We start from the raw sequence: 57,671 nt of genomic DNA on the forward strand, positions 1-57,671 counted from the left end.
CACCCCGAGGTTCGTGTCGTAGACGCGCACCTCGGCGCCTTGGAGCGAGAACATCAAGGCGATGCGCCGGCCCAGGGTGCCGCCGCCGATGACAGTGATGGGCCGGTCCGCGATGTTGGCGGGGAGCGTGTAGGTCATGTCGATTCCTTCTCAGAAGACCGCTGACGATGCAGCGGCCAGATTAGAGCGGCTAGGCTGCCAGGTAGTTGTGCACGAGTTCGGCGCCCGGCAGGGTCAGGTCGGTCAGGATATGGCTGGCGGAGACAATCTCGCGCACGGGCAGGTCCGACAGCGGCGCCAAGGCGTGGGCATGCAGTTCGAGTCTGGCCGGGCCGGTCCAAGCGCCGCGGATGGTCAGGTCCTGGATCTGGGTCCTGACAAGCTCTGCGATACGGGGCTTGCCGTCGTAGCCGGGCATCAGCTTGAGCATCATGGTGGGGATCGCGATCTCGGCCCGGGCTTGCTCCGGGTCCAACACGGCATGCTTGAATCCCATCGTTGCGGTGGCAACGCGTAGGCTGCCATAGTCGAGAGTCCCCACCAGGGTGTCGGAATCGACGAACAGGCGGGGCCGGCCGAGCTTCTTAGGATAGGCGCTGGCCTCGCGGCCGCCGGAGATGGCGGGTCCGTTGTCCAGGAACATGTTGTGCACGTAGTCCACGTCCTGGCCCTGATACCTGACGCGAAGTACCTGTCCCGACTCGGTGTAATCGCCCAAGCCCGAGCTGTCCGGCATACGGATCACTTCGAACCGCACCAACGGGTCCACGACCTCCAGGGGCTCGGGGACGAGGGCCCGCATGGCCTCCGGGTCCGTCCTGTAAGTGATGTTCAGGTACTCCCTACCGATGAAACGGTAGGGTCCTTGTGGATAGGCCGCCCCGCCGAGAGGGGTTGCGGTGGCCTGGAGCACTTCGTGGGTTTGCACAGCGATGCTGACTTTCCGGCGCGCGTGGTCTGGGAGCCGGGGCGGGCCGCGCACCGAATGCCCTCCGGTTCAATACCCCATAGACGCTAGGCCGCGGCAACGTCGGAGTGAAATGCCCGTACCGGAATATTTATACAATAAGTGAATGGATGTTGGACTCCGGGACCTCGAACTGTTCATGACGTTGACAGAGGAGCGGCACTTCACCCGGGCTGCGGCGCTCAAGGGAGTCAGCCAGCCGTTTCTCAGTCGCGCCGTCGCCCGCCTTGAGCGCGCAGTGGGGACACGGCTTGTGGAAAGGACGACCCGGCGGGTCGCGCTCACACCCGCCGGGGAACGGCTCGGCGCTGAACTGGCGTCGATCCTGCCGCAGCTGGAAGCTGCCATCCGGTCCGTCAAGGAGCCTGATGTCCTGCGGCTCGGGTTCACGTGGCTGCTGCCCAGCACGCTGGCCAGAGACCTGATCGACCGGCTCGGGGAAGCCACCGGTGCCCAAGTGCAGCTCGTCCGCCGCGACGACCGCTGGGGCGGGGTAGCCGACGGCCACACCGACGCTGCGATCGTGTACGCCGGTGCCGGCACGACGCCGACCGTCCGCACGGTGGAACTGGCAACCGAACCCCGCATCGTCGCTGTCGCACGGGACCACCCGCTCTCGCGAAGACGGAGGCTGCACTGGTCGGAGCTTTCCGCCTATCCGCTGGTGGTCAACGCCGTCAGCGGCACCGTGGGGGCCGAGATGTGGCCCGCCGGCCGTCAACCCGCCGTCACATTGAACAGCCGCAACTACGACGAAGGCATCGAGATGGTCGCAGCTGGCAGCGGGATCGGCGTCGTTCCCTCCTCCGCCCGGCAGCATCCCCACCCGGGAGTCCGGTACATCGCGGTTCCCGATGCGCCCGAGATCTCGCTGGAGCTAGTCCTGCCCGCACATTCCCCGCATCCCTTGGCACAAGCTATGGAACGACTGGCACATGAATACATCAGGTCATCCACGGCTGGAAATTGGGAGCGGTTGGAGTGGCTCCCTGGCAGCAGTAGCGGTGGATAATCTATGAGAATTGCCCCCAGCTGTGGGCGGCGGACCTGGCTTCTCCTTCTCGGAGGGGGTCGCCACGGGTGTCGTATCTTGGAGAGCCACGTGGGCGAGAATCCCTTCCGCGTGGGTGGAGACAAAAAAGAACCCCGGTCCAAAGACCGGGGTTCTTTCATTTGCGTGCGCGAGGGGGGATTTGAACCCCCTTCCCGGCGTGTCGTTTTAGGCTAAATTCTTGATTTCTAGAGGTTTTTGCCCCGTCCAAGACCGTCAAAACACGCCTTGTCACGGCCAGATCACCCACACCGCCCACGCCAGTTCGTCCCGTGCACTGGCATTCAAGGGCCCGTCACCGCTTCTGACGCATAGAAAGAAGTGACAGAGATGACCAAAGCAAGAAGCAAAAGTATGGAACTGAAATGAGTACAACCGCTACGACGCTTGCCGTCCTTACGCCAAAGCAAATCGCGGATCGGCTCGGTATCTCCGAACGCTCCGTTCGGGAGAAGGCGTACACCGGTGCATGGCCGCATTTGCGTCTCGACCAGCGCACACTCCGATTCACCGAGTCGGACTACGACGAGATTCTGGCTCTAGCACATCGCCCAACCAAAACGCTGGTTCGGAGCGTGACCCTAACCCAAAGGAAGGACGAACTGGCTGCCCTCCTCACGTCGCGCCGCGCAGCCTAGCTACTCTTCGAGAGGAGTGGGATCGAATCGATAACCCCCGATGATCGCCCGCGCACTGCGGTTAGGCTCCGCTTTGAGTCGTCCTAGTGCATTACAACTGGTACGGGGGGCCGTTGACGCCTCGCGATGAGCGGGAGGTGGCGTCCGGTCCACCTCAGTCTCCCCGTGTAGAGGCGGACGTCGCCGTCCTTCGCTAAGCTCTAACCATGCCCACTCCCAACCAGCGCCCTGCCTGGCAGTTCGACCTGGCGGCAAGGGCCAGGGAGGTGGGCTTTGGATCCCTCCGGGTTCTGGAGAATTCGAGCGGCACAGTCTTCTACGATGGCACTCCTGGTCTCCTCCGAGCTTTCAGCTCGCACTCATTTACAGTGCTTGAACGTGAGACCGAACTGCCTTATGGCCTCCGGCTGGTCCACCAGTCCGGCCTCCAAGGCGAGGTGCTCTTCAGAGAGGATTCGCAGGGCAGGCTCATTCTCACCGAAGGAATGCGCTGAGGGTGGACCGCCGGCGCCCGCGGTCCGCAACTGTTTCGCCGGGTTTCGCACAACAACTGCGGTTGCTCAAGAGCTTGGGCGCCGCTGTGTTGCGACAGTCGGAGAGAACCACCAAACCATGGATCGCTACCTCACGCCAAGACTGGCCTGTTTAGTCGAAACCGACCGATATTAAACTCTCCGCCACGGTCAAGCCGTGGGACTCGAACCGATGACCCCGCATTACAAGAGCGGGCGTCCCGGGTGTTCCCGGAGGTGCCTTGAACCGGCCCTGACAAGCAATTTTGCCTCTATTGAGGTCGAAATAGTACCCGCAGGTTCCCGCCAGTTCCCCCCTAAACCGTGTGGTAAACGTGTCGTAAGAGCGGATGGCCGCGTGGCCGGCACGGGTTGCTACCGACGCGCGGTTCTTTGACTGCCAAAGGCGTGGCCCTTTTTCGAAGTCTCAGGCGGGCCGCAAACACACTTCCTAGCGTTTCGTTCAGCGGAAACGGAACCTGACCTGCGGTTATGGCCGGTCGTTGGCGAAGTCGGCCTGCCGGACGGCGTCCAGCGCCGCCTTGACTCCGGCCTCGAAGGTGTTCTACGCCCCGGGCCACATGCGGCACCTGTACCGGACCGGCGGCTGTATCGGCGACCCGGAGGACATGCGGGAAGACATCGAAGCCGAGGAGCGCTGCATCGCCCGACTCACCAGAGAAGCTGCCAGCGTCTGACGGCCAACACGAGAGAGCCCCGTAACAACCGGTGCCGGGCTCTCTTTGCGTGACCGGGCAAGTCCCGCACGGCAGTCAGGGCGTGCGCTCCGCTTCAGCTTCCAGCAGCACGTCGAAGCTCTGGAGTCCGTAGTCCGGCCGGGTGAGGATGGCCCGGACCTGCGTGGACTTCTCATCTTTGGGCACGGCCTTGATCTCGAGGCCGGGAACGCCGTTGATCTGGAGCTCAAGGCCGCGTTTCTTGTCCACGATCAGGGACTGCATCCTCCCGCGGGTGATCCGGGCGTTGGGGTCGCCGGTCACCTCCGCCATGAACGCGTTGGTCTGGTCGGTCATCTTAGTGAGGCTTCGCTTCTCGCGCTGCACGTTGCCCACGATTGTGGCGATCATCGCCAGGACCGCCGTCACGTTGCAGACCCAGAGGACGGCGGAGACGCTCCGCAGCGGAGGGATGAAAATCATGAGGAGCAGGCACAGGAGGAAGGCGATGAACCCTGTGCCGAACCAGATCGAGCCGGAGTCTTTGAGCGCGTTGCCGGTCCACTCGCTGGAGCTGAACCCGGTGACGTAATGCCCTGGGGTGTCTGCCATCACTGGCCGCCTTTCACTTCGAGGAGAGCCTCGGCCAGCACAACGGCCTCCCGGGCTTTCTTCAGGTCTTCATTGAGTCCGGCATCGGGGACCACCATGTTGGCCCCTTCGGTTGTCCCGGCCAGGTTCTGCATGGCCTGCCCGAGCCGCTCCCGTTCTTCCGCGACCTGGCGGGAGGTCGTGAGCTTCACCTTGCTGAGGTTCAGGTCCTGCAGCGGGGCGTCCAGCTCACTGATGCGCATGTCCACGGCGGCGAGGCGGGCTCCGACGCGGTCGGCGCGGGCCTGGAACATTGCCAGCATGTTGGTGGCGACGCTGTGGAGCTCCTGGAGCCCTGCGTCGGGCGCCGCCCGGCCGGCCATGAGCTGCTCCACCTTGTCCAGGCGCTTCGCCCATTCCTGGCGGCCGTAGTCGTTATTTTCGAAGGCAGCCTCAACGACCGTGCGGGCGCGCCCGAGCGCTTCGCGGCGCTCCGTGAGGCTCTTTGCGGCGGCGTCGAGCCGATGCAGGAATTCTCCGTAATTGTCCATGCGTGCGATCTGTTTCTTTAGGAGTGGCGGGGCGTGAGAAGTCTATGTGCTGAAAGCCCCGGGACCGGGTTAGGACGCGGGTGCCAGATTCACGAAGGGACTCTAGGGAAAGCGGATCAGGGCCCTTCCTGGACCTGCGGGATTAACGGACGCTGAACAGCCCGGCGGCCTTCACCGTCGTGCAGCCGACTTTCTTGCCGCTGACTGTCACAGCGATCGTCTTGCGCTCGTCTCCGTGTCTTGTGCGTGGCGGCCGTTGAGATGGTGGCCCCGTTGCGGGTCCACGGGTACTTGACGACCGTCCCCTTCGCCCAGGCGGAGGGCGCAGCCTTCAGGACGGCACCGACTTTCACCGCTGCGGTGTGCGGCATATGTGCCGGAACGCAGAAGGAGGGGTCAGTAGCCGATGGCCTTCTGCTGGCTGCCGGATTTGAGGGCTGCCAGCCGCGCCTCGATCTCGGTCTGCTCCCCGAGGTCTTCCAGGGAGGCGAACTGTGCGTCGAGGGATGATGCGGCCAGTTCCTGCTGGCCCCGCACCTTGGCCTCGTCGCGGCGGATCCGTTCCTCGAACCGGCCCAGGGCCGAGGTCGGGTCGGCGGCGTTCAGGCCGCGCAGGGCCTCGTTCACCTGGGACTGGGCGGCGGCGGTCCGGGACCGGGCAATCAGCTCGTTGCGCTTGGCCGCCAGTTCCCGGAGCTTGCTCTGCATCTGGGCGAGGCCGCCCTTGAGCTGCTCCACGGTGGCGTTCTGGGAAGCGATGCCCGGTTCCATAGCTTTCGCGGACGTCTCGGCGGACATCTGCCGGCCGATGGCGACCTTGGCCAGGTTGTCGAACTTCTCCGCATCCACAGCGTTGCCCGCGGCCCGGTATTCGTCGGCTTTGCGGGACGCGGCCAGGGCCTTGCCGCCCCAATGGGAGGCGTCCTGGACCGCTTTGCGGTGGTCGTCTTCAGCGAGCCGGAGGTTGCCGATCGTCTGGGCGACGGCGGTCTCGGCTTCCCGGATGTTCGCCGAGTAGTCCCGGACCATCTGGTCTAGCATCTTCTGCGGGTCCTCCGCCTGGTCCAGGAGGGCGTTGATGTTGGCTTTGGCGAGCTGGGCCACGCGGCCGAAGATGTTCTGCTTCACGTCGAGCTTTCTGTTCTGCGGTGGAGTGTGCCGGACGAGACGTCCCATGCGGCGAATCCATTCTCGGTCCCGCTGACGGCTTATGCCAGCCCGGCGCGCCGCCCTTCACCCTGCTCCGGGCTGTCAGAGAAGCCCGTCCAGGGAGTCCGGGACCGAGAAGGAGGCGATGATGGCCTCGTCGGTTCCCAGGAGCGCGTGGACCCACACCTTCGAGCCCGTCCAGGCCACCGCCCCGGCGCCGGTCTTCGACAAGGCCCCAGTGCCGGGTGGCCTTGGTCCGTGATCGGCGCCATGGGCTTGTTAATTGTCTGCATATTGATTTCTATACGGACCATCCTGTGACGGGCGTCGCCGGCGAGTCCACAGGACTAAATCTAAACGTGCTGCGCCCCGATTGTTTCTGTACAAAGACCCTCTCCATTCCGGGCAAAATCGCCGGAATGGAGGGGTTCCTGGGGCCCCTGTCGGATTCAAACCGACGATCCCCGCTTATCGCGGCGGGGTATCCCGCGCGTTCCCGGGATGCCCAAATAGCGTTCCCGACCAGCAATTTTGCAGCAATTGATGTTGAAATCCTACCCGCGTGTTCCCGGCAATTCCCGTTCAAAGCGTGTCGTAAACGTGTCGCTCCAGGTACTACGGATTGCAGCGGAGATAAGGCACAGCGCACCCGCCCTTACCGGCCACAGACCAACGGATAAGTCTGTGAAGACTTATTGTTGGTGCTGCGTAGGTCCAACTTCCCGTCATCGACCGCCCTCTTGGATCTTCCTTGCGGCATACTTTTCGCAGGGCCAGCCCGCACCTTGATATTCGGGCCACGCATGAGGAGAAACAACTTGGAAGACCCAAGCCCGAATGGTGCGGAGGCGCCCGATCATGCGCTTCTGGAGAAGATAAATTCCATCCTGAAAGGCCAAGCGTCTCCAGCAGCCGCCCATGTGCGGAAGCTGCGCACCAAGCATCCCCGCCTGACGCCCGCAGCCATCTTGAAGAAATTGGAAACCGAGCTACTCATAACGACCAGCGCTGCCGGCGCCGCAGCTGGTGCGACGTCCGCTGCCCCGGGGATTGGAAAGGCTGCTGCCCTTGCGATTACTCTCGGTGGGCCAGCAGTATCACTTCCGGCCGCCGTCTTCTACATTCTCGCTGTGGCCGAGGTATACCAGATTCCGCCGTCCGACATCGAACACCGTCGAAAACTCGCCCTCTCCATCCTCCTCGAGCAAGGAGCCGATAGCGCGATTCCCAACTTCGCAAAGAAGACTAGCCAGCACTGGACACGGAAGACATTAAAGGCCATCCCGGGGTCAGTTCTAAAGCCAATTAACGGTCTTTTTCACCCAAACTTCATTACCAAGACCGGCCCAACGGGCACGATCGTGCTGAAGACGGTTTTGCCCTACGCGTTAGGAGCTGTCATCGGCGCTGGATTCACTTTCGCTACCACTTCCTCTGTCATCGCCGCCACCAGACTTGCCTTTGGACCACCGAAGCCTTTCTTCGATGAAGACATTCTCGAAGGGGAAGACCTTCCTCCCACTCAAGACGACGACTAGGGCGGCGCTTTGCGGTGTTGTGACACCTTCACCCTCCGCACACATGAGGGTGCCCGCGTTCCATGGCCGTGATACGGCACATGGCATGCGGGCGCTGGTGCGGCCGTTGCCGACAGACTGTTTCTCACCCGCTACGACTTCCGGCCCCCTTCCGTTATCCGGAACCTTTGTACGCGGAATCGGCCTGCTCTGAACAGCAGAGAAGGCCGACTGATCGAATTTGACGGGCTGCATTTTCGGTCTGCCACGAGGTGAAGCAGGTCAGCCCCTCACCATTCATCTGCCAGAATGGGCCGGTGACTACGACTGGGGATCAAACGCCACTTCATCCGTACTGGAATTCATGGGAAATCGTGCAAGCCGCGCTGGATGCTTCCAAGCCTTCCGCCGCCGCGGCCGCATTCCATCGCGCCGTCAGCCTCATGCCAACCGAGATACCGGCCGCGGAGAAGGATCCTTCCCGGATGCCCGCGTACTGGCGGGAGCTCCGTGACGAGCAGGTGTCCGATTATGACAGGGCCCAAGACGTCACCACCTACTTTTTCTACCCGCTTCTCAGCCAGGAAGCCTTTGCATTTGCCGCGGTCCGCGCAGATATGGGTTCCCTGGAAATACTCGACAGCTTCTGCGGCCGATACGGCGCGCAGGAATCAGAGCCGTGCAGTGTCGACTACCTGCGCATCGTCAAGACCGTCTCTGACATGGTTGCGGCTAACGAGGTCACCGACATCAAAGATGTCCGCAAGGTCTTCTCACCCGAAGACCGGGTCCGGCTCCGGGCCGTGTGGCGCGCGATGCGCGACGCGAAAGTCCTGATCGTGGAGTCCCAAGGTCAGAAAGTCTTCTTTCACCGCAGCGCCCCCGAACCTGCCCCTCAAGCCCTGAAACCGGTACCCTTCCGGAAAGGGAGACCCCTCGCCGAGTCGGTACTGCTGAAGCGGCCGGAACACATCGAGGACCGGATCTGGGACCGCCCGGCGGAGCGTGCCCCATCCTTTGACAACTTGCCCCTGGCCGCGCCGGAAGAGACCCAGGTGCCGAAGGAATTGAGGAGGACGCGCAAGTCGGAGTCAGTGTCCGTCGGGAACAAGACATGGCTTCAGGGCGTAACGGTCAATAAGAGAGCCGACGGCTCACTTTACGTCCCCACGGCTGTGCTCAACCCAGACGGGTCGCCGGGGGCGATTGTGGATCTCGATTACTATGCCCGACTCCGGTCAAACCCCCAAGGGGACTGCGGCATCTCCATTGACCGGGATTCGGTCGTGCGGATCTACACCACCGATGCTGAACAGGTGCGGGCGCTCAGTCTCTTTGCGACACCTGAGGTAAGGGGTACGCTGCGCGGCTTCGGGGACAAGGAGCTGAAAACATCCACAGCCATCCGGTCCGTTCACGCTTCGCTGGCTACAGAGCGCCTCGTTGTCAGCGTGATCAACAAGGTCTTCGTCTACTCGTTCGACGGGGACGTCATGGCTGCGTTCCATCTGGATGACGAGAGGACCTCTGAGGACTATGGCTCCGTTGTGGCCTCGTCGTCAAGACCTGACTGGGCTTACTTGGTGCAGTTGGCGGCCGATGGCCAAGGACTGTACATCGGCGCTTACTCAGGGTTGCTGCTGCATCTCTCGTTCACTGGTGAGCTCATCGATTCGTGGGTCCTACCGTGGGTGCCGCGAGTTCTGCGTGAGTCCGACGAAGGCATCTCAGGCGGCTCCGACTCGTTCTTCTTCCGGGCGAGCCGGGGTAGTGGAGAGGCGGACTGCACGTTCATCGACACAGGCGGTCTTTCCCAGCTTCTCGGCAGTCACGTCCTCATGGACACCCGGACTGCCTGCGGCGTCTTCGACCTTGACCGCTTCGAGGGCAGGATAATTGCGCTGCCCAAACCCCGGACTGCGGCATACATCGCCAATGGGAGCCTAGTCATGGAGACAGCAACGACCCGCTTCACCTTCTAGCCACACTCCTCGAGCCAGCGAACGGGCCCGCATGGCCACCGCGACCGGGGCGGGCTTGTTGATGCCTGGCAGTTGCGGCAGGGACGCCGCACATATGCCGTGCTAGAGCCTTAGATGGGGAGCGGATCGACTGGGCATGGCTTTCGGCGCTGACCTTCCGGCCACGCCCGACCGCGGACTTGTAGCGCCCTCGGCGACACAGGTGTGCAGCCGTTAGTGCACGCGGCGACGGCTGCGGGATTCCTTGGCGGCAGCCCCGCTTACGAATACCCGTGATAAGCGCATACTGCTACGAAGCCCAAAGCCAAAGCGGCGTACCGGCGATGGTGTCGTGCCCCTCACGGGCACCCACACTCCGGCTGCGGCGGCGTCAGGCTTCGGAAAACGGGTCGGATAGTCTGACCATAAATCGACGAGGCGGGGGCAGATGGACGAACAGCAGGCAATAGCGGCCGTAGCGAAGGCATTGAAGCGCATTCCTGAAGAGAATTTCAGCGCGTGGCCGGGCGGGTGGCCTGACCAAATCGGGATGTCTCTCGTCGATGCGGTGTTCTCCATCCGGGCTGTCTATAAGACGAAGGACCCAGCCAAAGGCGTCCTCGGCAGGGCGAAATCATTCCGAGACGCCTACCCCGACGCCGCTAGTGACCTCGAGTGCTTGCGCAACCTAGGCGAGAAGCGAATAAGGGACGTCATGGGGAATGGCAGGACCGTCGGACGATACAAGAGCGAGTGCATCATCGAAGCGGCCGGCAGCTTCCTTTCCCTGACTCCCCCAGTTGGCAGCGCGACGCACCTCCATGCGCTCGATCCGGACCACAAAAGGGCCTACACGAATGTAAAGGGGCTTGGCGATGTGACGTACGAGTACTTCACCATGCTTCTCGGTCAGCCCGGTATTAAGGCAGACCGGATGATCCGCGGCTTTGTCGATACTGCGCTGAAAGAACAACATTTGGCACCTGTTCAGGCGGAAACTGCCAGGCGTATCGTCGCAGCCGTGCACGCTGCAGAGCGCCCCGATGTAGAGCTGCAGAAGTTCGACCACGCGATCTGGATTTACCAGCGTGATCTTCCCAAAAGCGCCAAGTAGCTCCCGCCACTCCGGTTCCCATGATCGGCTGGAACCGGGTGCACCGAATGAAAGAACTCAAGACGGCGCTGAACGACCTGACCGACCGGGACGCCTTCCTGCGGGCTGTAACAGAGCATGACTCCCTAAGGCGACAGGCCTTTCTCGACAAGTACCCATTCGGCCCTGCACGCAGGTATCTGCTGGTGAAAGGAGGCCGCTACTACGATTCCGTGAAGGTCATGCAGGAGGTTAAGGGTAAGGCAACTTCAAGCACGCGGCCCTGGCTTGTTGCTTTCCAGTTCGTGAGCTAGCCCCTAGCGAACCATAAATGGGTCTGCGCTGCCGGTCTGTATATTTACGGAATCAGCTTCTCTGGGAAAGCAGGCACGAATGGATCCGAGAATGGGTGACGACCAGCCGGCCGAGAGGGGTAACGGTCTGGGAACGGGAGCGCGGCTGACTCAACTCATTCTCGGCTCCCAAAGCTGGGTCCACCGAAGAGTCGACTCGTTGACACTCGGAGTCGAAGGCGAAACCAGTCGCTCCGTTTCCCTCGACGTGACGGTGCCAGCCGATTGGGCAATCAGCGGGTCAAAAGGCCGGATGATCGTACCACTCGCACTCATAGAGAAGGCAACTCTCCGCCGGGTGAGCACCCGAGATGCGTCCGGGCATCCGATGCCAGTCCTCGGCACTGCGGCAAACAGCGAACTCGCAGCTATGTTCTTAAACCAAATCACCCCCGAGTGGATCCGGGCAAACGCGGCTACAAGGGCGGAGTGCTCAGCGCACATCCATCAGCTGGTAGACGCGACTCCCGATGAAGCCGAGGCAACTGCGAGAGCGTTCGATTCCTGGCTCAATAGGATTGTCGAAGGCAGGAACCCCGGAGACAATGACAGGCAGGACGTTGAAGTTTTCAATAGGTTCGCCCGTCACCTTGCCAGCCACTTCCTGTTCCTCGTGGAGATGGATTCCACGCTGCGCGGGACGCGAACCGTCCTGAAGTTCTCGCACGATCTAGACGCGCCACTGGCCGGCGGCACTAGAACGGCGGTAATTCAGACTGAGGTGCCTGACTTCGGATTCACCGCAAGCCAGCACATGGAGGTCATTGTCCCTCCAGGCTTGGCAATACGGGCCGTCCGAATGGTCGAGCTAAACCCCGACGGTAGCCCTCTCGACCGGGACAGTGATCGTCCAAAGCCAAAGTTCGCGCGCCCAGTAGGACACGTCTCGATCGCGCCGATGTCCCGAATGAGCTCGGGACGGCTGGTCGTCGATGTCGTGCCTGCGCGGCGAGGAATTCAGAATTTCACCCGGGCCTCTGCCGCTCTTGTCTCGGCGGCACTCTTTCTAGCACTACTGTTGAAATTCGACATGGTCGCAGCCCTGACCCCAGACGCTAAAATTCCATCTCCGTCGGCGTCGATTTTGCTGATCGGCCCGGCACTGTTGCTCTCTTGGCTGGGCCGGACGCCAGAACACGACCTCACTGCAACGCTTCTCGGACCGCTACGGATGATTCTGCTCCTACTCTCGTTCGTGCTCCTCCTTATGGCCACGGCAGCCGCGATCCCAATGACGCCCCTGTTCTGGAATATCCTGTGGTGGACAGCTGCTGTAGTAGATGCCGTGGCGTTGCTGTGGCTAATCCATTACGACGAGATCCTGAAGCGCGCAATGTTCCTCTTCAAAGTCTTCGGCGTACTCATCGAAGTGATTCGCATGCCTCTACTATTCCCAAAGTAGTGCGATCAACCTAGAATCATTCCGAACTGAGGAGTAGACATGGGCCGTCGATTTGACCGTCTCCAAGCTGTGTTCGAAGATCGCCAACCTGAGAGCCCGGCGGCCGCGCTGAGACACGTAAAGTCCGCGAAGTACTTCATCGATCAGGGAGCGGGCGCCATCTTCGTAGACATGCGCGAGATCAAGTCTTCAGAGGACGCGAACGCAACGGTGGACCGCATCCTGAAGAGAACCGCTGCCCGGTCCAGGTTGACCTAAACAAAACCGATGAAGGCCCCCCGCCGCCGGCGGGAGGTCTTCGCTTGCCGCAAGTAGCGCTGAATGGCGCTACTCGGTTGGAAGACCGGTATGCCAATGCGGCCCCACACAGTACCCAAGATGCGGATCTAGGTCTAGCTCCGGCTCGGGTAACACATCTACCCACAGCCATCGATGCCGCCGAGCGGATAAGAACGAGCGGATAAGAACCGGGGATCCGAGATGCTTCCGCGCTGTCAGCGGCGGGCTATTGATTGGGTCTATTGGCAAAGGAATGAAACCTCTATCTCCCCACCTAGTAGAGCGGTCCAAGTGCTGAGGCCCGCCTGCCCAGGCCTCAGGACCGATTCTCGAGCAGCCCCACGGCACGTGACGAGACGTTCAGGTCCTCGCATGAGGCAAGATACTTCTCATGGGTTCCAAAACTTTCGAAGACGTCCTTGACCGCTTGTACTTCAAAGCCATCGACCAGAAAGACAAAGGAACCAGCTTCGAACGCCTGATCAGGCGCTACCTGCAGCTTGAACCCAAGTACGCCGACCAATTCTCCGACGTCTGGATGTGGAACGAGTGGCCCGGCCGAAACGGCAAGGTGGACACCGGTATCGACCTGGTTGCGCGGGACCGGTACACGGGAGAGCTCACAGCCATCCAGTGCAAGTTCTTCGACCCGACGCTGACGCTCCAGAAGGGCCAGATCGATTCCTTTTTCACGGCCGCCGGCAAGACTGACTTCTCCTACGGCATGGTGGTCTCCACCACGGACAAGTGGTCCAAGCACGCCGAGGACGCGCTCGAGGGCCAGTCGAAGGAGATGACCCGGTTGCGGCTCAAGGATCTGGCCGAGTCAACCATCGACTGGTCCGAGTTCGACGTGGATCAGCCAGAGAAGATGCGCCAGCTGGACCGCAAGGCTCCGCGCAAGTATCAGCGGGAGGCGATAAGCGACGTCGCCGCCGGCTTCAAGGGCGGGGACCGAGGGAAGCTGATCATGGCCTGCGGCACGGGCAAGACGTACACCTCGCTCAAGATCGTCGAGGAGCAGGTTCCTCTCGGCGGCAGTGTGCTGTTCCTGGTGCCCTCGATCGCGCTGCTGCAGCAGACCCTGAATGAGTGGACGGCGCAAGCCACTGTCCCATTGCGGCCCCTGGCCGTGTGCTCGGACACGAAGGTGGGCCGGCGCGAGCACGAGGACGTCTCCGTGCACGACCTCGCGTTCCCGGCCACCACGGACCCGGTGAAGCTGCTCAACCGGGCACGCATCAGCACAGGCCAGGAAGCCGTCACCGTTGTGTTCTCGACCTACCAGTCCATCGACGTCATCGCCCAGGCCCAGAAGGATGGGCTGCCGGATTTTGATCTGATCCTGTGCGACGAGGCGCACCGCACCACCGGCATCACGGAAGCCGACCACGACGATTCGACGTTCGTGCGCGTCCACGACAACACCTACATCAAGGCCGCCAAGCGCTTATACATGACCGCAACTCCGCGGATCTACGTCCAAGAGTCCAAAGCGAAGGCGGCCGAAGACAACGTCGCCGTGTACTCCATGGACGACGACGCCGTTTACGGTCCCGAGTTCCACCACCTGGGCTTCGGCAAGGCCGTCGAGATGGGCCATCTGGCCGACTACAAAGTCCTCGTCCTGGCCGTCGACGAGGAAGCGGTCTCCCGGTCCTTCCAGGGCCTGTTCGAGGAGAACGGAGACCTGAAGCTCGACGACGCCGCCCGGATAGTCGGCTGCTGGAACGGACTGTCGAAGCGGGGCGTAAACGGCCAGCGCCTGGACATCGCGGACGCCTCGCCGATGCGGCGGGCCGTGGCCTTCGCCCGCAACATCAAGGAATCGAAGAAGCTCGCCGCTGAGTTCGAACTGATCGGACGGCAACTTCTGGTCAACAGCACCGACGACCAAGCCACCACGGACGGCGATTCGTCGCTAAAGCTGGAGGCCGGTCACGTAGACGGCACGTTCAACGTGCTTGAACGCTCCGCGAAGCTGGACTGGCTCAAGGAACCCGTGGACGGGAACGTCTGCCGAATCCTGTCCAATGCCCGGTGCCTGTCCGAGGGCGTGGATGTGCCAACCCTGGACGCGGTGCTGTTCCTGAACCCGCGCAACTCGCAGGTCGACGTAGTGCAGTCAGTGGGCCGCGTGATGCGCAAAGCCGAGGGCAAGGAATACGGATACATCATCCTGCCGATTGCCGTTCCGGCTTCACAGGACCCGGAGACGGCGCTGAACGACAACAAGAAGTACAAAGTGGTCTGGGACGTGCTGCAGGCCCTGCGCGCGCACGATGACCGGTTCGAAGCGATGATCAACAAGCTCGACCTGAACCGGAATTCCAACGACGTCATCGACGTCATAACGGTCGCCGACCCGTTCAACAACGACGTCGAACCCGGCACCGAAGGATCCGGGGACAGCGACGCCCCAAGCCAGGACACGCTGTTCCACCTCGCCGGCGCTGATGCCTGGCGCAACGCCATCTTCGCCCGTATGGTCCGCAAAGTCGGGGACCGGCGCTACTGGGAATCCTGGGCTACTGACGTCAAGGAGATCGCGGACCGTCACGTCATCCGCATCCGCACCATCCTCGACGGCCCCGACCCGCGCGCCCGGGAAGAATTCGCAGTTTTCTTGGAAGGGCTGCGCTGGAACCTCAACGACGGCATCACCGAGTCCGACGCAATCGATATGCTCTCCCAGCACCTCATCACCAAGCCCGTCTTCGAGGCTCTATTCGACGGCTATTCATTCGCCGCGCACAACCCGGTCTCCCAAGTCATGGATTCCATGATCGCGGTGCTGGAGCAATACAACCTCGATTCCGAGGTCCAGAACCTGGAGGACTTTTACCGCTCCGTGCGGATTCGAGCCGAGGGCGTCACGAACGCCGAAGGCAAGCAGAGAATCATCACTGAGCTCTACGAGAAGTTCTTCAAGCTCGCCTTCCCGCGCGCTGCCGAGTCCCTAGGCATCGTCTACACCCCTGTCGAGGTGGTGGACTTCATCATCCGCGCCGTCGACGACGTCCTGGCCAAGGACTTCGGCTCCTCGCTCTCCGCGCCCGGCGTGCACGTGCTGGACCCGTTTTCCGGTACGGGCACCTTCACCGTCCGGCTCCTGCAATCCGGTCGCATCAAACCAGAGGACCTGCTGCGCAAATACACCTGCGAACTACACGCCAATGAGATCCTGTTAATGGCCTACTACATTGCCGCGATCAATATCGAGGCGACACTTCACGGGCTCCTAGAGGAGCAGGCTGCGGAGCGCGGCGAGGACCCCGAGACTGTCGAGTATGTGCCCTTTGACGGTGTCGTCCTCACCGACACGTTCCAAATGACAGAGGACGGGGACACCCTCGACGAGCACGTCTTCACGTCCAACAACGAGCGCGTGGTCGCACAGAATGCGTTGGACATCCGGGTCATCATCGGCAACCCGCCCTACTCTGTGGGACAGACAAGTGGCAATGACAACAACGCGAACTTGAAATACCGCGATCTGGACGGGTCCATAGAGGCAACCTACGCAGCGGCTGGAACCGTTCAGAACAAGAAATCACTCTATGACTCCTACGTCCGGGCTATCCGGTGGGCGTCGAACCGCATCCTCGCTTCGCCAGACGGCGGCGTAGTGGCCTATGTTTCTAACGGCGGTTACATTGACTCCAATTCGGCGGACGGACTCCGGAAGACCTTGGTTGACGAGTTCCACGACATCTACGTCTTCAACCTCCGCGGCAACCAGCGCACGGCCGGTGACCAAAGCCGCAGGGAAGGTGGCAAGATCTTCGATTCGGGTAGCCGAAACACGGTAGCCATCCTGATCCTCGTCAAGAAACCGGGCGGCACCCCCGGCGCGGTCCTGCACTACCGGGACATTGGCGATTACCTAGACCGCAAAGAAAAACTCGCCATCGTCGAGGCCGCCACGCTCGCCAGCATCGAGTGGGACGCCATCGCCCCCAACTCCGACGGCGACTGGATCAACCAACGAAATACCGTATTCGAGTCGTTCACTCCTATTTCTGCCAAGGATTCGCCGGACGGGATCTTCGCCCTATCTTCAAATGGGACCACGAGCGCCCGCGACGCGTGGGTGTACAACACGTCGGCGGAAAGTCTGCTCCGAAACGTCGCGGTGCTCGCGGAAGCGTTCAATGGGACCGTGTCCGGGCACGGCGAAGTACTCGACTCAGCACGAATAAGTTGGTCACGCTCACTTAGGCGCCAAGCAGAGCAGGGCAAGTCGCTCGAAGTTGATCCCAACAAGGTCCGAGTCGCTGCCTACAGGCCTTTTAACAAAACCAAGATGTACTTCGACTCCAGCCTCAACGAAGTCCAGTCCAAGATGCCTGCAATCTTTCCGGTGGACGGCCTCGGCAACCTCGGAATATACAGCGTTGGCAGCGGGTCCGCGGTCCCGTTCTCAGTGCTGGCTGCCGACGAGCTGATTGACTTGCACCTTACCGGCGCTGGGAGTGCCGGCCAGTTCTTTCCCCGATACACCTTCACAACTCCGGCAACAGGCGACGACTTGTTCGCCGCAGCAGGTATGTCTTCGTCGCCCGCACGGGTTGACAACATCACTGACGCAGCACTGGCCACCTACCGCACCGCTTACGGCCCGGAGGTCGTCAAGGACGACGTCTTTTTCTACGTTTACGGGTTGCTGCACTCGGCGGAGTACCGGAATAGGTTCGCCTCGGACCTGAAGAGGATGCTCCCGCGCATTCCCAGGGTTCCCAGCACCGAAGCCTTCCGTGCCATTGCCCAAGCCGGGCGGGACCTCTCCGCTCTGCACATCGGCTACGAGGACGTCGAACCGTACCCGCTCACAGAGGATGAAAACGGGCTGATTCCCGTTGCTGACGAATACACCAAATATGCGGTGACCAAGATGAAGTACGCCGGCAAGGCCGGCGCCTGGGACAAAACCCGAATCATCTACAACTCGCATGTCTCCCTAGGAGGCATCCCGGAAGAAGCGCAGCGATACATGCTCGGTGCGCGTTCCGCTCTCGACTGGATCCTCGAGCGCTATCAGGTCAAGACGGACAAGGCCTCCGGCATTGTCAACGACCCCAACGACTGGTCGCGTGAACACAGCCAGCCTCGCTTCATCATCGACCTGATCGGCCGAATCGTCACTGTCAGCTTGGAGACGAACCGCATCGTCGGCTCCCTGCCGGGCCTCGGTTTGGACGAATAGCCAACGGAGCCGGTACGGGAAGGTGGCCGGAGCTCAGAGTAGTGTCATCTGCGTCCATATATTAGGATCAACCGCCTCGATGCCCTCAATGAAGAACGCCCGGTCTGGCCCGAGAATTTTGCCAATAGATTCGACGAGTCGATCGACGTGCCAACGGGACAGGGTTCGTCCTGGACCAGCCTCTAGGACGAAGACCGTGGCGCCCTCACCATCGTTGTATTGCCAGACGGTGTTCCATGCGAGTCGGCCAGCGACTGTCCTAATGCGGCGCCCCTCCTCGTCACTCACCATTCCGAGCTTCCGGTCTCTCTCGGTCATGTGGCAGCCTCTCCATCGTTACAGCGCAACGCCCTCTCCCTCGCCCTGTAGACCGTCCCGCGCGAGACTGAAAAGAGTTCCGCGAGTTCGGCGACTGTATGATCTCCGGCGTCGCTCAGGCGCATCAAATGCTCCTCCTGCTTGGGACTCAGCTTCGGCATCTTCCCGCGAAGCCTCCCCTTAGCTTTCGCCAGCTGCATTCCCTGTCGTGTCCGAGACCGTATCAAGTCCGCCTCGAACTCGGCGACCATCGCTAGCGCGTTGTACAGGAGCCGGGCCGTCGGGTCCTTGGGGTCATGAATCGACGTTCCCAGCTGAAGACTCACCCCCATCGTCGTAAGTTCCTCCACGATGTCGCGGGCGTCGGGCAACGATCGAGCGAGCCGGTCCAGCTTGGTGACGACGAGGACGTCCCCCTCTCTGACAGCGGCCAGAGCCTCACGAAGACCAGGTCGGTCCCGATTTGTTCCGGTTAGCCCATGGTCAACATAGACGCGGGTCGCGTCGAGTTCCTGCAGTTGCTGACGTTGTGCAGCAAGGTCCTGCTCCGCGGTACTACAACGGGCATATCCGATCTTCAAATTCGACTCCTTTGTGTTCGTTTAGCCCCCGCTCACCGGACAGTTCACCGGGCGGGTCTTGCGGACGCAGTTATTACGCCTCGCAGGGGGACGGGTTCATGTACCGGTAGCCGATCCCCTTACGGACACGTTGGGCGCGCATGTTCGAGCTAGGTCTGTTCGGCCAACGCGGCGACGAGCTTCTCCCGCCCCCGTTGGGGAGTTCCGAGAAAGACGTGACCGGTAAACGCTGCTGGACCGTGTCTGATCGCCGATAGCTTCCTCGAGTGCAGTGAGGCTGTCCCTGACGACCGCATTCGGGTCGGATGCATCAGCGCAAGCACCACTAAAGAATTCCTCTGACCACAGGGCCGCCATTACAACGTCGGCGGTGAATCCAGACAATTCAGCAATTCTCATGCCGCGCCCACGGTAGTAAGCGACTCTGTCCGCGGCGCAAGGCACGCATCGTTCTATGTCACGTGCGATCGCCCCGAGGAACAAGGCCCCTCGACGAGGGCGTCCGGGTCCACTCGGCCAGGACAAAGTCTGATGCCAACCGCTGCCAACGACATGTGCTCCCACGTGTGACCTGCATGCTCACTCTGATCGATTCTCCCTTTGGTCGTCTGTCCCCCACCATGTGTGCGGAGTGCCTTCAATCCCTCACCGGCATGCCTGCCAATCAATACGGTTGCCTCGCGGGCGCGACAAATGGGGCCTTGATTGCCGACTAGCCTCCGGCCCTGAAGTGAATTTCAAGGCCTCAAGGGGTCAGCAATTTTGCCGTCGAATACACTCGCTGGCCCTTTCGCCAGACCCTTATCGTGCACCGGGCCTCCCCGCCGGGGCTGCAACATACCTGCCACACCCAATGAGGCACGACAGCGGGCAGTGGATATTCTTAGTCGCATCAGATCTTCGAGGAAGCGGGTCCATGAACGGCTGGAATGCCCCCGAGGGGCAGATGGAGCTTCGGCTCGAGGCGTGCCAGGATGCCGGCCTCACCGACATCGAAGTGGAAACCGAAGTGGAAACCGGCCCGAGCGTTACGGCCATGTGGAGCTCATCGGGCGAGACCTTCTACATGTTCACCGTGTCCCCCGGCGGTGGCACGCCGGCTCTTGTCTGGCAAGAGATCACCACGATCTACCTTCGGATGGAAACGTATCCGGACACCATCGAGACGATCAGAACCCAGAAGCAGGGTCCGCTCCTAGGGCTCTCCGAGCTGTTGGCCATGGACGATGCGGACGGACCCCTCCCGACGTACTGGCGCGAGGTGGCAGCGGCTCTGATCGGTATTTACGAGGTGGCCGCGGAGGACATCCAGGAGTGCATGGAGGAAGCGGCGTCTGAAGCTTCCCGCGCTGCATCCGAGCGCCTCACCGAAAGGTTTAAGCAACCTGCGGAGCCCCCTCCTGTGCCCTCTGTCGAGGAGTGCTTCGCTGCGTTCCAGGCTGCCTGTCAGCGCAGGGCACCCTACTGCAACGCCATCGTCATGAGCTGGGACGGGGACTTTGACGGACCGCCCCACGTGGAGTTCGGCATAGCCGTGAACACCCCTGGTCAGGTGTTGTACAAAGTGGATCACGGGTCGGATGGCCAGCTTTACCTGAACGGGTTCTGGCCAGGCCGGCGCTCCCTGGAGGAGGACCTCCTGGAGCAGTTCCCGGACGATGCCTGGGCCCGCCTTGGCGCCCGCAATGCTGCGCGTGATCTGCTTGAAATTCAACGCACGGGCCAGGAACTGATGGATGCCCAGAAGCAGGACACCCTGCAGGACATGGACCGCCGGCGGCTGGAGGACAAACTCGATTCCATGGCGCAGGGCACCCCGCTCAAAAATGAAAGTAACGGCCTTACCCCGGCTTGGCAGTGGGACTGCGAAGTACTCTGGGAGAGGATCAAGGAGTGCCTGACCGATCTGAAACCGCAACTCCGGGTGCAGCCGGAGGAGTAGAACCTCGACTCCTGACCTTCCCCTGACACAGGAAAGGCCTCACCGTATGGCAGGGCTTTTGGTGTGTCGGTGGCGCTAGTTTTCGGTGCTGGCCTCGGGCAGGTCATCGAGGGTCAGCCCGCCGTCCAGGAGCCGCTTGACCTCGATCGCGATCCCGGTCATCCGGTCCTGGTGCTAGGTCGCCAGGAGTGTCCCTCGGCCGTTCGTGATCCGGGGGATGTGCGGCGGCCGCAGGTTCTCATCCCACACGCTGGACCAGGCTGCCGTCGGTCCCTGGCCGAACTAGATAGGGACGGGTAGGACTTCTGGGCCGCGCTGAAGGCGGTGTCGGAGGAGAACAGGACCACCTTGTGGTACTGCTGCGTGGACCGGTCCATGACGGTGACCACGGTGCCGATGTTCTTCCCGGACGGGCGCAGGCCGCCGTCCCCGCCGCCGCTGACGACCCAGCCGAGCCGGCTGTTGACCATCGCTTCGGACTGCCCGGTGCCCTCTGTCGGGGGCCGGACGCGTCGTCCCCGGAGATCACGTGGGCCTCAAATACACAATCACGTCCCGCTTGGCGCAATGCCGCTACTTGACGGTTCAATCGCTGGTCAGCTTTGGATCCCAGGGCGTAGCCGAGCAGTAGGGGCCCGGCAGAAACCCGGGTTGGATTGTCATCGTTTCGCCGGGGTTTTCGCCGGTCAGAGGTCGATGAACCGGCACACCGGCATTCACGCGGCCAAATCATTCGGTTTGCCGTGGGGAGACTGAGCGCCTTCTGGGTCGGGTCACATCGTTGGGGAGCATCGCGTCTAGTCTTTCTGTCGTGTTGCACGGCGTTCGCGGCGGCTAGTATCGGCAAGCCTCTCAAGCAGTCCGGGCCGGTCTTCCCGAGGTGTGTCACGATATGCCTGCACCACGAAATTACAGTCGATGGTCGCAGACATGCTGAGCTCCTCCAGCGGACCCATCAGATCCAGCATTTCGTTCCGGGGATCCGGCAGTCCCGGGTGCGCCCCGTGGAAAAATCGGTCAAGCCAGCTGGCCCGAAGCATGTCACCGGCTAGGTGCTCGACAGCCTCCGAAAAGTTCCTGTCCCCCCTTGCCCGGTACAGGAGAAGAGCATCCTGATTGGCGGCAGTCCACCAAACTCCTTGGGCATAGTGGCGTCCGAGAAGGAACGCGGCGACGGCACCCAGATACAACTCGTCAATAAGAACATCAGCGTCCACGCCGCCAGGGACGCCACGAATGGACTCCGCGTGGAACGCGATTTCACCCGGCGTATACTCACGGTCAGCGTCCATCGGCCAGCCTCCCGATCTGAGCGGTTCGGCAGCGCGAAAGGGGATCGGACCAGATTCCGTAAGAGGGCTTGAAGTTGACGCGCGTTCGAGCCCGAGATGCGCGGCCTTCTGTTCTCGGCAGGCGCTTCGGTCGCGGTCTGCGGTCTTTTTCCGCTTTCGTGGTTCTCATGGTCATTATGTGTGCGGGACCGAGAGCGTCTCTCCCCGTCCGGGACGTCTCATAGCGATACTTGCAACGGGTCTCTAGAGCACGGCCCCGATAAAGCATCCTGGGTGCGCCACCAACGTCCTATGCCTAAATTTTGTCTTCCCTTCCGTCGCAGCCGAGCGTTGAAGCCGGAGTAGCACGTTCAGCTGAAGGTTCAGTTAACAGCTGTGGTTTTTGCTTCAGGCGGTATTGCCGCGCAGTTCCGGGGGCGGCGCCGCAGCGTTGCACGCGATGAAGTGGATTTCAGGCCTTCGGTACACGCTGAGCGCCCAAATTCCGGAGCCTAGCTCAGGATGTGGTGGCGCTTCCTCGGGAAGTGAAAACTCGCTCCCCCCAGGTGTCACTTCTGACGGGGCATCAGGAGAATGGCCACACGCATTACATGTTCTACAACGCCCGGAACGTTCTCCAGCGACGCTGACGTCGCTTCATCCTGTTCGAGCTCCGACAGGGACCTGATGACGGCCAAGACCATGCGGCCGACCTGTCGTTCGACTGCCTGTGCCGTTCCCGTGCTGTCGGGGTCCTGGTATATCCAACGGTCCGAATACGCGACCTGCCCCCCGAAATAGACGGCGAGACGCTGAGCCACTCCAACGATGGTGGCGGGGTAGGCACTGGCTTGGCTGAGGAGATGCCTCGGGATGTCCGGCAGCGTAGGTACCGGTGCAGCGGGGTTCTGTGTCTCTGAGTAGCTTGGCATGATCATTACTTTCTGAAGGAGTGTTCTGGATTGGGGTAAAAGGGCACGAGCTTACGAACGCGTTGTGCCTAATACTGGTGATCGGTCCCACATCGGCCGACGGCTGGAGAGGTCCCGGCCTGCGCGGGACATCGGGCTGCGGCGTTTATCGGCCTTGCGACCGCCCGACGAACACCGCAGCCTCTTGCAGCTAGGCTTCGCGCTCTTTCATGGCCCCGAACTCTGCGATTTCCTTGGGATGGAAGCCCATCGCTCTCGCAGTGAGGATGTGCTCCTGATTTCTCGTGACGATTGCGTTTCCGTCGAGACCGTCGTCGTCGATCAAAATGGCCACGCAGGCGAGCCAGATCAGGTCGTCGATGTCACCTTCGGACGCGAAGTGCGTGTCATCAAGATCCGGGTTGGACTCGAGGAACAGCAGCCTCTGTTGAGCGCTTTGGATGTCTGCGGAGGGATAGATTGTTGCGTACATGGTTCTGCCTTTCGGGCGAAAGTCGTCTCAGTCGAATTTTGCGGCGAATCGCCGCGGGCATTGCTTGGGTCCAGCTCTTCGTGCTTCAGCATCAACTCCGGGGCACTGGGCTCCATGTGTGCGGCAAGGGAAACCAATCTCCCCACCGGCCCACCGCCAGCACGAGAACCCGCGCTGGACTCCATGTGTGCGGCGAGATTAAGCGCTCTCCCCAATGCGGCAGACTTGACTTGTGACCCAAAGAAACCCTGTAGATTCAGTCATCACCGGTGATGCACGGAAAGTGTTGCCTGCACTAGCGGAGGAAGGGCTGGCGGGGCAGGTGAAACTTGCATACCTGGACGTGCCCTATAACGGTCATCGGTCTAACCGCTTCCGCGGGCACTACCGGGATCACAGGACCAAGCGGGACTGGGCAGACTTGGTAGGCGACGCCGTCGACGGTGTCCTTGGGCTCCTGCGGGAGGATGGCTCACTGTGGTTGCATTTGGATGCCACGGAATTGGGCACGGCACGCGGGGTTGTCGATAAGGTGTTCGGAGACAATTTCGTCGGCCAGATCACATGGGAGCGAACCAGGCGCCCGAACTTCACCCATGCTCAACTGTCTTCAACTACTGACCACATTCTTGTGTATGGAAAAGACCGTCGGAAGTTGGCTCCGTTCGTTCTAGGGACAACGGAGCCCGGAAAGCGTACCCCCATTGCGCATCGGGGCAACAAGTCCGCTGAAGTCCGGTTTCCCCCAAGGACGGTGAAATTCGGTGGCGCCGACGGCGTGTATCCGGCCGGGGATCATTCATCTCCCGGGATCGATGCGTCGCTGCTGGAGGATGTCGTAATGGCCGGTGGATGGAATCTGACGCCTTTGAGCATGCGGCTCCCGTCGAGGTATTCACCGTCAAAGGTCGCCGATCTCCTCGCTGCGGGCGGTGAATTCTTCATTCCGAAGCAACCTTTCCGCCCCAGCTTCATTGCACCCGGCGGGAAACCAAAGGTGGTCAACAATCTCTGGTCTTGGCAGTTGGACGCGGACATGGAAACCAACGAGGACGGCGCGAAACAACAGGAAAGACTTTTTCCTGGGCGCCCCTTCCCCTATGCGAAGCCTGAGGGCCTCTTGCGACGAGTCATCGAAGTGGCGTCCGAGCCAGATGACATCGTTCTGGATTGCTTCGCGGGGTCTGGGACGACGACAGCGGTGGCGAAAAAACTTGGAAGACGTTGGATCGCGGTGGAGGAAAACCCTAATACTGTCAGGGACTATCTGGGCCCACGTATGAGGGACGCACTATAGCCCCCTCACGCTTTACTAGAGGCGCGGGCGGCGACACCCATTAGCACGAGACCTTCCGAATGTCAGGTGCGGCGCGCTTGTTGCCACTCAGGAGCTCGTGCTGCCGGCCGCAAATTAGATCCAGTTTGCTAGCGAATACTGACAGTGCAGCAAACGGCTTCCGTGGTACTGACCGGGCTGGTTCTTTTAGGGCCGTGTCTATGTCCATACACAAATGGAGGACGGCGCTTCCACCGAGTGCGGACTCATCTTCAACCGGATCTCCAATTGTGCGCCCTCAATGCTGTCGGTGACGGTCGAAAAATGAGCCATCGTGCTGGCTTGGCATCTAGTGGTCGTTGCAACACCTGAGTCCCTGGTAATGCATGATCCGGTCCTGGTTCAGCGCGACGCGCTCAGCAGCCGAAGGCATGCAACCTTCCAGGGCAAGCGAGATCGCCGCCAGGAACAGAACGCCTTCTAAAGCATCCGCGTCAAATCCAACGGGGCAGTTCCTAATGGCTTCGGCAGCGAACTCGATGTCCTCCCCCGTGTGACTGGTTTGATCATCCATGACAGATTCCCCTGTCTGGTCGTGGTGTCCCCTGATATGTGTGCGGACCCCTGTTGATTTCTCCCCGCAGCGGGCGATGACTAAGCGGGAGGACTCCAGCGTCCAGGGCTGGAAGCAGAGCCGAACCCCATCGGCAGCTACAGGGGCCGCTGCACCGCAGCGGTGGGCGGCGATAGCCGGCTGTCACTGCTGCCACGGCTCCCCGGGCGTTCGAATACTGAGCTGGTCTCAGCCCATATCTAGAGAGCTCGGCCCTGTCGGGCCTCCCCGTTCGCCGGGCGGAAAGTTTGGCGTAGCGGTCAGCCGCTGTGGGTTTGCTCGTTGTGCCGTGCTCGCCGGAGCAAGCGGATGCGCCCTACCTTGAAGGCGGCCCCAAGCGCTGCGGTCCCAGCCCCGGCGCCGGGCAACGGCACGGAGGGGACCGGATGTAGCTTGGCCACCGGGCCCGTCCGGCCGCCCGCCCCCCCTGCTGCGACGCCTTTGGATGCGCATCCCGATCAGCGTTGAAGTTTTCTTAATTCCGGGTCCTCAGCGGTTTGCCGGCACCTGCCTACGCCAGAAGTTATGGTGTCTAGAAGGTACCGAAGCGGCACCCCTTGAACGGGACCCAGTACCGGGGATATACACGCATTTGCTACCGCCCTTCCGGATTGAGAATCCTGCAAATCACGGGCCTCACGGCCGGGACAGCCCGGCCGCAGAATCTGCGCATGGTTCCGGGCATGACGAAAACTCAAGGGCGCTTCGCGCGTCGGTACGGTGCCAGCCAGCTCGCGGCCGCAACTGTCGTTCTCGCCTGGCGAGAACCAACGATCATGCCCACTAGCCACGGGCCAGCGCTTCAACTTTGCCCTCACCTATCGGTCCGCAGTGCCGCGTCTTTGAGCGTCGGCGGAGACGCACAATGGTGAGCGCCCTCAACCGCCGGCTGGCCCGGGAGACCGTACACAGCTCCCTGCTTCCGTCCGCCTGCTCGGTCGAGGAAGTGGCGATGCACAACCGGCTCGATCCCTATTGGGACCAGCTCTGGGCTCCGGGTTCGCAGGCATCATGGGCCTCGATTCGTACCGCCCGAACGCACAAGAACAACGGATGGGGCAGGGTCAACGCCAAGCTTCTGCCGAATCATAAGGAAGCGACGCGCCTGCTTACGAGCAACCGGCGCCGCGCGGACCGGCTCGCGACGTGGGGCGTCCTCAATTCGTGGACTGCCGTATCGGCCGAACAGCTCGCGGCGTTTACCGGCTCCCGCTACGTCCTAGACCCGCGCGGGTCCACGATCGCCGCCTCGTTCGCTGTCGACCTCCTCGACATCGGGATGTTTCCTAACCCGCTCGCCGCCATCCCGAACCCGGACCGGAACTATCTGTACCGTGCCGCACGGTCTGACGCGTTCGAAAAACACATCGTGCCCACACTAACTTGGCCGGAGTGGGCGTCCGTCACCGGCGGATTGGGGTGGGCATCTGGCGGCCAGTACGACCGCCACAACCTGCTCGCCGCTGAGCTTTGCCTTCGGGTCGCGGAGTACCTTCCGATCGGCGCCATCCTGGGCGAGAAATTCTCGACGGTCGACCTCCTCGCCGGCAGCGGACTCGGGCGCACGGTGAAGATGCCGGACAATCGGCGCGCCGACGGTACCATCGTCCGCAGCGACGGCATGAGAATCGCGCTCGAGCTAACAGCGACAACGTCCCGCGGGCTGGAGAGCAAGGTGCGGCGTTGGGCGCGGCTCCTGACGGAGCGGTCACTGGAAACTTCCGGTCTCACCGTTCTCTTCGTCGCAGCCCCGCACCCGGACCGCAAATTCGGCGGCGGGAACGACCCCCGTCGAGGGATCTATGAAACAGTCCGCGGAGTCCTGAAGGAATTCCCGGGTCGAGGGCCCGACTCCGCGGCCGCACGCATCGGGGTCACCAGCTGGGAGGACTGGTTCCCTGGCCAGCACCAACTCTCTGAACGGTTTTTCCACCTCGAAGCCGACTTCATGGTCGGCCCAGGACCCGGGCCGGAACGATGGACGACGCGCCGCATGCTCACAGACTATACGTTCGAGCCGTGGCACACGTTCGACGCGACGGCCGTGGTCGACAACGCCCCCATCCTGGCCGCGACACCGCACTGGATGAGGACCGGGGACCGCACACACCTCATCGGAACACCAGCAGACCGCGCCGCAGTGCGAGTCCCGCACCCGGCACCAGTGCGGCCGCACCTGGCAAAGGGACGGCCTCTGGGCGCCGGCACAGGAGGAGCCGGCGACTCTAAGCTCCCAGTACGACTACGCCTCGTCTGGTAACCGGAAGTTCCTGGTGATCACGGAGAGGATGGCGAGCCCCTAGGCCCCAAGCAAGAAGAACAGAGGGCCTAGGGCCCGTCCGAATCGACGAGCCCTTTGTCCGATTTACTTCACGATCAGCGAGATCATTTCAGATTGGCGTCCAGACGAAGGCCCCACGAGGGCCGTGAATCGCGGATTTTGGGGCCTGTTTTGTGGATCGATGGCTCTTTGGCGACATTCTGTGATCTGTCGATAGTGGCCGCTTTGTTCGGTAGGGTATCTCGCAACGAGCGCCCCGGTCTGGGTGAGAGATACGGTCACGGCGACGCGAGCACCTGCGGATTCAGTCGGCGGTGCGCGGCCGTGGCGGCGCCTTTCTCAAAAATGTCATTATTTTGACGAGTTGAGTATATGACCGAGTTTCGACCCCCCAGCGTGCAGGATGCGGTCGACGTGGGCTTGAGTCACCTTGTTGTATTGCTCCCCGTCCGACAGTGCGGCCTGTAACCACCCTGGGCCCTTCCGTACCACAACCTCAGGCGCAAGACGCTCGAGCTCCCCCTCCTCGACTAAGACAACACCGACCTCGTCCAGCAAGCCGAGGAGAGTGCTGGCCGCCTTACGCGCAGACCCCTTGAATGCCGACATGCCATGGTCCTTAACGGACGCCCATGGTGAGCCTTGGGTTCTGAGTTGGGCTAGGACGAGTTCTTTGTCGCCTGTAGAGAACTGAGCCTCTCGCTTGCCCTCGAGAGCGGAGACGATAGCGTCTAGTACGTGACCGACTTTGGCAGGTTCCCGTGGTGCGTTCAGGTCGACTGTTGCCAGCTTCCAGAGTTTTGCCATCTCGTCCGTCCATACTCCGCCTACAGAGTTAACCAGGATTTGAAGCTTCCTTTGATCGGAGAGCATGTCGAGGTCGGGGGCCGCCACGACCGGCACATCAACGGCGCTTAGGGCAGCGGATACTTTGGCCATCCCGTCTTTTCCGCCCGTGGGGATAAACAAGATCTCGTTCCTGGGCAGGGGGCCCTCCTCGCGCCCGTCACAATCAATGGCAGCTGAGAGGTAGGCGCAGTCACCCTCGGCCTCCGCAACGACCACGAGCCGGTGGAATAGTCCGTCCAACACATTCGTGTACTTCAGCACCGGGTCGGTCCACAGAGACTTCAGTTGGGTCGAGTCGAGCCGGCTTGCCTTGGTCGGCCCGTCACCCCTAGTTAGTCGGACAACCGAAACGTCAACCCCGGAGTCGAGAAGCCCGGTCAGGAAGCTTCGGTCGTGTGTCGCCACAAGTATTTGGAGGTCCGTTTTTACCGCCAAACGCCCCAGTTCCGCACCGAGAGCGTGGGCCTGTGGCGGGTGCAAAAATGCCTCGGGTTCATCGATTATGACAACCTTGTACGCGGCGGTCACGATCGGGAGTAGTTGACCCATCAAACTTCGCATGCCATCGCCCTGGTCGTCTAGCGGCCGCAGGTCAGCCATTCGCTCGCGGTACTCGACGGGAATATCGTTAATTCGGGGCGCTTCCATGCCCATCTCGCCGACGCGGAGGCGAAGGGTGCGACCAAGTGTGTCGAGAGTTAACGGCGGACCGAACACGTCGCGAGAAACGGCGCTCACTTCCTCGAGGAGCAGCCGTGAGTCCTGTAGATAGTGGACCGGATGTTGTGGTGGATCCCCAACCGATTCACGCATCTCGGCGGAGCCACCGATTCCAAAGCGCCCTTGGGCGTTGCCATAGAAGACAAGTGAACTCGCGAGCACGCCAAGTCCGATGAGTGGAGTCTGCCAGCTCTGAACCAGGAGGGCCGGGTGCTGGACACCTGTTTGTGGTCTCTGAAAGCCGGAGTTCGTACCTTGAACCACGAAACTCGAGTTCTGACCAAGCCACGAAATGACATCCGCCGGGCTGCCAGGGCCGTACAGTTCGAGCGAATCCACGGCAATGCGCGACTGCTCGGGATTACCGGGGTGGTGCGAGAGCTTCTCCCAAACTTCGCGAAGAACCGTCGACTTGCCAGCGTTGTTGGCCCCGACAATTGCCGTTACCCCGGCGCGCTGCAACGGAATCGATTCACCACCGATCAGATTTATGCGGTCGATTGCAAAGTCGAACTCATCCGCATTGCCACCCATGAGGTGCGAATAGCCAGGAAAAACCGCGTCAAAGCGTTCACTCCAGTCCTGCGTCAAAACTTCCCCTCAGCGCCGATTGCTTCCGCGAGAGCCTGTCCGCCGCTTTCGCCAAAAACGGCAATGCGCTGCTCCAGAGCTACCTTCAATTGCATATCGGAAGCTTACGCGAGCAAGCATCCCGCAACCCGAAGGCCACCAACGCGCCGAACGCCGTGACCGTCGTGTCCAAGTCCGTCTCCCCTCGGGAACTAATCCTGGCTCGTTAGTGCCAACAGGTCGGCGTCTCGTGCATCCAGCCCCTCCAGCGCCCATCTGCTGTCTGAACCCTGATCACGGCGGCTGAACGGCCAATGGAGATAGTTGAGAAACATGGCGCGACACGACGCAGTTCCCGGGTGTAATCCCGAGCTGTGGGCCACGCCGGAAGCTGTTCGGCGCCCTGACTGACGTAACGCACGCACCGATCCCGCTCGGCTCCCCGGGCCGATGCCGCGGCAGGCCCTCTAATGTCGTCTGCCAGGATTTCTCCGTTGCCTGACCGGCGCTGACCACCCTGTGACCACGGCTCCGGTGGTCATGAAAATCGGCGCCAGCATTGGGAAGCAGGGCCCTATAAATATATAAACCGACTTAACCGACCTTTTAACTCTCTCTATAGGGGCTCTCCGCACCATATGCCTCTTGGGCTGGCAGACACTATATGCCTTTGGTTCCTATAGGGGTGTAGTAAACAGGTCGGTTGGGTCGGCACAGACCTCTCCTTCGGACTAAATTCCGCGCCTGACATGGGACATCGCGACAAAATCGTGACCAGCGAAGGTCCGACGAACGTGGTCAGGACCGTTGGAGAGCCCCTCGATACCCGTTGGCTGTGCCGGCGGGGCCGGCGGAGAGATCCATTAGCCGTGAAGGGCTCCATTAGGGCCGCCAGGGCGCGAAAAACCCCGCCGCACCCTATCGCGGGTGTGGCGGGGTTTCTGGGCCGTTAGGAGGCGCTGTAGGCCTCGTCCTGGTCCTTGATACCACCGGCGAGGATCAGGTCCAAGGCGATCGGCACGCCCGCCACGCGGGGACGCTGAGCGCCGGTGCCGGACCCAGTGTCGACACGCACTGTGTTCGACGGCCCGCCTTTGTCGACGCTGCGGGTCACGACGGAAGGCGTCAGGCCCTCGTCCCAGACGGACGCCCAGGCAGACGTACCGCCTTGACCAGGCAGGATCAGCTTCGGGTAGGCCTCCGCGGCCATGTTGAAGGCCGTGTCCTTGTCGAAGACGATGATCTTCTGTCCGCCCTTGCTCACGACCGTTCCGATCTTGAGACCGTTTGGCTTCAGCGCCCCGTCGGATCCGTTTCCAACCGACCAGCCGAGCTGGTGGTTAGCGAAGGACTCGTCCTCGTCGGCGTCCTGGATCGGCGGCTTCGTCGGGTTCTGTCCGGAAATCAGGTGGGCGCCACCCGAAGCGAGCAGGGACGAGAGTGCCCGGACCAGGGAGATCCCGGGGTTGGACTTCTTGCTTTCGCCGTGGGCGTCGCAGACCAGGGCGACCAGGTCCTTGCCGATGCCGCGCTCCAGGGCGAAGATGCCGGCGAACTCAGGGCCCATATCCAGTTCGTTGGCGAACAGGGCCAGTACGTCGAAGACGACCAGGATGTCCGCGGCCAGGGAGGTGGCGCGCTCCAGTGAGCCGCCGGTGGCGCCGCGTTCCTCCATCGTGGTTTCCGCGAAGCCCTGGACGGTGGTGCGCATGTCCTCCAGCCGCACGTAGAACGTCTCCCAGCCGCCGGGTTTGGTGATGGCGAGATACCGGATGTAGCGCAGCAGGTGGGAGGTGAACCGGGCCTGGGTGCCTTCCTCCTTGGACATCTGGTTGATTCGGGTTGTGGGTTCCTTTGACTTGGACAGCCGTCCGTGGCCCAGGTACGCCGGGATGAGGCGCTCCTTGGCCGACGGGGTCGTCAATTCGTTCTCGGCGGTGATGATCAGCTGCGCGAAGGGCTTGTAGACCTTACGGCTGGACATGTCCGCGTTCATGCGGCCCTTGGAGGCGTTGTTGAAGATCGACCGGGTCAGGTCGCCGAGCTTGGCGTCCTCTGATTCGGCCTGCCGCTTCACAGGCGACGGGGCCAGGTCATCGACCACCCAGATCGGGGTACGGGAGACACACATCTCGATGTACGCGACGGTGTCCTTGGCCGAGCCCGGGAGCTGGTCCTGCCAGTTCGCGCGGCGGCGCGCCCAGAAGTACATCATGCACTTGGCAGAAAAACTCTTACCTTTCCCCTTGGGACCCCACAAGTACACGGTGGCGCGCGGGCGCAGCGGCAGGACCGGGCGAAGGGCGGCGCCGAGCACGAGCGCGGCGGTACCCGGGTCCGTCCACGCACCGGAGGTGATGTAGGCGTCGACGACGTCGCGGAAGTCCTTGCGGACCATCTCCCGGTACTCGGGATCCTCGAAGTCGCCTTCGAGCATGTCGCCCACGCCGAACATCGGCAGCGTCGGGACGTCGCGTTCATCCAGGCCGCAGACGCTCGTGTCATCGTCGACTTCACCGATCATCTGGTCGCCAATGAGGAAGACCGGGTCGCCGCCTTCGACGGGCACCCAGCCCATCTGCTCCCAGCTGGTGCGGCTCTTGGTCTCCGCGACCCGGTTCGCCTTCAGAGCGGCCAGCCAGGCGTCGCCCTTGGCGGCGCGCGGCGGCCACGACGGGTGGCACAGCAGGTTCGTGGGGATGTTCGCTTTCTGCCAGACCCAGTCGGCAGGCTGGTGGCTGAGGATCGTTACCGGCCCCGTGACGAGCGCGGTCCGGGCAATGCCGTCCGTCTCCCAGGAGACCTCGATCTCCACCCTGGAGTCGGCGGCGTCGTGACCACGGGCACTCCCGTCGAAGGTGCCGGTGCGCAGTTCGTCGTTGGTCGGCTGTCGTTTGGCCTCCAGGGTCTTGATCCGACCGCCCAGGCCCACGATCTTCTTCCAGGTATAGGAGCCGACACTGCCGCCGGGTCCGTCCTTGATCGCAAAGCACTCCTCCACGGAGAAGCCGTCCCTAGCGACACGGACGGCGCCGTGGTACTCGTTTTCGCTGCCTTCCGGGGCCGAGGGCAGCTCATTCGTCAAGGCCGCCACGAGAGTGCTCCACGTCCCGTGTCCGGTCAGGTAGTCGGCCGGGGCCACCCATCCGGTTTCCCCGTCCCCATCCGTTACGGTCAGCCCGGCATACCGCACCGAGGCCACCTTCCCCTTCTCGGCCAGGGAGCTGGCGAGCTTCGTTGCCGCAGCCCGCAGGCCGGGTACGCTCACCGGATCAGCGCTCAGGAGGATCCATGCCTCCCTGCCGCGCAGCTTGATCTCGCCGAAGTTCACAACCTCCCCGCGGCAGCTCCGCAGATCGGTGACGGAAACGATCAGGACCCGGCGCTCCGCGGGGATACCTTCCAGCAGTGCCCGCAGGACGTCGACCGTTTCCTCCCCGACGTAGGACAAGTCCTCTCGCGAGACCCCCATTGAGAGGAGGTACGCGGTCAACGCGGCGTCCCCGTTCATCAGCCCCTCCACGAGCATCACTTGCCCGGTCGTGTCGATCCAGTTCAGCGGGGTGGCCGGGTGTACGTCCGTCGGGGAGGCGGCCGCGTCAAGCATCACGGACTCGATCAGCCTCCCGTTCTTGTCCGCCTCGGCCATCTGAGGACGGATCTCGTACGTGAACGGGACCGCCGGGGCCCCGTCTGCGTTCGCGGTCTGCACGCTCGTCGGCGTGTGCCAGGGCATCTGGAGGGCGTCGCGGCCGGGCCACGAGCACATGTCCTTGAGGCGGATCCCCTGCTTTGTGGTCGCGCGCACGCCCATGGCTTTGGCCTGCAGGGAGTAGTTGTCCGCGTTCAGGCTGCGGTAGCCTCGAGCGATTGCGACCAACGGGGCGACCCCGGACTCGGCGAGCTTACGGGCCCCTGAACCGGTCAGGGACGAGCCGAAGTCCTCAGGGGCCCACCGCTGGATGAGCATAATCCGGGGAGCAGCCTTGGGGTCGGTGCGCCCTACGGGCGGGTGCAGCGCCGGGACTGAAGCAAACGCCCCATTGATGGCTTCGTGGTTGTTTTCTGGCACGGAGACGCCGGGCAAAGCCCCGGCAACCCGCTTGGTCATGGAACCGATATTGGTGTTCATACCCGTTTCTATGCGTCGACTCCGCTGACGGCCGGTATGGAACTATCGGGGACGTGCTGGCGCCAGTTTTTCAGCTTGCGAAGGCCCTCTCCATGGCGGTGGCCGTATCGTCATAGCCTTCCGGAAGCAGATGCGAGTATCGGTTGATTGTTGTGTTAATGCTCTTGTGCCCTAGGTGCTTCTGCAGTTTGAAGAGGTCCAAGCCGGCTTGGAGCAACCAGGATGCGTTGGAATGTCGGAGGTCATGGATCCTGGGACGCTTCCCCAGTCCCGACGCTTGTGCCTTTATGACTGCACGGTCCCATGCATGCCACGCAGCTCGATGGTCCATCCTCTCGCCGTCTCTGTTAAGGAAAACGTGAGCTCCGGACTTGGCGGATGCGCGCAGCAGCGGTCCGATACTGATGGCGAGCTGTCGATCGACAACTACCGTTCGCCGGGACTGGGCCGTCTTGGGCGGCCCGAGGTACGGCGTATTGTTTTCGTCGTGGGTCCAGGCTCGCGTGATTTTCACTGTCGTCCGGCCTCGCGGATCAATGGAGAAGTCCCTCCCGTAGAGTGCGGTCGCCTCTGAAAACCGGAGCCCAGTCATCGCTAGGAATTCGAAAAGTGAACGGTGCGGTTCGTTGATGAGCCGGCTGAGTCGGCCCCACTCATCCTTCGTAAGGAAGGTCGAGATTTCCTCGATTGCATCACTCTTGGGCAGCGAGACCCCCTTGCAGGGGTTGTCCTGCCGTTTCTTCAATTTGACCATCGTATTAAAGGCCGCGGAAAGGAGTCCGTGGACGTTAGCGATCGTCTTCGAACTCAAACCCTTTGACTGCATCTTCTGAACCCAGCTGGAGACTTCGGCGTAGCCTACGAGGCGTGCGTCTGCGGAACCGAGACCCTCTGTCAGATGGTTTTTCAGATTCCCTTTGTACCGTCGCAGGGTGTAACCGTTCACGCCCGTCAGCAAAGCAATGTGTTCACTCACCATCTTCGACACGGTGAAGGTCTCGGCGTAGAACTCGACTGCGCTCCTGTGGGCGGCGTCCGTGTCCGAGTCATGTGCCTTAAGAACGGTCAACAGGAAGCGGGCATCCGCCTCGTCATCGAACTTCTGCGACAGCGGCTCCCCCGTCTGCCGGTCCCGCCAACGGACGTAGAACGCCGTCATTCCGTTCTTCCGCGTACGCGGCTCTAAGTAGGCCATGCCCATTACTATGCGAGAACTTTGACGACGGGCCGCGGACCCAGCCCGCTCCGCGTGGGCGAGAATCCCATCCGCGTGGGTGGAGACAAAAAAGAACCCCGGTCCAAAGACCGGGGTTCTTTCATTTGCGTGCGCGAGGGGGGATTTGAACCCCCACGCCCTTTCGGACACTGGCACCTGAAGCCAGCGCGTCTGCCGTTCCGCCACTCGCGCGCAACTTCTTCCACTCGGAAAGGGCCCGTTCTCAGGACCGCCAACCTCGTAAAAGCAGCGAGATCAAGCATAACGGACAATTGCGGCAAAACACCAATCGAGCCAATACGCCCCCTGACTGAAGCGGCTTCCGGGCCCCGCGCCGCCGATTGCCGGCCGTCCGCACAGGTCCCGCCGGGACGCCCGCCCGTGGGCGTCCCCGCACGTCAGGCCCGGGTCGGTCCGCTTTTGGACGGCGTACCGGCGGCGTCCGTTGAGGCCATTCCCAGACACGCCCAGTAGTATCTGATGTAGGAGTGTCTGCTGACAGCGGGCTCGCAAAAGTTGGAAACCGAGTTCCAGGAACGAATGCTGCCCTGCAGCCATCAGGAAAGGAGAGGGACCATGGGATTGCTGGACAAAGTCGAGCGCGGCATCGAAAAGGCCGTCCGCGGAGTCTTCTCCACCGGTTCTCGCGCCCAGGTTGAGCCTGTCGAGATCGCAAGCCGCCTCCGCACCGAGGTGGACAACAAGGCCATCACCATCGCCGCGGGGCGCACCCTCGCCCCCAACGTCTTTGATGTGCTCCTGAGCAGCGACGACTTCCAGCGCGCCCAGGAATGGGGCACACCGCTCGCGGAAGAACTGTGCGACGTTGTCATCAACCACGTGCGTAGCCAGGGCTACACCCTCCAGGGACCGGTCCGGATAAGTTTCCGACGCGATGAAGACCGACGCACCGGGGAATTCGACATCAGCTCACGGACCGAGAAAGCCTCTGCCCCCTCCGTTCCGCCGCCGGGTGTGCACAGCAATGTGCCGGCAGCTCCCACACGCCAGCCGGCACAGCTGCAGCCCGTGCTGGACATCGACGGCCAGCGCTATTCGCTGAACGCGCCCTCGATTGTGCTCGGACGGTCCTCGGAAGCGGACATCCTCATTGAGGACACCGGTGTTTCCCGCCGCCATCTGGAAATCCGGACGGGGCCGGGCATCGCCCAGGCGATCGATCTCGGTTCCACGAACGGCAGCTATGTCAACGGCCAAAAGATCGTGGGCAGTTCGGAACTTGCCGACGGCGCCACGATCACGATGGGACGGACCAAAATTATCTTCCGCCTACTGCCCGCTACCCCAGGCGGCCGCGCATGAGCGAACTGACCATAACGGCGCTTCGCTTCGGTTTCCTTATCCTCCTCTGGGTGCTGATCTTCGGCATCGTCTCTGCCATGCGCCGCGATCTGATGATCGGCCGCAAGGCAGCTGCCGGTGCGCCCACGGCACGCCAGGTGCGCAGGAATCCCTCGCTGGCCGAGCCCCCGCCCGCGCCCGTCAAACAGCAGGCCCGCCAACTGATCGTGACCGAAGGTCCGCTCAAAGGCACCACGATCTCCCTCGCGGCGAGCCCCATCCTCCTCGGCCGGGCACAGGAAGCCACACTCGTCCTCGAGGATGACTACGCCTCGGGACGCCACGCGCGGCTGTTTCCGCAGGGCAGCCGTTGGTTCATTGAGGACCTCGGCTCCACAAACGGCACCTACCTGGCAGACCAGCAGCTGACCCGGGCCCTCCCGGTGGAGCTGGGCGTCCCCGTGAGAATCGGCAAGACGGTCATCGAATTGAGGCCGTAGCCGTGGCTGCCCCGGATCTTCCCGCAGACAGGGCCGAAGGCAAACCAACTGCCCCGAAGCGGCCGCTCATCATGCGTTACGCCGCGCGCTCCGACGTGGGCCGCGTACGCGCCAAGAATGACGATTCCGCCTATGTGGGCCGATACCTCGCCGTCGTTGCCGACGGCATGGGCGGCCACGCCGGCGGGGATGTCGCCTCCGCCGCGACCGTTTTGGACATGATCCACCTGGACCATGATGAGTACGACGGCGACGCTGGCACCGTCCTCGCGGACGAAATCCAGACGGCAAACTCGCTGCTTTCCGAGCTTGTCCACATCAATCCCAAGCTTGCCGGAATGGGCACCACGGTCACGGCCCTGCTGCTCGCCGAGGGCAAGCTCCATTTCGCGCACATCGGCGATTCCCGGGCCTACCGGCTGCGCAAGGGCGAATTCGAACAGGTCAGCGTGGACCACACGTTTGTCCAGCGGCTTATCGATGAAGGCCGGCTGCGCCCCGAAGAAGCGGAAACACACCCGCACAAGAACGTCCTCATGCGCGTTTTGGGGGACGTCGATGCCAGCCCGGAACTGGACCTCGATACGCTGGCGGTCCAGGCCGGTGAACGCTGGCTGCTGTGCTCGGACGGCCTGAACTACGTGGCAGGCCACGTCGTGGAGCGCACGGTCCGGGAGACCAAGGACTTGAACGAATGCGCCGATCGGCTTGTTGAACTGACCCTGGAGGCCGGTGCCCCGGACAACGTGACGGTCGTCGTGTTGGACATCGGGGAGCAGATGCCCGACGACGTCCGGACCGCCGCCGTCGACGTCGTCCCCGCGCCCGCCATGCCGGCCGCCGGACCGACGGCGTCCGCCGCGCCCACCGGACCGCTGACCGGCAGCACCGTCGGCGCCGCGAAGTCCTCCGACGAGCCAGAGACCGCAGGGGCCACGGGCCGGCAGGACCGCTCCGCAGCCCCCGGATCCCCGGCCGACGGCGAGACTTCGGACAAGGGCTCGGGGGCCAAAGAGCCGGAGCCCACTACCGACCCGCATCTCGGTGAGCATCTCTCGGCCGAAGTCCTGCGGGAGGAACTCTCCAGTCGCCCCCACGAACTTGTCGGAGCCGCCGCAGCGGCAGCGGAATCAGGGTCAATTCCCTCGATCGCCGGGCGCACCGTGGCGCGCCGCGCGGCCACGGTCCTCACACACAAGTCGGATCAGCCCCGCGAGGACGCCGAAGAGTTCAGGCCCGTCAAACGCCCGCGCCGGTGGCTGACCGTCTCCATTGCCGCTGCGATCGTCGCGCTGCTCTCGGTGGGGCTGTGGCTTGGCTACGCCTGGACCCAGACGCGCTACTACATAGGCGAACACGATCAGCATGTGGCCATCTTCAACGGCGTATCCCAGCGCCTCGGGCCCATCCAGCTTTCCACCCTCGAAACGGTGACCGATATCAAGATGTCCGATCTTCCCGAATTTTCGCAGCAGCGGGTGCTTCAGACAGTGCCCGCCCGCGATCTCTACGACGCGCAGCGGATCGTCAAGAATCTTGAACGTACCGGTACTACCGCCCCGGCCGATGAGTGCCTCACCCCGTCGCCCTCGGCGACGGCGGGCGTCACCCCCTCGGCACACGCCACTCCGACCCCAAGACCCACAGCCTCGCAAAGCGCCAAGGCGGTCCCCAGCCCCTCGGCCTCCCACGCTGCCAAGGCGGTCCCCGGTGCGGCGAAGCCTTCGCCGTCGCCATCGCCCTCCCCCACCCCGACGACAACCTGTGAGGGGGTCAAATGACACCCATCGACCCCGTCCCCAGGCCAAGACGGAACATAGAGCTGGTCCTCCTGGTCCTGGCCCTCGCGGTCGGGATCGGCGCCCAGGCCCTTGTGGGCGTGGACCGGCAGAAAGCCTTCGACGCGGACTTCTGGTTCCAATCAGGCCTCCTGGCCCTGGCCGCACTCGCCTTCCATATGGTGCTGCGGATCCGCGCCAAATATGCCGATCCGGTACTACTTCCGCTCGTCGTCGCCCTTAACGGACTGGGCCTGGCCATGATCCACAGGCTTGACCGTGTGGGTGAGGATACCGGCAACAATCAGCTGCGCTGGACCCTGGTGGCGATGGCCGTCGCCATCGCGGTCATCTGGTTCCTCAAGGACCACCGGATCCTGCGACGGTTCACCTATATCTCCCTGGCCGTCAGCGCCGCGCTCCTCATTCTTCCGCTGGTGCCCGGTATCTCCGCCGGAGAAGTCCTGGGTGCGAGCGTGTGGATCAAGATCGGTTCCATGACCTTCCAGCCGGGCGAAATCGCCAAGATCACGCTGGCCATCTTCTTTGCCGGGTACCTGTCCTCGAACCGGGACCTGATCCTGCTGGCTGGCCGCAAGATCGGCCCGGTGCAGTTCCCGCGGTTCAAGGACATGGGCCCCATGATCACCGCCTGGCTCGTGAGCATCGGGGTGCTGGTCTTCCAGCGAGACCTCGGCACCTCGATCCTGTTCTTCGGCCTGTTCCTCGTCATGATCTACGTCGCCACGAGCCGCATCAGCTGGGTCATCATCGGCCTCGTCCTGATGGTCGTGGGCGGCTTCGCGGCAGCCAAAGTGTTCTCACACGTCGCCCTGCGGATCGACGGCTGGGTCAACGCCTTCACTCCGGAGGTCTACGGCCGGGAGTTCGGCGGCAGCCTCCAAATTGTCGAGGGCCTCTTTGGCATGGCCAACGGCGGCCTCGTCGGCACCGGCCTGGGCCAGGGACGGCCCAACCTCGTCCCCTTCGCCAACAGTGACATGATCATCGCCTCCTTCGGTGAGGAACTCGGTCTGATCGGCGTCTTCGCGATCGTCCTGATGTACCTGCTGCTGTTTACCCGCGGCTTCCGCGCCGCGCTGGGCACCCGCGACGCGTTCGGCAAGCTGCTCGCCACGGGGCTCTCCTTCGCGATCGCGCTGCAGTGCTTTGTGGTGATCGGCGGCGTCACGCGGCTGATCCCGCTGACCGGGCTCACGACGCCGTTCCTCGCCGCCGGCGGCTCCTCACTCCTGGCGAACTGGATCATTGTGGGCTTGTTGCTGATGATTTCGCACACCGCACGCGGTCCGGTGGACACAACCCCGCTGCCGCCCGGCGAGGAACCGGGTGTGGGCAGGAAACTCGCCGAGACGCCTGCCAAACCGGCCCCGGACCCCCGAACCAGTCCCGACGCACCCACCGAGGCGGTGAAACAGCTGTGAACCAGGCCATTCGCAATTCATGGATCGCCGCCATCGCGATGTTCGTGCTGATCTTCGGCGCGCTCAGCTACGTGCAGGTGGTGGGCGCCGACGAGCTCAAGGCCAACCCCTGGAACCGGCGCGCCATCCTGCAGAACTACTGCAACGACCGCGGCGCAATCCTCGTTGCCGGCGCCCCGGTGGCGGAGTCGGTTCCCGGCACGGAGAGCTGCAAATTCCAGCGGACCTACCCCCAGCCCGAGCTCTATGCGGGCGTCACCGGTTATTTCTCCAAGAACTACGGCCTTACCGGACTGGAAAAGTCGATGAACGACGTGCTGGCCGGCAGCTCGGACCAGCAGTTCCTGGACCGCGTGGGCCAGTTGTTCCTCGGCAATCAGCCCAAGGGCGCATCCGTGGAGCTGACCCTGGATCCCAAGATCCAGAAGCTTGCCTACGACCTCATCCCGGAGGGCCAGCGCGGGCACATCGTGGTCACCAACCCGAAGACCGGTGCCATCTTGGCGATGGTCTCGAAGCCTTCCTATGACCCCAACCTGATCGCCACCCAGGATGCGACGGCCGAACAGGCCAACTACACCAAGCTGAACCAGATCCCGGGGATCAATCTGAACCAGAACGTCAGCGGACCCACAGGGGAGCTGCTGGCACCGGGATCGGTGTTCAAACTCATTGACACCTCTGCGGCGCTGAAATCGGGCAAGTACAACAAGGACAGCGAGCTGCCCAACCCCGCGGAGATGCACTTCCCCGGCATCGACTACACGCTCCCCAACTACGCGGGCGGCAATTGCTACACCCGCACCACGGCGTCGTTCGCGTTTGCCCTGCAGCAGTCATGCAACACACCTTTCGCCAGCATCGCCGTGGACCTGAAGCAGAAAGCCATCGCCGACGAGGCGCAAAAATTCGGCTTCGGCCAGGACTTCGGGGACCAGCTCAAGCTGGACAGCGCCCTAAGCTTCTTCCCGACCGAACCCTTGGACGACGCCGGGCTGGCGCAGTCCTCGATCGGCCAGCGGGACGTCCGGGCCACACCGCTCCAGATCAACACGATGACGGCCGCGATCGCCAACGACGGCGTGCAGATGCAGCCGAACCTGATCAAGGCCGTACGCGCCCCCGACCTGCGGGCGATCAGCGAGCCGAAACCACAGGCGCTGCGCACCGCCACCACCCCGGAGATCGCGCGTCAGATCAACGAGTGGATGGTCAGCGTGGTCGATGACGGCATCGCCAGCCGGGCAGCCGTCCCCGGAGTCCCGGTGGCCGGCAAGACCGGTACAGCGGAACTCGGCAACGGCCTGAACAACTCTTGGTTTACCGGGTTTGCCCCGGCAAATGATCCGCAGGTGGCTGTCACCATCGTCATGGAAAACGTAGACATCATCACCGGCGCAAACCTAACCAGTCCGAACGCGAAGAAGATTTTTGAGGCGGTGTTGAATAAGTGAGGCCTACTTCAGGAATCACCCTCGGCGGCAGGTTCCAGCTGACCACGCGTATTGCGATCGGCGGCATGGGAGAAGTCTGGAAAGCCAAAGACCTGGTCCTTGGCCGCATTGTCGCCATCAAGGTGCTCAAGGAGGAATACACGGGTGACCCCGGATTCCTGCAGCGCTTCCGCGCCGAAGCCCGCCACACGGCCCTCCTGAACCACGTGGGCATTGCCAACGTCTTCGATTATGGCGAGGAAGAGGGTTCGGCCTACCTTGTCATGGAACTGGTTCCCGGCCAGCCGCTGAGCAGCATCATCGAGCACGAGCAGGTGCTCTCCCCGGACCGCACCCTCTCAATGATCGCGCAGACGGCACGGGCCTTGGCGATCGCCCACGCGCAGGGCCTCGTGCACCGCGACATCAAACCGGGAAACCTGCTCATCACCCCGGACGGCCGCGTCAAGGTCACCGACTTCGGCATCGCGCGTCTGGCCGACCAGGTTCCGCTGACCCAGACGGGGCAGGTGATGGGAACCGCCCAGTACCTGGCGCCGGAACAGGCCACCGGACAGACGGCTACGGGAGCCTCGGACATCTACTCCCTTGGCGTGATCGGCTACGAGTGCCTTACGGGCCACCGGCCATTCTCCGGGGAATCCCAGATCGCCATCGCGCTGGCCCAGGTCAACGACGCACCGCCGCCGCTGCCGGACACGCTGCCCAGGCCGGTCCGTGCCCTGCTGATGTCCATGTTGGCCAAGGATCCAAAGAACCGCCCGGCGGACGCCATCAAACTGTCCGAGGCGGCCGAGGCCATCCGTAACGGCGATATCGCCGCGGCCCAAGCGGCGGTTCCCGGGATGCTCCTCTTCGAGGCGACGACCGGCCCCATCACGGCCCCGGTGGATGTCCCCACGGCAGCCACCAGCGTCCTTGCCTCCAGCGCTGCGGAGGACAGGTCGTCATCGGCAACCTCCGCACTGCCCGTCGTCGGCGCCGCTGGCGCGGGCGCCGCAGCAGGTCTGGCGGCCGGTGCCGCCGCCGCGAGCGGTTACGGGGCCCGCAACGCGCTCAACCGCGCCGACGCCCTGGCGGCCGAGCGGAGCTGGGTGCAGGACGACGAGGATGACGACTACGACGAGCCCGTCGAAGAGCAGAAGCGCCGCGGACGCAGCCCCTGGACGTGGCCGCTGATTGCGCTGATCCTGCTCGTGGTGTTCGTCCTGGCCGGTGTGGTGTTGACCCAGGCCGGCAACCTCTTTCCCTCGAAGACGCCCGCCACGACCGGTGCCGCATCCAGCCCCGCGACGCCGAGCAGCCCCACACCCTCGGCCTCCGCGACCCCGTCCGAGACGCCGACCCCCACGCCGAGTTCGGCGACACCGACAGTGTCCACCCCGGCAGCGATCAACCTGATCCCCGATGCCTACCTGGGCCGGCCGTACAACGAGGTCCGCAACGAACTGATCGGCAAGGGGCTGCAAGTCAAGGGCGCCGAGGTCGTCAATGACGCTACACCGGGCACCGTTACGAACATCGACCCCTCGGGTCCGGTCCACCCTGGGGACACGATCACCGTCAGCTACTCCAAGGGACCGAACATGGTTCCCGTGCCGTCCATCCCGTCAGGCGCCAGCGAGTCTGAGGTCCAACAGGCCATCCAAAACGCCGGACTGCGCTGGGCCAAGGGGGCGGACGTCGCTCCCACCGACCAGAAGGAAGACCCCGGAACCTTTGTGAGCTCGGAACCCCCTTCCGGGAGCAAAGTCGTCGCGGGCAGTGTGGTGACCTACCACCTCGCCAAGGCGGCGGCCAAGGACACAACACCCACGCCCACGCCCACCACGTCCGGGCCTTAAGCGGCTATGAGCAATACACCCCGCACACCGTCGCACAGGGAGGATCGCCCCGTGAACACGCAGCGCGTCCTGAGCGGGCGCTATGAGCTGGGTGAGCTGATCGGCCGCGGCGGCATGGCGGACGTCTTCCGCGGCGTCGATACCCGGCTGGGACGCACCGTAGCCGTCAAGCTGCTGCGCCCGGATTTGGCGAGGGATCCCCAGTTCCAGGCCCGGTTCAAGCGCGAAGCCCAGGCTGTCGCGGCCCTGAACCACCCTTCGATTGTGGCGGTCTTCGACACCGGGGACCACGCCGTCCCCGGTGATCACCACGACAGCGTCCGGGTGCCCTATATCGTGATGGAATTCGTCTCCGGCAAGACGATCCGTGACATGGTCAGGGCCAAGGACGTCACAATCGATCAGGCCATCGACTTCACGCTGGGAGTGCTTTCCGCGCTCGATTACAGTCACAAGGCCGGCATCGTGCACCGCGACATCAAGCCTGCCAACGTGATGTTCTGCCCGGATTCAAACAGCGTAAAAGTCATGGACTTCGGGATTGCCCGTGCCATTGCGGACTCTGCGGCCACCATGACCCAAACGCAGGCCGTGGTCGGTACCGCCCAGTATCTCTCCCCGGAACAGGCCCGGGGCGAGGCCGTGGACGCGCGGAGCGATCTCTATTCCGCAGGATGCCTTCTGTACGAGATGCTCACCGGCCGGCCGCCGTTCATCGGCGACAGCCCCGTCTCTGTGGCGTACCAGCACGTCCGGGAAATCCCCGAGCCCGCCAGCAGCCTCAACCCTGAGGTATCGTCGGCGCTGGACAGCGTGCTGATGAAGGCCCTGCAGAAGAACCGCGCGGACCGTTTCCAGGATGCGGCGGCGTTCCGCCGCGCCCTGCGGGCCGCACGCAGCGGCGTTCCGGTGACCCCTCCGGCCGCCAGCGAGGCACCCACCGACCCCACGAACGCCGTTCCCCGGCACGACCCCCTGGCGCCCACGGCAGCCTTCTCGCTGACCGGGGCGAAATTCCTCGACGATTCGCCGGGCGGCCGGCTTCGGCCCGCCGAAGACACGCCCGAAGACATGCCCCAGGATGACCAGGTGCTGCAGCCCGCGGGCACCGAACTCTACGGCACCGCGGACACCGGCAGCCTGCCCCTGGCCCTGCCGGTCGAACGCGAGCAAACACCGCGTCAGAAGTCGCGCCGCCGCACCTGGATCGCGACGTTGGTGGTCCTCACGTTGCTGGTGCTGGCCGGGGGCGGTCTGTGGCTCTACAACCTCATGAACCAGGCCCCGCCGCAGGCAGCCAAGGTCCTCGTTCCCACGGTGACCTCGCTGACGGAGTCGGAGGCCCTGCAGCGGCTCTATAACGCCGGCTTCAAACCTCAGCTCGAGCGACTGCAGCACGAGACCATCCCGAAAGGCACCGCCATCGGCACGGTGCCGTCGTCGGGCAGCTCCATGAACGTCAACTCGGACATCATTCTCAACATATCCGACGGACCCAGCGCCATCACCATCCCGACCGACCTGCCCGGCCGAACCGAGGCGGCCGCCCGCGACCTCCTCCACCAAAAGGGATTGACGGGTTCGCTGAGCACCAAGATGTCCAACGACCCCACGGTCCCGGTCGGGATCGTCATCACCACCAAACCGGCCCCCGGCCAGGTTGTGGGGGTGGCGGACGGCGTCGAAATAGTTGTCTCCACCGGCAAGGTGACCGTGCCGCAGCTCATCGGGCTGCGCCTTGCGGAGGCGAAGACGAAACTGACAGCGCTGGGCCTGAAAATCAACGCCACCGAGGTGGAAAATTCCCAGGTTTCGCCGGGGAATGTGACCGGCCAGGCCGATGCGGCGGATTCGGTTGTTGAACAAGGCAAGACCATCGCCGTGACCGTGGCGAAGGCGCCGGCGCCGTCTCCCTCCCCGACACCGACGCCGTCTCCCACGCCGTCACCGACCAAGTCCGCGTCCAAGGAGGATGCGTCCGTGGGAGGCCTGTTGCCGTAACCCGGTCAGTCGGTACCGGGACAGCGCTCCAGGGTCAGTGCTTGATGAGCGGGCTGAGGTCGGCGGCCCGCTCCGCGGCGCCGGCCATGCCCAGTGATTCGAGCCAGTTGCCGAGCATCTGGTAGCCACCTTCGGTCAGGACAGATTCCGGATGGAACTGGACACCACACAGCGGCGCGGTCCGGTGCTGCAGACCCATGACAACCCCCGTGGCGGTTTCCGCGGTGATCTCCAGGACCTCCGGGATGCTTTCGCGGACAGCTGCCAGGGAATGGTAGCGGGTGGCCGTAAGGGGGGAAGGGAGACCGGCAAAGACACTTGTCCCGCGGTGTTCCACGAGGGACGTCTTGCCGTGCATCAGTTCGGGGGCGTGCGTTACCGTGCCGCCGTAGGCCTCAGCCAGCGCTTGGTGCCCGAGGCACACTCCCAGCATGGGCTTGTTGTGGCTGCCGCACCATTTGATCAACTCAATGCAGACGCCGGCCTCTGCCGGATTCCCCGGGCCGGGAGAGATCAGGACGCCGTCGCGGGCCTCGGCCATGTCGATCGCCTCCGCGAGGGTGACGTCGTCGTTGCGGACCACGGTGGTTTCCGCGCCGAGTTCCTGGAGGTAGCCCACCAGGGTGTAGACAAAGCTGTCGTAGTTGTCGACGACCAGGATCTTGGTTGTGCTCATGGGTGCTTTGCTTAGCCAATCGTTGAATCTGTTAACTGGGTGAATTTCGCCAGCCAGGGAAAAAGGACCTGAACCATCAATACCAGTGCTGCGGCTGCCAGCACCAGCGACGTCACCATCCTGAGCCCCAACGGGCCGGGCGTCCGGATCCCCGCTCCACCTGCGGCACTGTTCTCCAGGACGCGACTGCGGGGTCATCGGTGTGGCCTGAAGTACAGCTAGAATTGGGCGAGCAAAAGAATTCAAACTTGACCAAGAGCGTGTTTGCCGCCGGCGGCGTACTTCCTGCAGGATATCAAGCCAGCTTGCCGCTGTTGTTCCAGCCCGCCAAGGAGGATCAGTGCCCGAGTCGAAGCCGCGTAAAAGGACTGCCCATGTGGCCCCGCAGACGTCTGCCGCGGAGGCCTACAAGCCCAACCCGGTCTGGTTCAAGCCTGTCATGTTCGGACTCATGATCATTGGTCTGCTGTGGATCATCACTTTCTACATCACCCAAGGCGCCTACCCGGTCCAGGCGTGGGCCTCGTGGAACATCGTCGCCGGGTTCGGAATCGCTATCATCGGCTTCCTGATGACCACGCGCTGGCGTTCCTGAACCGCACCCCGCGGCGAAAGTCCCTGACGGGTCGGTACACACAGTGTGCCGGCCCGTCGTCGTTAAACCGGAACTCCGCTCTTCCGGCGGCTCGGTGCCGGCCGGCCAGGTCCTTGTGACCGATAATGCCGGTAGCGGCATAACCCCAGCAAAGGACTCCAGAATGACTCCTGCAGTAAGCGGCTCAACGATTGGCGATGACGGACTGGCCCGCCCTGCGTGGGCAGCCGTGGACCCTATGCTGCGCCAGTACTACGACACCGAGTGGGGCATGCCGGTCAGGGATGAGCACGGTCTCTATGAGCGAATCAGCCTCGAGGGTTTCCAAGCCGGGCTGTCCTGGGCGACCATTCTGCGCAAGCGGCCCGCTTTCCGTGCTGCGTTCAGGGACTTCGACCCGGACATCGTGGCCACCTTCACCGAGGCCGACGTGGAACGGCTCATGCTGGATGCCGGCATCGTCAGGAACCGGCTCAAGATCCGGGCAACTATCACCAACGCCCGCGCCACCCTGGCGTTGAGGGACGACGGCGGCCTGGTTGACTTTGTGTGGGCGTTCCAGCCGGCGACCACGCCCCGGCCCAGCTCCATCGATCAGGTTCCTACCACCTCGGCCGAGTCCATCGCCCTTTCCAAGGCCCTGCGCAAGAGGGGATTCGCCTTCGTCGGGCCCACCACCATGTTCGCGCTCATGGAGGCTATCGGGATGGTCGACACGCATCTGGTGGACAGCCACCGGCGCGGATCGTCCGGGGTCTGGCCGCACTGACACTCCGGCCCTGCGCAGCGCCCCGAGGCGGCGGTCTCACGCAGGCTCACGTTGTGCCCGGTTGCGCCGCACAGCGGCGGATTTCGTTTATCCACACCTGTGCACAAGTCTGGGGAAACTTATCCACATTGTTCATAAGTTTCCCCACCTCCACGCATCGCGGAGCCCTCCGTTCGCCCCTGTCGCACGCACAGGGGATACGGACGTTCCCGTCAGCATGTGAATTACAGAGCTGTAAGTTATTAACAGTGTGAATTGCCTGTGGAAAAGTTCCAATGTCCGGCTGCCCGGTGCAACTCGGCGCTCCGGAGACTCACGGCCCGTTCCGGCACGGCCCGTTAGAGCGTTTCCGGGCCCGCCGGGCGCCCCGGAAAAGTTATCCACTTAGTAACAGTGTTCTACCCACAAGATATCCACAGCTGGGGATAACCTCCGGCACGGCAAAACCGGAATCCCCACCATGGCGCCGCCGGGCGGCGGGTCCACCCCCCTTACTCAGACCATCAAGTTATTAACACTGTGAATAACCCTGTTGAAACCCGCCGCGGTAACTCCGACGGGTGTGGCAGCCCTGCTGAGCTTCGCAGCGCCCGACCCGTGGACAGCACACGGCCGAAGGCCGGCTGGCGGTTGGAGCCTGGAAGCCGGGGGCGGGAGGCGGGGCGGCCGGGGGCGGGGCGGCTGGGGGCTGGAGCCTGCAGCTACGACGAAGGCCGAGACCCGGACCCGCCGGACACTCTGGGGCCGTTACTGCCGGGGTGCAGTGCCGGACCGCGGAAGACCAGATTGCGGGGCGAAGTTGTCCACTTACTAACAGGACAACCCACAGAAGTTATCCACAGATGTGGAGATCGCCGAGGAAAAATCTCCCGACCGGCGCAAATTCGCCAGCCAGGGCGGCCAGATCGGGATAGCCGTCATGAACTACACGGTTGTAAGTTATTAACAATGTGTATAACCCTTGTGGACAACTTCCGTCCGCAACCGCAGATGCCTTGCCGGTTCCGGTCTGAAGTCCTGCGGGGTGCAGGGCGGGGTGCAGGGCGGAGTGCAGCCCGACGGCCAGGTCGTGCCAACAACTGAGTGCGGTGCGCGCCGCCCGGGGCGACTTCGAGGGCCGGAACCGGCTATGCGCGGCCTGGAAAGGGTGATTCCGTGTCGAAGTACCCCCGGACGGATCCGGACTGAAGGAAAGGTGCACGGCGGCGTCCCCGGCAGGGCTGGGCGGCAGGGTTCACCAGCAGGAGGTGGCCCGCTGGGGGAAACCGAGACGGCGCGGCACAAAGAAGGCGCGACAAGAGAAGGCACCCTGCAAGGGCGGCGGCCTCGGCTAGGCGGCGGCGCCGGCCATCCGGACCGCGGACACGACGATCACCAGGGTCAGCACGGCGGCGAGGCCGACGATCTGGACCAGGACCTGCCGGGGACCGCGGGGCGTGTAGGTAATGACGGCGGCGCTCAGGATGCCGGTGACCAGGCCGCCGAGGTGCGCCTGCCAGGCGATCTGGGGGACCATGAACCCGATAACACCGTTGATGGCGATCAGGACCAAGAGTTGGCGGACATCCCCGCCGCGTTGACGCTGGACCACCAGCAGGGCGCCGAACAGCCCGAAGATGGCGCCGGAGGCTCCCACCAGGCCCACGGGGCCGTTCACGGGATAAACCGGGGTCAGCAGGAGGAACCCGGCCGATCCGCCGATGGCGGAGAGCAGGTAGATGGCCAAGAAGCGGACGTGGCCCAGCAGCGGCTCGAGGATCTGGCCGAAGATCCACAAAGTGTACATGTTCAGGACGATGTGGAGAAAGAATCCCTGGGAGTGCAGGAAAGCCGAGGTGAGCATGCGCCACGGCTCACTAGCAGTGAAGGCCGGGGCGTAGGCCAGCTGCTGGTAGACCCCGTCGTTGGGAATGATCCACTGCAGGGCATAGACAAGGGCGCAGAGCCCGATGATCACGAATGTGGCCACGGGTTTGCCGGCGGTAACGGCTCCGCCGTAAACAGTCCTGACATTCGGCGTCGTGCGTTTGGTTTCGTTGACGCAGTCAACGCACTGGAATCCGACGGCGGCCGCCCGCTGGCAATCCGGGCATGCCGGGCGCCCGCACCGCTGGCAGCGCACGTAGGCGGGCCGGTCGGGGTGCCTGGGGCATACCGGGATCTCCGCGGACGGCTCCGCCGCCGGAATTCCGTAGCTCATGGTGGTGGTTAGAGCTGTTCGATATCAATGCTGTTGATGGTGACATCCTCCACGGGGCGGTCACCCATGCCGGTGCGGACGCCCTCGATCGCGTCGACGACCTTCTTGGAGTCCTCATCGGCGACCTCGCCGAAGATGCTGTGCTTGCCCTGCAGCCAGCCGGTGGGGATGGTGGTGATGAAGAACTGCGAACCGTTGGTGCCGCGGCCCATCTGCACACCGGCGTTGGCCATGGCCAGCTTGTACGGCTCGTTGAAAGTCAGTTCCGGGTGGATTTCATCGTCAAACTTGTAGCCCGGCCCACCGGTGCCGCGGCCCAGGGGATCCCCGGCCTGGATCATGAAGTCCTTGATGATGCGGTGGAAGATGGTGCCGTTGTAGAGCGGCGTGCCGGTCTTGTCCTCGCCCGTTTCCGGGTGGGTCCAGGCCTTCTCACCGGTGGCCAGGCCGACGAAATTGCCGACGGTCTTCGGCGCGTGATTGCCGAAGAGGCTGACGACGATGTCGCCGAGGCTCGTGTGGATAGTGGCTTTTGCGGTTGCGTTGGCAGTCATAGCGCCTATTCTTCCACGGCGGCTCCGCACGCACAGGGCCGCACAGTCAGTTCCGCGCTGGGTGAAATCCGCTGGAATTCCGCCCGAAGAATAGCCGGTGCGTTCCTAGACACGTAGGCTAACAGCAGAACCGTCACATTAATCGGGAGGTAGTTGTGAAGAAAACGGATCGTATTGCCCGTGACCTTGAGCAGTCAGTCAGCACGGGAGTGGACAGCGCCAAGGATTGGGCGGCCCCGCGGGTTGAGGCGGCCGTGAACTGGGCTGTTCCCCGTTTGCAGCATGGGCTGGATACCGCTTCTCCCAAAATCCAGGAGGGGCTCAAGTCGGCGGCCCAGAATCTGGCCGGCAGCGTTGCTACGGTCACCCCGCGTCTTCAGGACGGTCTGGCCCAGCTTGCGCCGAAAATCCATGATGCCGCGGACAGCGCCACTCCGCGCCTGCACGAAGCCGTGGACAAGGCAGCACCGGTGATCGCCAACGCCCGCGACCTGGTGGTCGTCGAATACCTGCCCAGGCTTTCGGACCAGCTCGGCTACGCTTCCAGCGCCGTCCACCGCACGCTGGAAAACGCTCCGGCCCACGTGGACGCTGTGGCACAGAAGCTTGTCGACTCCGGTGTGGTCCACACTGTCAAGGGACAGGCGAAGGCCCAGGCAAAGACTGCCAAGCGGCACGCTAAGACTGCGGGCAAGAACCTCAAGACAGCAGCCACCGACGCCAGCAAGACGGCAAGCGCGAAACTCGGCAAGACGCAGAAGCCCAAGCACCGCGGGCTTCTGATCTTCGGCATCATCGCTGCCGCAGTCGCCGCCGGCGTCGCCGCGTGGCGGGCTTCCAAGCCGGTTGAGGATCCCTGGAAGGTCCCGACGCCGGTGACGCCGGCTCCGACGGCGGCCACCACCGTCAGCGACGCCCTGAAGGACACCGCCGATAAGGCCGGGTCCGCAGCCGTGGCGGCAGCCGATTCTGCGGCGGATGCATCGGCAGAGGCAGCAGACGCCACCGCTGCCGCAGCGGACGATGCAAAGGACACTGCTGCGGCCGCCGCCGCCGACGCCACGGAGGCCACCACCAAGGCCGCCACCGATGCCAAGACCGCTGTGCGCAACATCGCAGCAAGCCTGAACAACGGCACCGACAAGCCGGGCAAGTAGCTCCGCCCGCCTTCGCAGGGGGTACGGACACGGCGCCAGCCGCCTTCCGTCTTCCGGCAGGTGCATTGCGCCACTCCCAGGGAGGGATTCCGCCACCGTGCGGGATCCCTCCCTTTGTTTCATCCGGCTACTGTTTCATCCGGCTGCCCCGGTGCCGCGCCGCCCCGGATTGGAGGGTAGCCCGGATGCTAAATTTGTGGGTGATGTCACCCCACAGATCCCCCCAGGACGCTTTGCCCACTGCGCCGCCGCCGGCTGTGTCTATTGTGGTCCCGGCGTACAACGAGGAAAGCGTGATCCGGCAGTGTCTGATCGCCGCGGTCTACCAGTCGGTACCCGCCCACGAAATCATTGTGGTGGACAATATGTCCCGTGACCGCACGGCGGATATCGTGCGGCAGATGCAACTGGAGTATCCGGAGAGTCCCATCATCCTGCTCAGCCAGGACCGCGACCAGGGGCTCATCCCCACGCGCAATTTCGGACTGGACCACGCCACGGGCGATATCCTGGGCCGGATCGATGCCGACTCCGTGCTGGAGCCTGACTGGGTGGAACAAGTCCAGCAGGCCTTCCGGGAGGAATCGGTGCACGCAGCCACAGGTCCGGTGGTCTACTACGACATGCCGCTGCGCCGGTTTGGGCTCAAAGCAGACGACAGAATGCGTCAGCTGATGCTCAAGCTTGCCAAGCACCAGTACCACTTCCTCTTCGGGTCCAACATGGCTCTCCGCCGCTCAGCCTGGGAAACCATCCGCGCCGAGACCTGCCGGGACGAACGGGACGAAATGCACGAGGACATTGATCTTTCGCTGCACCTGGCCGACCACGAACTCAGGATCCAGTACTGGCCCCAGATGATCTCGGGCATGTCGGCGCGGCGGCTCGAGGACTCGCCCCGGGATTACCGCTACTACGTGACGCGGTTTGACCGCACGTACAAGGCGCACAACGTCAAGAAGATGGCCCTGAAGGCGCCCATGGTGGTGTTTTTTTCCGTCTATTTCCCGGCGAAGCTGCTCCGGGCCATTCACACGGTCAATGCTCCACAGCCTGCCCGCCGCGGCGGACAGTAATCCCGGCCGCACGGGCCTTGCCAAGCACTGCCTAGTCCGTCCCCAGCTCCGCCAGCCGCTCGGCCCCGGGTGCCTCACCGCCGCGCCCCGCACCACCGCGCCTGCCGGACCGTGAACCGCGCTGCCCCAGGACGACGACGGCGAGTCCCACCAGGATCATCGCCAGTCCCGCATAGGTCCCGGCCGGCAATGTCTCGCCCAGGAAGGCAGCCGCCAGAAGCGCTGCTCCCGGAATCTCCAACAAGATGATCATGGACACGAGCAACGGGCTCATGGTGGCCAGCAGGTGGTTGAACGCGGTGTGCCCCACGAGCTGCGCACACACGGTGATGGCCAGGATTCCCAGCCACCCGGAGGCCTCGAACCCCGCCAGCGGCTGTCCGGCAATCAGCGCCATAACCGCCACAATCGCGGCGCACATGCCATAGCAGAGCGTCGTGTAGACCCCCGTGCTCATGCTCTGCCGCGCTTTACCTCCGGCGAGGGTGTAGATGCCCGCCAGGGCGCCGCCGGCCACGGCCAGGAGATCACCCAGGAGAGCCCCGGGCGAGGTGCCCATATCGAAGCCGGTAATGGTCACAACCCCCGCGAACGCGATTCCCAGCCCCACCAGGACCGGCCAGCGGTGCCTAACGCCCCGGAAAAGCTGGAACAGTGCGATCCAGCCCGACTGCAGGCAGACCAGTGCCGTCGCGGCCGCGACCGAAGTCAATTGCAGGGAAGTAATGAAGCAGGCAAAGTGCAAGGCAAGGGCCACTGCCGCTGCAAGCGACCAGCGGAACTCGGCGCCGGTCACCTTTCCGAATTGACGGGGACTGCGGACCAGCACAGGACCGGCCATGACGACGGAACCAATCGCATTGCGCCAGAAGGCGATGGCGAGGGCACTGACCGACGTGGCGCCCAGCGTGGCTGCGATCAGCGGCCCGGAGGAGGCAACGCCCAGCACCCCCACGGCGGCAAGGATAAAGTTCACGCTCCAACACTACTGGGGCCGCCGGCAGAGACCCCTTGTCGCCGCTCCTTGACCCGTGCAGACCCCGGTGCCAGTCTTAAATCGCGGTCTCACATTCCGGTTTCACCATCATCGAAGAAGGAGACCATCATGGCGTCAATGATCCGCAAGAGCCTGGACAAGCCGGAGGAAACACGCCCTGTCGCCGACGGCATGGGTCAGGTGGACCTCGTCAATCTGGACGCCGGTCCGGTTGGCCGGGCCACTTTCCTGCCGGGATGGAAATGGTCCGATCACGTCAAGCCGATTGCCAAGACGGACAGCTGCATGGCCAGCCACACCGGCTACACGATTTCCGGCCGGTTGAAGGTCGTCATGGACGACGGTGAAGAAATCGAATATGGGCCCGGCGACTTCGGAGTTATCCCGCCGGGCCACGATGCCTGGGTACTCGGCGATGAACCCTATGTGTTCATCGACTGGCAAGGAATGGCCGACTACGCCAAACCGAAGGAGTGAGGCGCCAGGGGACCGCCGTTGCCCGGGTATGCAAAAGGCCCCGGACCGCGTTTCCGCGTTCCGGGGCCTTCCTTATGGTGGAGGCACGGGGACTCGAACCCCGAACCCCCTGCTTGCAAAGCAGGTGCGCTACCAATTGCGCCATGCCCCCATAAGAAGCAACCCGTCAATCATACCCTAGTTACGGAGGCCGTTTTCCGGCTTCCTTCCCAAGGTTCCGGGCTAATCAACCGTGTCGGTTGAATTGCTCCAGATCACTTTCCGGGCTTCGGATTCCTGCACTTTCCTGTAGAGGAACACGCCTGCGACCGTAGCTGCGATAACCAGCAACTTCTTCACGCGCACTCCGTTCCGGTCCAGTCTCTCGACGAACCTTCACTATCCTCCGCAAAACCAGTACAGGTTCCGTGGGCGTACCAGGACTTGAACCTGGGACCTCTTCGTTATCAGCGAAGCGCTCTAACCGCCTGAGCTATACGCCCCGATGCCTCATCGGGCCGAGATATGACTGTACAGCACATCCCGGCCCGATCTCAAATCGAGGCATTTTCCCGCGGAATTCCGGGGAAAAGTCCGGAATCTAGTCGTCCGTGAGGGTCACACCGATGCCGCCCACGAGGGTCGCCGCAATGTTGTAGAGCACGGCGGAAAGCATGGACAAGGCCGTCAGCAGCACTACGTTGATCACGGCGATGATCGTCGCAAACGACGCCACCTGCCCGAGGGATGCCACCTTCTTCAGCTCAAACCCGCCGCCTTCGGAACCCGCCAGGGTCCCGAGCAGGCTGTCCACCTGGTCAAAGATCCCGGTCAGGTCCAAGACAGTCCAAAGCACGATTGCCGCCACGACGGTGACGATGCCCAGGGCCACGGAGAGCAGGAAGGCCATTTTCAGCACGGACCAGGGGTCCACCTTGCTGACCAGCAGCCTGGCCCGGCGGACCTTGGCCTTGGGCGCTGGTTTGATCAGTCCGGCGGTGTTCTGGCCGCCCGCCTGGGCGGGCCGCTGTCCCGGCACGGCGGGGCGCTGACCCGGTACTGCGGGGCGCTGACCGGGGGCCGCGGGACGCTGTCCCTGCCCCGCGGTTGCACCCGACACGCCGGGGCGCTGCTGCGGACGCGAGGGCGCGCCCACGCGAGGCGCGGCGGCGGGTTGCCGCACTCCGCCCGGCACGCCGCTGCTCGGCTTGGGATATGAGTCGGAATTACTCACTCGTTACCTCCGGTGTTGTCTTCGTCCAGCTCGGCATTGCCTGATGACTCATCTGACTCCGGGGCCGGTACTGATTCTGCCGCTGCGGACGTCTCTTGCAGTCCGCGATCTTCAGCCAACGTTACGTCATCCGGCGAGGAAGCCCGATTTTCAACGCCTTCACCGACATTCTCGCCGGCAAGCTCATCTGTGCTCTGCCCTGTATCTTCACCTTCGGTCGAGTCGTCGCCTTCCAGCCCGCGTTCGCTGTTGCGTGCAACGGCGATGATGCGGTCGTTCTTGTCCGGCTTGGCGAAAATGACGCCCATGGTGTCGCGGCCCTTGGCGGGGACCCCGGTCACCGAGGAACGCACCACCTTGCCGCCTTCCATGACCACCAGGACTTCGTCTTCCTCATTGACGATGAGGGCACCGACGAGGTGACCGCGTTCTTCCTGGTACTTGCCGACCTTGATGCCAAGGCCGCCGCGGCCCTGGAGGCGGTATTCCTCAACCGCGGTCCGCTTGGCGAAACCGCCTTCGGTGACAATGAAGACAAACGACCCGTCCTGCACGACGTCGGCCGCCAGCAGTTCGTCGTCCTCGCGGAACTTCATGCCGGTCACGCCGGACGTTGCCCGGCCCATCGGGCGCAGGGCCTCGTCCGTGGCAGTAAAGCGGATCGACTGGCCCTTGCGTGAGACCAGCATCAGGTCATCGGTTTCGGACACCAGCTGGGCCGAGACAAGCTCATCGCCGTCGCGCAGGTTGATGGCGATCACGCCGGCGGACCGGTTCGTGTCGTAGTCCTCCAGGCGGGTCTTTTTGACCAGACCGCGCTTGGTGGCCAGCACCAGGTACGGGGCATGCTGGTAGTCGCGCAGGTCCAGCACCTGGGCGATGTGCTCGTCCGGCTGGAACGCCATCAGGTTTGCCACGTGCTGGCCCTTGGCGTCGCGTCCGGCTTCCACGAGCTCGTACGCCTTCGTGCGGTAGACCCGGCCCAGGTTGGTGAAGAACAGCAGCCAGTGGTGGGTGGTGGTGACGAAGAAGTGCTCGACGACGTCGTCGCCGCGCAGCTGCGCGCCCTTGATGCCCTTCCCGCCGCGCTGTTGCGAACGGTAGTTGTCGCTGCGGGTGCGCTTGACATAACCGCCGCGGGTGATGGTGACGACCATTTCCTCTTCCGGGATCAGGTCCTCCATCGACATGTCGCCATCGAAGCCCAGCAGGACCTTGGTGCGGCGGTCATCACCGTGTTTGGCGACGATCTCGCCGAGCTCGGTGCTGATGATCTGGCGCTGGCGTTCCTCGGAGGCCAGGATCGAGTTGTACTCGGCGATCAGGGCCTCGAGTTCAGAATGGCGGTCCTGGATCTTCTGGCGCTCTAGAGCGGCGAGCCGGCGCAGCTGCATGTCCAGGATGGCCTTGGCCTGGTCCTCGTCGATGTCGAGCAGTTCCATGAGCCCGAGGCGCGCGGCCTCCGTAGTGGTCGACGCGCGGATCAGGGCGATGACCTCATCGAGCGCGTCCAGCGCCTTGAGGAGTGCGCGCAGGATGTGCGCTTCTTCCTCCGCCCTGCGCAGCCGGTACCGGGTGCGGCGGGCAATGACGTCCATCTGGTGCGTGACCCAGTGGCGGATGAACGCGTCCAGGCTAAGCGTTCGGGGAACACCGTCGACAATGGCCAGCATGTTGGCCGCGAAGTTGTCCTGCAGCTGGGTGTGCTTGTAGAGGTTATTCAGCACCACCTTCGCCACGGCGTCCCGCTTGAGCACGATGACCAGGCGCTGGCCGGTGCGGCCCGAGGTCTCGTCCCGGAGGTCGGCGATGCCGGAAATCTTGCCGTCCTTGACCAGCTCGGCGATCTTGATGGCCAGGTTGTCCGGGTTGGCCTGGTACGGCAGTTCGGTGACCACCAGGCAGGTGCGGCCCTGGAGTTCCTCGACGTTAACCACGGCACGCATGGTGATCGAGCCACGGCCCGTGCGGTAGGCGTCCTCGATGCCCTTGTGGCCCAGGATGGTGGCGCCGGTCGGGAAATCCGGTCCCTTGATGCGCTGGATCAGCTCCTCGAGCAGCTCCTCGCGGCTGGCGGTCGGGTTGGCCAAATACCACTGCACACCGTCTGCAACCTCGCGGAGGTTGTGCGGCGGGATGTTGGTGGCCATGCCGACGGCAATGCCTGAGGAGCCGTTCACCAGCAGGTTCGGGAACCGGGCCGGAAGGATGGTCGGTTCCTGGTTCTTGCCGTCGTAGTTGTCCTGGAAGTCGACGGTTTCCTCATCGATGTCCCGGACCATCTCCATGGCGAGCGGCGCCATTTTGGTTTCCGTGTACCGCGGGGCGGCGGCGCCGTCGTTGCCGGGAGAACCGAAGTTACCCTGGCCCAGCGCCAGCGGATAACGCATCGTCCAGTCCTGGATCAGGCGCACCAGCGCGTCGTAGATCGCGGTGTCGCCGTGCGGGTGGTACTGGCCCATGACTTCGCCCACCACGCGGGCGCACTTGTTGAAGGAGCGCTCCGGGCGGTA

General features: G+C 63.2%; 46 protein-coding genes and 3 tRNA genes (1 of these 49 running past the window's edge). 25 read left to right on the plus strand and 24 right to left on the minus strand.

The window, feature by feature from the left end; genetic code table 11:
• Both AB4Y72_RS16465 and AB4Y72_RS16470 read right to left on the minus strand, forming a co-directional pair.
• A partial coding sequence (locus tag AB4Y72_RS16465) for a 3-hydroxyacyl-CoA dehydrogenase NAD-binding domain-containing protein (protein ID WP_441425504.1) occupies nucleotides 1–138 on the minus strand: 138 nt, incomplete at its 3' end.
• A 52-nt stretch (nucleotides 139–190) separates the two neighbouring features.
• The gene (locus AB4Y72_RS16470; protein ID WP_441427219.1) at nucleotides 191–928 is read right to left on the minus strand and encodes an acetoacetate decarboxylase; all 738 of its coding nucleotides are present in this window, start codon (nucleotides 926–928) and stop codon (nucleotides 191–193) included.
• Nucleotides 929–1,073: 145 nt separating this feature from the next.
• Here AB4Y72_RS16470 and AB4Y72_RS16475 point away from each other — a divergent pair, with 145 nt between their 5' ends.
• From AB4Y72_RS16475 to AB4Y72_RS16485, 3 genes are all read left to right on the plus strand, one after another.
• Nucleotides 1,074–1,979, plus strand: a complete 906-nt coding sequence (locus tag AB4Y72_RS16475) for a LysR family transcriptional regulator (protein ID WP_441427220.1) — start codon at nucleotides 1,074–1,076, stop codon at nucleotides 1,977–1,979.
• An 883-nt stretch (nucleotides 1,980–2,862) separates the two neighbouring features.
• Nucleotides 2,863–3,150 (plus strand): hypothetical protein, encoded by a 288-nt coding sequence (locus AB4Y72_RS16480; protein ID WP_441427221.1) that lies wholly within the window; start codon nucleotides 2,863–2,865, stop codon nucleotides 3,148–3,150.
• A 521-nt stretch (nucleotides 3,151–3,671) separates the two neighbouring features.
• Nucleotides 3,672–3,866 (plus strand): hypothetical protein, encoded by a 195-nt coding sequence (locus AB4Y72_RS16485; protein ID WP_441427222.1) that lies wholly within the window; start codon nucleotides 3,672–3,674, stop codon nucleotides 3,864–3,866.
• Between the two features lie 75 nt (nucleotides 3,867–3,941).
• Here AB4Y72_RS16485 and AB4Y72_RS16490 read toward each other — a convergent pair whose 3' ends face one another.
• From AB4Y72_RS16490 to AB4Y72_RS16505, 4 genes are all read right to left on the minus strand, one after another.
• Nucleotides 3,942–4,457, minus strand: coding sequence for a hypothetical protein (locus AB4Y72_RS16490; protein ID WP_441427223.1), 516 nt, complete (start codon nucleotides 4,455–4,457; stop codon nucleotides 3,942–3,944).
• Nucleotides 4,457–4,987, minus strand: a complete 531-nt coding sequence (locus AB4Y72_RS16495) for a hypothetical protein (protein WP_441427224.1) — start codon at nucleotides 4,985–4,987, stop codon at nucleotides 4,457–4,459. Before AB4Y72_RS16495 ends, AB4Y72_RS16490 begins: the two co-directional genes overlap by 1 nt.
• A gap of 396 nt (nucleotides 4,988–5,383) precedes the next feature.
• The gene (locus AB4Y72_RS16500; RefSeq protein WP_441427225.1) at nucleotides 5,384–6,115 is read right to left on the minus strand and encodes a PspA/IM30 family protein; all 732 of its coding nucleotides are present in this window, start codon (nucleotides 6,113–6,115) and stop codon (nucleotides 5,384–5,386) included.
• 123 nt (nucleotides 6,116–6,238) lie between these two features.
• A complete protein-coding gene (locus AB4Y72_RS16505; RefSeq protein ID WP_441427226.1) occupies nucleotides 6,239–6,367 on the minus strand; it encodes a hypothetical protein in 129 nt (42 codons plus the stop codon).
• A 587-nt stretch (nucleotides 6,368–6,954) separates the two neighbouring features.
• On the opposite strand from AB4Y72_RS16505, the gene AB4Y72_RS16510 reads away from it, so the two are divergent.
• The 7 genes from AB4Y72_RS16510 to AB4Y72_RS16540 all read left to right on the plus strand — a co-directional run bounded on the left by AB4Y72_RS16510 (nucleotide 6,955) and on the right by AB4Y72_RS16540 (nucleotide 17,947).
• The gene (locus AB4Y72_RS16510; RefSeq protein WP_441427227.1) at nucleotides 6,955–7,674 is read left to right on the plus strand and encodes a hypothetical protein; all 720 of its coding nucleotides are present in this window, start codon (nucleotides 6,955–6,957) and stop codon (nucleotides 7,672–7,674) included.
• A gap of 296 nt (nucleotides 7,675–7,970) precedes the next feature.
• A complete protein-coding gene (locus AB4Y72_RS16515) occupies nucleotides 7,971–9,635 on the plus strand; it encodes a hypothetical protein (RefSeq protein WP_441427228.1) in 1,665 nt (554 codons plus the stop codon).
• Nucleotides 9,636–10,062: 427 nt separating this feature from the next.
• Nucleotides 10,063–10,728: a hypothetical protein gene (locus AB4Y72_RS16520; protein ID WP_441427229.1), complete on the plus strand. Its 666-nt coding sequence runs from the start codon at nucleotides 10,063–10,065 to the stop codon at nucleotides 10,726–10,728.
• Between the two features lie 47 nt (nucleotides 10,729–10,775).
• Complete coding sequence (locus AB4Y72_RS16525) at nucleotides 10,776–11,021, plus strand: hypothetical protein (RefSeq protein ID WP_441427230.1); 246 nt, start codon at nucleotides 10,776–10,778, stop codon at nucleotides 11,019–11,021.
• A gap of 91 nt (nucleotides 11,022–11,112) precedes the next feature.
• Complete coding sequence (locus AB4Y72_RS16530; protein ID WP_441427231.1) at nucleotides 11,113–12,462, plus strand: hypothetical protein; 1,350 nt, start codon at nucleotides 11,113–11,115, stop codon at nucleotides 12,460–12,462.
• Nucleotides 12,463–12,501: 39 nt separating this feature from the next.
• A complete protein-coding gene (locus AB4Y72_RS16535) occupies nucleotides 12,502–12,720 on the plus strand; it encodes a hypothetical protein (protein WP_441427232.1) in 219 nt (72 codons plus the stop codon).
• Between the two features lie 412 nt (nucleotides 12,721–13,132).
• The gene (locus tag AB4Y72_RS16540) at nucleotides 13,133–17,947 is read left to right on the plus strand and encodes a DEAD/DEAH box helicase (RefSeq protein ID WP_441427233.1); all 4,815 of its coding nucleotides are present in this window, start codon (nucleotides 13,133–13,135) and stop codon (nucleotides 17,945–17,947) included.
• 314 nt (nucleotides 17,948–18,261) lie between these two features.
• Here the strand turns inward: AB4Y72_RS16540 and AB4Y72_RS16545 are convergent, their stop codons facing one another.
• Nucleotides 18,262–18,846 carry a recombinase family protein gene (locus AB4Y72_RS16545; RefSeq protein WP_441427234.1) on the minus strand — a complete coding sequence of 195 codons (585 nt, stop codon included), beginning with the start codon at nucleotides 18,844–18,846 and terminating at the stop codon, nucleotides 18,262–18,264.
• A gap of 916 nt (nucleotides 18,847–19,762) precedes the next feature.
• Between AB4Y72_RS16545 and AB4Y72_RS16550 the strand changes: the two genes are divergently transcribed.
• The gene (locus AB4Y72_RS16550) at nucleotides 19,763–20,788 is read left to right on the plus strand and encodes a hypothetical protein (protein ID WP_441427235.1); all 1,026 of its coding nucleotides are present in this window, start codon (nucleotides 19,763–19,765) and stop codon (nucleotides 20,786–20,788) included.
• A gap of 797 nt (nucleotides 20,789–21,585) precedes the next feature.
• On the opposite strand, the gene AB4Y72_RS16555 is transcribed toward AB4Y72_RS16550, so the two are convergent.
• The 3 genes from AB4Y72_RS16555 to AB4Y72_RS16565 all read right to left on the minus strand — a co-directional run bounded on the left by AB4Y72_RS16555 (nucleotide 21,586) and on the right by AB4Y72_RS16565 (nucleotide 23,463).
• Nucleotides 21,586–22,080 carry a hypothetical protein gene (locus AB4Y72_RS16555; RefSeq protein WP_441427236.1) on the minus strand — a complete coding sequence of 165 codons (495 nt, stop codon included), beginning with the start codon at nucleotides 22,078–22,080 and terminating at the stop codon, nucleotides 21,586–21,588.
• Nucleotides 22,081–22,628: 548 nt separating this feature from the next.
• On the minus strand, nucleotides 22,629–22,991 hold the full coding sequence (locus tag AB4Y72_RS16560) for a hypothetical protein (protein ID WP_441427237.1): 363 nt from the start codon (nucleotides 22,989–22,991) through the stop codon (nucleotides 22,629–22,631).
• A 190-nt stretch (nucleotides 22,992–23,181) separates the two neighbouring features.
• The gene (locus AB4Y72_RS16565) at nucleotides 23,182–23,463 is read right to left on the minus strand and encodes a hypothetical protein (RefSeq protein WP_441427238.1); all 282 of its coding nucleotides are present in this window, start codon (nucleotides 23,461–23,463) and stop codon (nucleotides 23,182–23,184) included.
• A 232-nt stretch (nucleotides 23,464–23,695) separates the two neighbouring features.
• On the opposite strand from AB4Y72_RS16565, the gene AB4Y72_RS16570 reads away from it, so the two are divergent.
• The gene (locus AB4Y72_RS16570) at nucleotides 23,696–24,760 is read left to right on the plus strand and encodes a DNA methyltransferase (RefSeq protein ID WP_441427239.1); all 1,065 of its coding nucleotides are present in this window, start codon (nucleotides 23,696–23,698) and stop codon (nucleotides 24,758–24,760) included.
• A gap of 328 nt (nucleotides 24,761–25,088) precedes the next feature.
• Here the strand turns inward: AB4Y72_RS16570 and AB4Y72_RS16575 are convergent, their stop codons facing one another.
• Nucleotides 25,089–25,313, minus strand: coding sequence for a hypothetical protein (locus AB4Y72_RS16575; protein WP_441427240.1), 225 nt, complete (start codon nucleotides 25,311–25,313; stop codon nucleotides 25,089–25,091).
• Nucleotides 25,314–26,217: 904 nt separating this feature from the next.
• Between AB4Y72_RS16575 and AB4Y72_RS16580 the strand changes: the two genes are divergently transcribed.
• Nucleotides 26,218–27,612, plus strand: a complete 1,395-nt coding sequence (locus tag AB4Y72_RS16580; RefSeq protein ID WP_441427241.1) for a hypothetical protein — start codon at nucleotides 26,218–26,220, stop codon at nucleotides 27,610–27,612.
• 372 nt (nucleotides 27,613–27,984) lie between these two features.
• Here AB4Y72_RS16580 and AB4Y72_RS16585 read toward each other — a convergent pair whose 3' ends face one another.
• From AB4Y72_RS16585 to AB4Y72_RS16600, 4 genes are all read right to left on the minus strand, one after another.
• The gene (locus AB4Y72_RS16585; RefSeq protein WP_441427242.1) at nucleotides 27,985–29,793 is read right to left on the minus strand and encodes an ATP-dependent nuclease; all 1,809 of its coding nucleotides are present in this window, start codon (nucleotides 29,791–29,793) and stop codon (nucleotides 27,985–27,987) included.
• Nucleotides 29,794–30,721: 928 nt separating this feature from the next.
• On the minus strand, nucleotides 30,722–33,904 hold the full coding sequence (locus tag AB4Y72_RS16590; protein ID WP_441427243.1) for a hypothetical protein: 3,183 nt from the start codon (nucleotides 33,902–33,904) through the stop codon (nucleotides 30,722–30,724).
• Nucleotides 33,905–33,974: 70 nt separating this feature from the next.
• Nucleotides 33,975–35,099, minus strand: a complete 1,125-nt coding sequence (locus AB4Y72_RS16595; RefSeq protein ID WP_441427244.1) for a tyrosine-type recombinase/integrase — start codon at nucleotides 35,097–35,099, stop codon at nucleotides 33,975–33,977.
• 130 nt (nucleotides 35,100–35,229) lie between these two features.
• A tRNA-Leu gene (locus tag AB4Y72_RS16600) sits at nucleotides 35,230–35,312 on the minus strand.
• A 384-nt stretch (nucleotides 35,313–35,696) separates the two neighbouring features.
• Here AB4Y72_RS16600 and AB4Y72_RS16605 point away from each other — a divergent pair.
• The 7 genes from AB4Y72_RS16605 to pknB are packed head-to-tail and all read left to right on the plus strand — an operon-like array spanning nucleotide 35,697 to nucleotide 45,444.
• Nucleotides 35,697–36,443 carry an FhaA domain-containing protein gene (locus AB4Y72_RS16605; protein WP_441427245.1) on the plus strand — a complete coding sequence of 249 codons (747 nt, stop codon included), beginning with the start codon at nucleotides 35,697–35,699 and terminating at the stop codon, nucleotides 36,441–36,443.
• On the plus strand, nucleotides 36,440–36,922 hold the full coding sequence (locus tag AB4Y72_RS16610; RefSeq protein WP_441427246.1) for an FHA domain-containing protein FhaB/FipA: 483 nt from the start codon (nucleotides 36,440–36,442) through the stop codon (nucleotides 36,920–36,922). Before AB4Y72_RS16605 ends, AB4Y72_RS16610 begins: the two co-directional genes overlap by 4 nt.
• 2 nt (nucleotides 36,923–36,924) lie before the next feature.
• On the plus strand, nucleotides 36,925–38,703 hold the full coding sequence (locus AB4Y72_RS16615) for a PP2C family protein-serine/threonine phosphatase (RefSeq protein WP_441427247.1): 1,779 nt from the start codon (nucleotides 36,925–36,927) through the stop codon (nucleotides 38,701–38,703).
• Nucleotides 38,700–40,145 carry an FtsW/RodA/SpoVE family cell cycle protein gene (locus AB4Y72_RS16620; RefSeq protein WP_441427248.1) on the plus strand — a complete coding sequence of 482 codons (1,446 nt, stop codon included), beginning with the start codon at nucleotides 38,700–38,702 and terminating at the stop codon, nucleotides 40,143–40,145. Before AB4Y72_RS16615 ends, AB4Y72_RS16620 begins: the two co-directional genes overlap by 4 nt.
• The gene (locus AB4Y72_RS16625) at nucleotides 40,142–41,599 is read left to right on the plus strand and encodes a peptidoglycan D,D-transpeptidase FtsI family protein (RefSeq protein WP_441427249.1); all 1,458 of its coding nucleotides are present in this window, start codon (nucleotides 40,142–40,144) and stop codon (nucleotides 41,597–41,599) included. Before AB4Y72_RS16620 ends, AB4Y72_RS16625 begins: the two co-directional genes overlap by 4 nt.
• Nucleotides 41,596–43,443, plus strand: coding sequence for a protein kinase domain-containing protein (locus tag AB4Y72_RS16630; RefSeq protein ID WP_441427250.1), 1,848 nt, complete (start codon nucleotides 41,596–41,598; stop codon nucleotides 43,441–43,443). The genes AB4Y72_RS16625 and AB4Y72_RS16630 overlap by 4 nt, the downstream gene beginning before the upstream one ends.
• A 6-nt stretch (nucleotides 43,444–43,449) precedes the next feature.
• On the plus strand, nucleotides 43,450–45,444 hold the full coding sequence (gene pknB / locus AB4Y72_RS16635; RefSeq protein WP_441427251.1) for a Stk1 family PASTA domain-containing Ser/Thr kinase: 1,995 nt from the start codon (nucleotides 43,450–43,452) through the stop codon (nucleotides 45,442–45,444).
• 34 nt (nucleotides 45,445–45,478) lie between these two features.
• Here the strand turns inward: pknB and AB4Y72_RS16640 are convergent, their stop codons facing one another.
• Nucleotides 45,479–46,120 carry an aminodeoxychorismate/anthranilate synthase component II gene (locus AB4Y72_RS16640; RefSeq protein WP_441427252.1) on the minus strand — a complete coding sequence of 214 codons (642 nt, stop codon included), beginning with the start codon at nucleotides 46,118–46,120 and terminating at the stop codon, nucleotides 45,479–45,481.
• A 340-nt stretch (nucleotides 46,121–46,460) separates the two neighbouring features.
• Here AB4Y72_RS16640 and AB4Y72_RS16645 point away from each other — a divergent pair, with 340 nt between their 5' ends.
• Together AB4Y72_RS16645 and AB4Y72_RS16650 are read left to right on the plus strand one after the other, a co-directional pair.
• On the plus strand, nucleotides 46,461–46,715 hold the full coding sequence (locus AB4Y72_RS16645) for a cell division protein CrgA (protein WP_441427253.1): 255 nt from the start codon (nucleotides 46,461–46,463) through the stop codon (nucleotides 46,713–46,715).
• Nucleotides 46,716–46,878: 163 nt separating this feature from the next.
• A complete protein-coding gene (locus AB4Y72_RS16650; protein ID WP_441427254.1) occupies nucleotides 46,879–47,484 on the plus strand; it encodes a DNA-3-methyladenine glycosylase I in 606 nt (201 codons plus the stop codon).
• A gap of 1,330 nt (nucleotides 47,485–48,814) precedes the next feature.
• On the opposite strand, the gene AB4Y72_RS16655 is transcribed toward AB4Y72_RS16650, so the two are convergent.
• Both AB4Y72_RS16655 and AB4Y72_RS16660 read right to left on the minus strand, forming a co-directional pair.
• Entirely contained in the window at nucleotides 48,815–49,684 is an 870-nt protein-coding gene (locus AB4Y72_RS16655) for a rhomboid family intramembrane serine protease (protein WP_441427255.1), read from the minus strand.
• A gap of 8 nt (nucleotides 49,685–49,692) precedes the next feature.
• Complete coding sequence (locus tag AB4Y72_RS16660; protein WP_441427256.1) at nucleotides 49,693–50,238, minus strand: peptidylprolyl isomerase; 546 nt, start codon at nucleotides 50,236–50,238, stop codon at nucleotides 49,693–49,695.
• 155 nt (nucleotides 50,239–50,393) lie between these two features.
• Between AB4Y72_RS16660 and AB4Y72_RS16665 the strand changes: the two genes are divergently transcribed.
• Both AB4Y72_RS16665 and AB4Y72_RS16670 read left to right on the plus strand, forming a co-directional pair.
• Complete coding sequence (locus tag AB4Y72_RS16665; protein WP_441427257.1) at nucleotides 50,394–51,395, plus strand: hypothetical protein; 1,002 nt, start codon at nucleotides 50,394–50,396, stop codon at nucleotides 51,393–51,395.
• A 203-nt stretch (nucleotides 51,396–51,598) separates the two neighbouring features.
• Nucleotides 51,599–52,471, plus strand: a complete 873-nt coding sequence (locus AB4Y72_RS16670; RefSeq protein WP_441427258.1) for a glycosyltransferase — start codon at nucleotides 51,599–51,601, stop codon at nucleotides 52,469–52,471.
• Between the two features lie 31 nt (nucleotides 52,472–52,502).
• Here AB4Y72_RS16670 and AB4Y72_RS16675 read toward each other — a convergent pair whose 3' ends face one another.
• Nucleotides 52,503–53,447 (minus strand): DMT family transporter, encoded by a 945-nt coding sequence (locus tag AB4Y72_RS16675; RefSeq protein ID WP_441427259.1) that lies wholly within the window; start codon nucleotides 53,445–53,447, stop codon nucleotides 52,503–52,505.
• A 129-nt stretch (nucleotides 53,448–53,576) separates the two neighbouring features.
• Between AB4Y72_RS16675 and AB4Y72_RS16680 the strand changes: the two genes are divergently transcribed.
• Entirely contained in the window at nucleotides 53,577–53,945 is a 369-nt protein-coding gene (locus AB4Y72_RS16680) for a cupin domain-containing protein (RefSeq protein ID WP_441427260.1), read from the plus strand.
• A gap of 75 nt (nucleotides 53,946–54,020) precedes the next feature.
• On the opposite strand, the gene AB4Y72_RS16685 is transcribed toward AB4Y72_RS16680, so the two are convergent.
• From AB4Y72_RS16685 to gyrA, 5 genes are all read right to left on the minus strand, one after another.
• Nucleotides 54,021–54,096 (minus strand) — tRNA-Ala (locus AB4Y72_RS16685).
• A 71-nt stretch (nucleotides 54,097–54,167) separates the two neighbouring features.
• On the minus strand, nucleotides 54,168–54,290 hold the full coding sequence (locus AB4Y72_RS16690; RefSeq protein ID WP_341867115.1) for a DLW-39 family protein: 123 nt from the start codon (nucleotides 54,288–54,290) through the stop codon (nucleotides 54,168–54,170).
• Nucleotides 54,291–54,353: 63 nt separating this feature from the next.
• Nucleotides 54,354–54,427 (minus strand) — tRNA-Ile (locus tag AB4Y72_RS16695).
• A gap of 98 nt (nucleotides 54,428–54,525) precedes the next feature.
• A complete protein-coding gene (locus AB4Y72_RS16700) occupies nucleotides 54,526–55,158 on the minus strand; it encodes a DUF3566 domain-containing protein (protein WP_441427261.1) in 633 nt (210 codons plus the stop codon).
• A protein-coding gene (gene gyrA / locus AB4Y72_RS16705; protein WP_441427262.1) for a DNA gyrase subunit A crosses the window boundary here: on the minus strand, nucleotides 55,155–57,671 show its 3' portion. The gene runs 243 nt beyond the window's last position; the window shows 2,517 of its 2,760 coding nt (coding positions 244–2,760); the start codon falls outside the window, past its right edge — the gene reads right to left on this strand; its stop codon occupies nucleotides 55,155–55,157. Before gyrA ends, AB4Y72_RS16700 begins: the two co-directional genes overlap by 4 nt.

It is taken from the genome of Arthrobacter sp. YAF34 (genome assembly GCF_052113245.1).
Taxonomy (GTDB): Bacteria; Actinomycetota; Actinomycetes; order Actinomycetales; family Micrococcaceae; genus Arthrobacter.

Coding starts and splice junctions, on each gene's coding strand:
- AB4Y72_RS16475 (WP_441427220.1), top strand. CDS start 1,074: ATGGATGTTGGACTCCGGGACCTCGAACTGTTCATGACGTTGACAGAG.
- AB4Y72_RS16480 (WP_441427221.1), top strand. CDS start 2,863: ATGCCCACTCCCAACCAGCGCCCTGCCTGGCAGTTCGACCTGGCGGCA.
- AB4Y72_RS16490 (WP_441427223.1), bottom strand. CDS start 4,457: ATGGCAGACACCCCAGGGCATTACGTCACCGGGTTCAGCTCCAGCGAG.
- AB4Y72_RS16495 (WP_441427224.1), bottom strand. CDS start 4,987: ATGGACAATTACGGAGAATTCCTGCATCGGCTCGACGCCGCCGCAAAG.
- AB4Y72_RS16520 (WP_441427229.1), top strand. CDS start 10,063: ATGGACGAACAGCAGGCAATAGCGGCCGTAGCGAAGGCATTGAAGCGC.
- AB4Y72_RS16525 (WP_441427230.1), top strand. CDS start 10,776: ATGAAAGAACTCAAGACGGCGCTGAACGACCTGACCGACCGGGACGCC.
- AB4Y72_RS16530 (WP_441427231.1), top strand. CDS start 11,113: ATGGGTGACGACCAGCCGGCCGAGAGGGGTAACGGTCTGGGAACGGGA.
- AB4Y72_RS16535 (WP_441427232.1), top strand. CDS start 12,502: ATGGGCCGTCGATTTGACCGTCTCCAAGCTGTGTTCGAAGATCGCCAA.
- AB4Y72_RS16540 (WP_441427233.1), top strand. CDS start 13,133: ATGGGTTCCAAAACTTTCGAAGACGTCCTTGACCGCTTGTACTTCAAA.
- AB4Y72_RS16550 (WP_441427235.1), top strand. CDS start 19,763: ATGAACGGCTGGAATGCCCCCGAGGGGCAGATGGAGCTTCGGCTCGAG.
- AB4Y72_RS16555 (WP_441427236.1), bottom strand. CDS start 22,080: ATGGACGCTGACCGTGAGTATACGCCGGGTGAAATCGCGTTCCACGCG.
- AB4Y72_RS16560 (WP_441427237.1), bottom strand. CDS start 22,991: ATGCCAAGCTACTCAGAGACACAGAACCCCGCTGCACCGGTACCTACG.
- AB4Y72_RS16565 (WP_441427238.1), bottom strand. CDS start 23,463: ATGTACGCAACAATCTATCCCTCCGCAGACATCCAAAGCGCTCAACAG.
- AB4Y72_RS16575 (WP_441427240.1), bottom strand. CDS start 25,313: ATGGATGATCAAACCAGTCACACGGGGGAGGACATCGAGTTCGCTGCC.
- AB4Y72_RS16580 (WP_441427241.1), top strand. CDS start 26,218: ATGGTGAGCGCCCTCAACCGCCGGCTGGCCCGGGAGACCGTACACAGC.
- AB4Y72_RS16590 (WP_441427243.1), bottom strand. CDS start 33,904: ATGAACACCAATATCGGTTCCATGACCAAGCGGGTTGCCGGGGCTTTG.
- AB4Y72_RS16595 (WP_441427244.1), bottom strand. CDS start 35,099: ATGGCCTACTTAGAGCCGCGTACGCGGAAGAACGGAATGACGGCGTTC.
- AB4Y72_RS16605 (WP_441427245.1), top strand. CDS start 35,697: ATGGGATTGCTGGACAAAGTCGAGCGCGGCATCGAAAAGGCCGTCCGC.
- AB4Y72_RS16610 (WP_441427246.1), top strand. CDS start 36,440: ATGAGCGAACTGACCATAACGGCGCTTCGCTTCGGTTTCCTTATCCTC.
- AB4Y72_RS16620 (WP_441427248.1), top strand. CDS start 38,700: ATGACACCCATCGACCCCGTCCCCAGGCCAAGACGGAACATAGAGCTG.
- pknB (WP_441427251.1), top strand. CDS start 43,450: ATGAGCAATACACCCCGCACACCGTCGCACAGGGAGGATCGCCCCGTG.
- AB4Y72_RS16640 (WP_441427252.1), bottom strand. CDS start 46,120: ATGAGCACAACCAAGATCCTGGTCGTCGACAACTACGACAGCTTTGTC.
- AB4Y72_RS16650 (WP_441427254.1), top strand. CDS start 46,879: ATGACTCCTGCAGTAAGCGGCTCAACGATTGGCGATGACGGACTGGCC.
- AB4Y72_RS16655 (WP_441427255.1), bottom strand. CDS start 49,684: ATGAGCTACGGAATTCCGGCGGCGGAGCCGTCCGCGGAGATCCCGGTA.
- AB4Y72_RS16660 (WP_441427256.1), bottom strand. CDS start 50,238: ATGACTGCCAACGCAACCGCAAAAGCCACTATCCACACGAGCCTCGGC.
- AB4Y72_RS16670 (WP_441427258.1), top strand. CDS start 51,599: ATGTCACCCCACAGATCCCCCCAGGACGCTTTGCCCACTGCGCCGCCG.
- AB4Y72_RS16680 (WP_441427260.1), top strand. CDS start 53,577: ATGGCGTCAATGATCCGCAAGAGCCTGGACAAGCCGGAGGAAACACGC.